The sequence below is a fragment of the Actinomycetota bacterium genome, assembly GCA_009923495.1.
GTDB lineage: Bacteria > Actinomycetota > Actinomycetes > S36-B12 > UBA5976 > UBA5976.
Map to the genome: position 1 here is coordinate 1 of RFTJ01000003.1, position 57,671 is coordinate 57,671.

Annotated in this window: 53 protein-coding genes and 1 pseudogene (1 of these 54 running past the window's edge); 18 read left to right on the forward strand and 36 right to left on the reverse strand. The window is 48.7% G+C overall.

Annotated elements, in window-relative coordinates; genetic code table 11:
- Both EBS36_01850 and EBS36_01855 read right to left on the reverse strand, forming a co-directional pair.
- A partial coding sequence (locus EBS36_01850; GenBank protein ID NBU31901.1) for a rhodanese-like domain-containing protein occupies window positions 1-180 on the reverse strand: 180 nt, incomplete at its 3' end.
- A 14-nt stretch (window positions 181-194) separates the two neighbouring features.
- Window positions 195-1,265, reverse strand: a complete 1,071-nt coding sequence (locus EBS36_01855; protein NBU31902.1) for a PDZ domain-containing protein — start codon at window positions 1,263-1,265, stop codon at window positions 195-197.
- A 133-nt stretch (window positions 1,266-1,398) separates the two neighbouring features.
- Here EBS36_01855 and EBS36_01860 point away from each other — a divergent pair, with 133 nt between their 5' ends.
- The gene (locus tag EBS36_01860) at window positions 1,399-2,730 is read left to right on the forward strand and encodes a hypothetical protein (protein ID NBU31903.1); all 1,332 of its coding nucleotides are present in this window, start codon (window positions 1,399-1,401) and stop codon (window positions 2,728-2,730) included.
- On the opposite strand, the gene EBS36_01865 is transcribed toward EBS36_01860, so the two are convergent.
- Window positions 2,727-3,335, reverse strand: coding sequence for a M48 family peptidase (locus tag EBS36_01865; protein NBU31904.1), 609 nt, complete (start codon window positions 3,333-3,335; stop codon window positions 2,727-2,729). The genes EBS36_01860 and EBS36_01865 overlap by 4 nt on opposite strands.
- A 470-nt stretch (window positions 3,336-3,805) precedes the next feature.
- On the opposite strand from EBS36_01865, the gene EBS36_01870 reads away from it, so the two are divergent.
- A complete protein-coding gene (locus EBS36_01870) occupies window positions 3,806-4,768 on the forward strand; it encodes a hypothetical protein (protein ID NBU31905.1) in 963 nt (320 codons plus the stop codon).
- On the opposite strand, the gene EBS36_01875 is transcribed toward EBS36_01870, so the two are convergent.
- Genes EBS36_01875 through EBS36_01885 form a run of 3 tightly spaced genes read right to left on the reverse strand, consistent with a single transcriptional unit; the run spans window position 4,765 to window position 7,694 of the window.
- On the reverse strand, window positions 4,765-6,453 hold the full coding sequence (locus tag EBS36_01875) for an ATP-dependent helicase (protein ID NBU31906.1): 1,689 nt from the start codon (window positions 6,451-6,453) through the stop codon (window positions 4,765-4,767). The two genes, EBS36_01870 and EBS36_01875, sit on opposite strands and share 4 nt — an antisense overlap.
- Before the next feature lie 48 nt (window positions 6,454-6,501).
- The gene (locus EBS36_01880) at window positions 6,502-6,750 is read right to left on the reverse strand and encodes a mycoredoxin (GenBank protein NBU31907.1); all 249 of its coding nucleotides are present in this window, start codon (window positions 6,748-6,750) and stop codon (window positions 6,502-6,504) included.
- 32 nt (window positions 6,751-6,782) lie between these two features.
- Window positions 6,783-7,694 (reverse strand): NAD(+) diphosphatase, encoded by a 912-nt coding sequence (locus EBS36_01885; protein ID NBU31908.1) that lies wholly within the window; start codon window positions 7,692-7,694, stop codon window positions 6,783-6,785.
- A gap of 53 nt (window positions 7,695-7,747) precedes the next feature.
- On the opposite strand from EBS36_01885, the gene EBS36_01890 reads away from it, so the two are divergent.
- Window positions 7,748-8,548, forward strand: coding sequence for an endonuclease (locus EBS36_01890; GenBank protein ID NBU31909.1), 801 nt, complete (start codon window positions 7,748-7,750; stop codon window positions 8,546-8,548).
- Here EBS36_01890 and EBS36_01895 read toward each other — a convergent pair.
- Both EBS36_01895 and EBS36_01900 read right to left on the reverse strand, forming a co-directional pair.
- Window positions 8,545-11,739, reverse strand: coding sequence for an ATP-dependent helicase (locus EBS36_01895; GenBank protein NBU31910.1), 3,195 nt, complete (start codon window positions 11,737-11,739; stop codon window positions 8,545-8,547). The genes EBS36_01890 and EBS36_01895 overlap by 4 nt on opposite strands.
- Complete coding sequence (locus EBS36_01900; protein NBU31911.1) at window positions 11,739-14,978, reverse strand: ATP-dependent helicase; 3,240 nt, start codon at window positions 14,976-14,978, stop codon at window positions 11,739-11,741. Before EBS36_01900 ends, EBS36_01895 begins: the two co-directional genes overlap by 1 nt.
- 152 nt (window positions 14,979-15,130) lie before the next feature.
- On the opposite strand from EBS36_01900, the gene EBS36_01905 reads away from it, so the two are divergent.
- The gene (locus EBS36_01905) at window positions 15,131-17,506 is read left to right on the forward strand and encodes a TIGR00374 family protein (protein ID NBU31912.1); all 2,376 of its coding nucleotides are present in this window, start codon (window positions 15,131-15,133) and stop codon (window positions 17,504-17,506) included.
- 1 nt (window position 17,507) lies between these two features.
- On the opposite strand, the gene moeZ is transcribed toward EBS36_01905, so the two are convergent.
- Window positions 17,508-18,698, reverse strand: a complete 1,191-nt coding sequence (gene moeZ / locus EBS36_01910) for an adenylyltransferase/sulfurtransferase MoeZ (protein NBU31913.1) — start codon at window positions 18,696-18,698, stop codon at window positions 17,508-17,510.
- Window positions 18,699-18,840: 142 nt separating this feature from the next.
- On the opposite strand from moeZ, the gene EBS36_01915 reads away from it, so the two are divergent.
- The gene (locus tag EBS36_01915; GenBank protein NBU31914.1) at window positions 18,841-19,065 is read left to right on the forward strand and encodes a DUF3107 domain-containing protein; all 225 of its coding nucleotides are present in this window, start codon (window positions 18,841-18,843) and stop codon (window positions 19,063-19,065) included.
- Here EBS36_01915 and EBS36_01920 read toward each other — a convergent pair whose 3' ends face one another.
- On the reverse strand, window positions 19,066-19,803 hold the full coding sequence (locus tag EBS36_01920) for a hypothetical protein (protein ID NBU31915.1): 738 nt from the start codon (window positions 19,801-19,803) through the stop codon (window positions 19,066-19,068).
- Between the two features lie 88 nt (window positions 19,804-19,891).
- Here EBS36_01920 and EBS36_01925 point away from each other — a divergent pair, with 88 nt between their 5' ends.
- Window positions 19,892-20,968, forward strand: coding sequence for a DEAD/DEAH box helicase (locus EBS36_01925; GenBank protein NBU31916.1), 1,077 nt, complete (start codon window positions 19,892-19,894; stop codon window positions 20,966-20,968).
- On the opposite strand, the gene EBS36_01930 is transcribed toward EBS36_01925, so the two are convergent.
- Window positions 20,965-21,666: a 1-acyl-sn-glycerol-3-phosphate acyltransferase gene (locus tag EBS36_01930; GenBank protein ID NBU31917.1), complete on the reverse strand. Its 702-nt coding sequence runs from the start codon at window positions 21,664-21,666 to the stop codon at window positions 20,965-20,967. The two genes, EBS36_01925 and EBS36_01930, sit on opposite strands and share 4 nt — an antisense overlap.
- Window positions 21,667-21,730: 64 nt before the next feature.
- Between EBS36_01930 and EBS36_01935 the strand changes: the two genes are divergently transcribed.
- From EBS36_01935 to EBS36_01945, 3 genes and pseudogenes are all read left to right on the forward strand, one after another.
- On the forward strand, window positions 21,731-22,981 hold the full coding sequence (locus EBS36_01935; protein NBU31918.1) for a CBS domain-containing protein: 1,251 nt from the start codon (window positions 21,731-21,733) through the stop codon (window positions 22,979-22,981).
- 2 nt (window positions 22,982-22,983) lie between these two features.
- Window positions 22,984-23,499 (forward strand): DUF1003 domain-containing protein, encoded by a 516-nt coding sequence (locus EBS36_01940; protein ID NBU31919.1) that lies wholly within the window; start codon window positions 22,984-22,986, stop codon window positions 23,497-23,499.
- Window positions 23,500-23,600: 101 nt separating this feature from the next.
- A pseudogene (locus EBS36_01945) lies at window positions 23,601-24,507 on the forward strand (DUF59 domain-containing protein).
- Here the strand turns inward: EBS36_01945 and EBS36_01950 are convergent.
- Window positions 24,504-24,815 carry a hypothetical protein gene (locus tag EBS36_01950; GenBank protein ID NBU31920.1) on the reverse strand — a complete coding sequence of 104 codons (312 nt, stop codon included), beginning with the start codon at window positions 24,813-24,815 and terminating at the stop codon, window positions 24,504-24,506. The pseudogene EBS36_01945 and the gene EBS36_01950 overlap by 4 nt on opposite strands.
- A gap of 15 nt (window positions 24,816-24,830) precedes the next feature.
- Window positions 24,831-26,081, reverse strand: coding sequence for a PDZ domain-containing protein (locus EBS36_01955; protein ID NBU31921.1), 1,251 nt, complete (start codon window positions 26,079-26,081; stop codon window positions 24,831-24,833).
- A gap of 129 nt (window positions 26,082-26,210) precedes the next feature.
- Between EBS36_01955 and EBS36_01960 the strand changes: the two genes are divergently transcribed.
- On the forward strand, window positions 26,211-26,864 hold the full coding sequence (locus EBS36_01960) for an O-methyltransferase (GenBank protein NBU31922.1): 654 nt from the start codon (window positions 26,211-26,213) through the stop codon (window positions 26,862-26,864).
- A 3-nt stretch (window positions 26,865-26,867) separates the two neighbouring features.
- Here the strand turns inward: EBS36_01960 and EBS36_01965 are convergent, their stop codons facing one another.
- The 4 genes from EBS36_01965 to EBS36_01980 form a co-directional block, all read right to left on the reverse strand.
- Entirely contained in the window at window positions 26,868-27,065 is a 198-nt protein-coding gene (locus EBS36_01965) for a DUF3117 domain-containing protein (GenBank protein NBU31923.1), read from the reverse strand.
- Window positions 27,066-27,137: 72 nt separating this feature from the next.
- Complete coding sequence (locus EBS36_01970) at window positions 27,138-27,584, reverse strand: SRPBCC family protein (GenBank protein NBU31924.1); 447 nt, start codon at window positions 27,582-27,584, stop codon at window positions 27,138-27,140.
- A gap of 2 nt (window positions 27,585-27,586) precedes the next feature.
- Window positions 27,587-28,399 (reverse strand): TIGR00730 family Rossman fold protein, encoded by an 813-nt coding sequence (locus tag EBS36_01975; protein NBU31925.1) that lies wholly within the window; start codon window positions 28,397-28,399, stop codon window positions 27,587-27,589.
- Between the two features lie 36 nt (window positions 28,400-28,435).
- Window positions 28,436-29,533, reverse strand: coding sequence for a succinyl-diaminopimelate desuccinylase (locus EBS36_01980; GenBank protein ID NBU31926.1), 1,098 nt, complete (start codon window positions 29,531-29,533; stop codon window positions 28,436-28,438).
- Between the two features lie 68 nt (window positions 29,534-29,601).
- On the opposite strand from EBS36_01980, the gene dapD reads away from it, so the two are divergent.
- Complete coding sequence (dapD, locus tag EBS36_01985; protein ID NBU31927.1) at window positions 29,602-30,525, forward strand: 2,3,4,5-tetrahydropyridine-2,6-dicarboxylate N-succinyltransferase; 924 nt, start codon at window positions 29,602-29,604, stop codon at window positions 30,523-30,525.
- Here dapD and EBS36_01990 read toward each other — a convergent pair.
- The 6 genes from EBS36_01990 to mshB form a co-directional block, all read right to left on the reverse strand.
- Complete coding sequence (locus tag EBS36_01990; protein ID NBU31928.1) at window positions 30,522-31,805, reverse strand: citrate synthase; 1,284 nt, start codon at window positions 31,803-31,805, stop codon at window positions 30,522-30,524. The genes dapD and EBS36_01990 overlap by 4 nt on opposite strands.
- A gap of 45 nt (window positions 31,806-31,850) precedes the next feature.
- On the reverse strand, window positions 31,851-32,954 hold the full coding sequence (locus tag EBS36_01995; protein NBU31929.1) for a succinyldiaminopimelate transaminase: 1,104 nt from the start codon (window positions 32,952-32,954) through the stop codon (window positions 31,851-31,853).
- 5 nt (window positions 32,955-32,959) lie between these two features.
- The gene (locus EBS36_02000; GenBank protein NBU31930.1) at window positions 32,960-33,277 is read right to left on the reverse strand and encodes a ferredoxin family protein; all 318 of its coding nucleotides are present in this window, start codon (window positions 33,275-33,277) and stop codon (window positions 32,960-32,962) included.
- 88 nt (window positions 33,278-33,365) lie between these two features.
- Window positions 33,366-35,087 carry a hypothetical protein gene (locus EBS36_02005; protein ID NBU31931.1) on the reverse strand — a complete coding sequence of 574 codons (1,722 nt, stop codon included), beginning with the start codon at window positions 35,085-35,087 and terminating at the stop codon, window positions 33,366-33,368.
- Entirely contained in the window at window positions 35,087-35,521 is a 435-nt protein-coding gene (locus tag EBS36_02010; protein NBU31932.1) for a hypothetical protein, read from the reverse strand. Before EBS36_02010 ends, EBS36_02005 begins: the two co-directional genes overlap by 1 nt.
- Window positions 35,518-36,408: an N-acetyl-1-D-myo-inositol-2-amino-2-deoxy-alpha-D-glucopyranoside deacetylase gene (mshB, locus tag EBS36_02015; protein NBU31933.1), complete on the reverse strand. Its 891-nt coding sequence runs from the start codon at window positions 36,406-36,408 to the stop codon at window positions 35,518-35,520. Before mshB ends, EBS36_02010 begins: the two co-directional genes overlap by 4 nt.
- A gap of 68 nt (window positions 36,409-36,476) precedes the next feature.
- On the opposite strand from mshB, the gene EBS36_02020 reads away from it, so the two are divergent.
- Window positions 36,477-38,582 (forward strand): S9 family peptidase, encoded by a 2,106-nt coding sequence (locus tag EBS36_02020; protein NBU31934.1) that lies wholly within the window; start codon window positions 36,477-36,479, stop codon window positions 38,580-38,582.
- A gap of 5 nt (window positions 38,583-38,587) precedes the next feature.
- On the opposite strand, the gene EBS36_02025 is transcribed toward EBS36_02020, so the two are convergent.
- The 5 genes from EBS36_02025 to ychF form a co-directional block, all read right to left on the reverse strand.
- Complete coding sequence (locus EBS36_02025; protein ID NBU31935.1) at window positions 38,588-40,297, reverse strand: hypothetical protein; 1,710 nt, start codon at window positions 40,295-40,297, stop codon at window positions 38,588-38,590.
- 69 nt (window positions 40,298-40,366) lie between these two features.
- Complete coding sequence (locus tag EBS36_02030; protein NBU31936.1) at window positions 40,367-42,130, reverse strand: hypothetical protein; 1,764 nt, start codon at window positions 42,128-42,130, stop codon at window positions 40,367-40,369.
- Window positions 42,131-42,138: 8 nt separating this feature from the next.
- Complete coding sequence (gene typA / locus EBS36_02035) at window positions 42,139-44,013, reverse strand: translational GTPase TypA (GenBank protein NBU31937.1); 1,875 nt, start codon at window positions 44,011-44,013, stop codon at window positions 42,139-42,141.
- An 82-nt stretch (window positions 44,014-44,095) separates the two neighbouring features.
- Entirely contained in the window at window positions 44,096-44,635 is a 540-nt protein-coding gene (locus EBS36_02040; GenBank protein NBU31938.1) for a GNAT family N-acetyltransferase, read from the reverse strand.
- 23 nt (window positions 44,636-44,658) lie between these two features.
- Window positions 44,659-45,732 carry a redox-regulated ATPase YchF gene (ychF, locus tag EBS36_02045; GenBank protein ID NBU31939.1) on the reverse strand — a complete coding sequence of 358 codons (1,074 nt, stop codon included), beginning with the start codon at window positions 45,730-45,732 and terminating at the stop codon, window positions 44,659-44,661.
- Between the two features lie 74 nt (window positions 45,733-45,806).
- Between ychF and EBS36_02050 the strand changes: the two genes are divergently transcribed.
- Entirely contained in the window at window positions 45,807-46,211 is a 405-nt protein-coding gene (locus tag EBS36_02050) for a hypothetical protein (protein NBU31940.1), read from the forward strand.
- Here EBS36_02050 and EBS36_02055 read toward each other — a convergent pair.
- The gene (locus tag EBS36_02055) at window positions 46,208-47,161 is read right to left on the reverse strand and encodes a 4-hydroxy-3-methylbut-2-enyl diphosphate reductase (protein ID NBU31941.1); all 954 of its coding nucleotides are present in this window, start codon (window positions 47,159-47,161) and stop codon (window positions 46,208-46,210) included. The genes EBS36_02050 and EBS36_02055 overlap by 4 nt on opposite strands.
- A 45-nt stretch (window positions 47,162-47,206) precedes the next feature.
- Between EBS36_02055 and EBS36_02060 the strand changes: the two genes are divergently transcribed.
- Window positions 47,207-48,442, forward strand: coding sequence for an exodeoxyribonuclease VII large subunit (locus EBS36_02060; GenBank protein NBU31942.1), 1,236 nt, complete (start codon window positions 47,207-47,209; stop codon window positions 48,440-48,442).
- Between the two features lie 27 nt (window positions 48,443-48,469).
- Here the strand turns inward: EBS36_02060 and EBS36_02065 are convergent, their stop codons facing one another.
- Window positions 48,470-48,679, reverse strand: coding sequence for an exodeoxyribonuclease VII small subunit (locus EBS36_02065; protein NBU31943.1), 210 nt, complete (start codon window positions 48,677-48,679; stop codon window positions 48,470-48,472).
- Between the two features lie 37 nt (window positions 48,680-48,716).
- Entirely contained in the window at window positions 48,717-49,262 is a 546-nt protein-coding gene (locus EBS36_02070) for a DUF4245 domain-containing protein (GenBank protein NBU31944.1), read from the reverse strand.
- A gap of 88 nt (window positions 49,263-49,350) precedes the next feature.
- Here EBS36_02070 and EBS36_02075 point away from each other — a divergent pair, with 88 nt between their 5' ends.
- Window positions 49,351-51,000 (forward strand): fumarate hydratase, encoded by a 1,650-nt coding sequence (locus EBS36_02075; GenBank protein NBU31945.1) that lies wholly within the window; start codon window positions 49,351-49,353, stop codon window positions 50,998-51,000.
- A gap of 11 nt (window positions 51,001-51,011) precedes the next feature.
- On the opposite strand, the gene EBS36_02080 is transcribed toward EBS36_02075, so the two are convergent.
- Window positions 51,012-52,307: a PhoH family protein gene (locus tag EBS36_02080; GenBank protein ID NBU31946.1), complete on the reverse strand. Its 1,296-nt coding sequence runs from the start codon at window positions 52,305-52,307 to the stop codon at window positions 51,012-51,014.
- 172 nt (window positions 52,308-52,479) lie between these two features.
- Here EBS36_02080 and EBS36_02085 point away from each other — a divergent pair, with 172 nt between their 5' ends.
- Complete coding sequence (locus tag EBS36_02085; protein NBU31947.1) at window positions 52,480-53,256, forward strand: isoprenyl transferase; 777 nt, start codon at window positions 52,480-52,482, stop codon at window positions 53,254-53,256.
- A gap of 4 nt (window positions 53,257-53,260) precedes the next feature.
- Here EBS36_02085 and raiA read toward each other — a convergent pair whose 3' ends face one another.
- The 3 genes from raiA to EBS36_02100 all read right to left on the reverse strand — a co-directional run bounded on the left by raiA (window position 53,261) and on the right by EBS36_02100 (window position 55,418).
- On the reverse strand, window positions 53,261-53,887 hold the full coding sequence (raiA, locus tag EBS36_02090; GenBank protein ID NBU31948.1) for a ribosome-associated translation inhibitor RaiA: 627 nt from the start codon (window positions 53,885-53,887) through the stop codon (window positions 53,261-53,263).
- A gap of 166 nt (window positions 53,888-54,053) precedes the next feature.
- Complete coding sequence (locus tag EBS36_02095; GenBank protein ID NBU31949.1) at window positions 54,054-54,587, reverse strand: ComF family protein; 534 nt, start codon at window positions 54,585-54,587, stop codon at window positions 54,054-54,056.
- A gap of 150 nt (window positions 54,588-54,737) precedes the next feature.
- Window positions 54,738-55,418, reverse strand: coding sequence for a DNA-binding response regulator (locus EBS36_02100; protein ID NBU31950.1), 681 nt, complete (start codon window positions 55,416-55,418; stop codon window positions 54,738-54,740).
- A 95-nt stretch (window positions 55,419-55,513) separates the two neighbouring features.
- Here EBS36_02100 and EBS36_02105 point away from each other — a divergent pair, with 95 nt between their 5' ends.
- Complete coding sequence (locus EBS36_02105; protein NBU31951.1) at window positions 55,514-55,984, forward strand: GtrA family protein; 471 nt, start codon at window positions 55,514-55,516, stop codon at window positions 55,982-55,984.
- A gap of 1 nt (window position 55,985) precedes the next feature.
- Here the strand turns inward: EBS36_02105 and EBS36_02110 are convergent, their stop codons facing one another.
- The gene (locus tag EBS36_02110) at window positions 55,986-56,888 is read right to left on the reverse strand and encodes a biotin--[acetyl-CoA-carboxylase] ligase (GenBank protein NBU31952.1); all 903 of its coding nucleotides are present in this window, start codon (window positions 56,886-56,888) and stop codon (window positions 55,986-55,988) included.
- On the opposite strand from EBS36_02110, the gene EBS36_02115 reads away from it, so the two are divergent.
- On the forward strand, window positions 56,814-57,671 hold the 5' portion of the coding sequence (locus EBS36_02115) for an acyl-CoA carboxylase subunit beta (protein NBU31953.1). It continues 732 nt past the right edge of the window; the window shows 858 of its 1,590 coding nt (coding positions 1-858); the start codon lies at window positions 56,814-56,816; its stop codon lies beyond the right edge, outside the window. The two genes, EBS36_02110 and EBS36_02115, sit on opposite strands and share 75 nt — an antisense overlap.

Below are 57,671 nucleotides of genomic sequence, written 5' to 3' on the forward strand. Positions count from 1 at the left end.
GCAGATGACATACTGCGTTTTGCCTTTATCAAGTTCGGAAGTTCGAACTGGAACAGTTCCGAGCGGAATCAGCTTTGCACCTGGCACATGCCCATCCAGATATTCATCTGGTTCACGAACATCTATCAATTCCACTTCGCCCAATATTTTGTTGAGTTCGCTAACCGTTATTTCTTTCATTGCATTCCTACTTCCTAATTGGCTGCGGGACAGCTTGGCAACTTTTTCCCATTTTTAAAATCAGTCAGAGCGGTTACGGCTTCAGTTAATGTGGAAACTGGTGTCACCACTAAATTCTCGGGAATGTGGCCGACCAAATCCGAGCAATTTTCCCTCGGAGCCAGGAATAATTTTGCACCGTGTGAAGAGGAAGCTGAAATTTTCTGGACGATTCCACCAATCGCACCAACTTGACCATCTGAGTCGATAGTTCCGGTACCCGCAATTATTTTTCCACCGCTAAGAAAACCTGGAGTTAACTTATCGATTATTGATAATGCGAACATCATCCCGCCACTTGGTCCTCCGACATTAGAAACTTCAAAATCAATTTTGAAATCGGACTCAAACTTTGTGTCAACTCCGATCCCTATGTATGGAGTGTTCTTAAGTTCCGGGTGCTGCACAGAACGAATTTTCACCACTTTGGTAAGTCCATTACGCAATAAAGATAGTGAGATAACTTGGCCAACTTTGCCTGAGCGAATTAAGGTCACAGCCTGTTTTGCCGTTGTCACTTCACGCCCATTTATCGCGAGCAAAACATCGCCTGGCTCTAATTTTCCATCAGCTGGAAAATCGATTGAAACGGAGCCAACGAAAATCTGGCTTTTAATCGGTAAGCCAAGATAATCCAAGGCAGCAGCGGTAGCGCTATTCTGCGACTCGCTGAAGTCCGCAACGCTCATTTGTTGGTCTTCGTCTTCGGTAAGCCAATCAGGATAAATTGCTTCGCGTGGTGTGACACTTATTTCAGGGTCAAGCCAGCCCTGGATGGCTTGGAAAAGGTCAATCCCTTCCTCTGGCCCCCCGTAAACCGAAACCGTAGTCATGTTCAGTTCACCACCAGTTGGGTAAGTCTGGGTTCCGGAAATGGCGACGAGCTGTTTGCCATCGATAGATCCTAAGGTGTTAAAGAGTGGCCCTGGCCGCTCTAAAACATATGGGATTGGCTGAAAAAGCGCGGCAACGCCTAGCGCAACCAGGAGAAAAGACAGGCTTACCAGGCGGCGTTTTGGCACTGTTCTCCCCTTTAGTTTGGGCATTATCCTCCCAGCGTACGGTATTCAAGAGTCCAAAATTCGCCAGTAGCGTACTTAGATTGAGTATTTGGGTCACTGGGTAACTTACGCTTAGATAGCAATCGGTTATTTTTCGCAAGATTTAAGGTGATGCTCATTGTCTATTCCCTTTGGTTTCTCGCCTGGCGAAAGTAACAGTGAGGATTTGGCAAAATTCTTTGAAAATTTGTCGCAGCTGATGCAGAACTCGGATAAAGCAGATTCGGGGCCAGTCAACTGGAAAGCGGTTGAACAAACCAGTTCAGCGGTGTTGCACGATGCTGGCGATCCAGCGGTTGACTCAGACTTCAAGCAGGCTGCGCTTAGTGCTAGTGATTTAGCTGACTTATGGCTCAATGAAGCAACTTCACTACCCAGCGGTGGTGAAAAGTGCGAAGTGCTAACGCGCGGACAATGGATTGCGCAAACTTTATTAGCTTGGCAAAGTCTGGTAAATCCAGTAGCACAAGGTCTGACTCAGGCAATGGCAACCATCATCCCAGCCGAGCTAGATACCGAGTCATTGGCCATCCCGCCAGAAGTGATGGCAGAGTTACCGCCTGAGATTGCTAGCCAGATGGAGCAACTGCTTAACTCGGGTGAACTTGGCAAGTTAATTGGTCCAATAATGGATTTGGCTAAATCAATGGGTGCCACTTTGTTTGGCAATCAATTTGGCCATGGTTTGGGCGTAATGGCCACAAAAGTCCTCAGCGGCACTGATGTAGGAATTCCCCTTACCAAGTCAAAACATCCGAGTTACATAGCGGCCAATGTGAAGGAATTCAACTCGGGTTTGAATCTTGAATTGTCCGACACCTTGATTTTCTTAGCCTTGCGTGAACTTGCCCACCAGCGCTTATTTACCGCAGCGCCCTGGTTGCAATCCCATATTCAGTCAGCAATGTCTGATTATTCATCTGGCGTTCAGATTGATACTAGTGTCATCGAGCAAGCGCTATCCGAAATAGATCCAACAGATATGGATGCAGTAAATGCAGCACTTAGTGGCGATCTGTTTGTTCAGTCACGGACTCCGGAACAAATTGCCGCCCTTGAGCGACTTGAACTTTTGCTTGCCCTAATCGAAAGTTGGGTGGCAACTGTAGTGACCGAGGCTGTTGGTAATCGTTTACCGAGCAGCGGAGCATTAGCTGAAACACTGCGCCGCCGGCGTGCTGCAGGCGGGCCAGCCGAGAAGTTCTTTGAGGGAATAATTGGTCTTGAAATAAGGCCACGCAAGATCAGAGAAGCTGCGGTTATCTGGCAAACGCTAACCGAGCGAATCGGTTTAGCAGAGCGTGACAAAATTTGGTCGCACCCTGACTTGCTTCCGACTTCGACTGACCTAGAAGACATTGATGTATACCTGGCAAATCAAAGTCATGATCTAATGACCGATTTACAAAACTGGATCGACGAACAAAAATCAGCGGAAGATTCTGACTAACTTTTCTCGGTCAATGCATGAGAATAGCCATCAAGGTAGGCGTTGGCTTTTTCAAGATGTGGAAGCTTGTTCAAGAGCCGATAAAAGTCGGCATTATGCGAGATGACGACTAAGTGAATTAATTCATGAAAAATTACAGCGTCTTGCACATACTGTGGCATGCTAATCAGGCGATGTGAGAGCCGAATTACTCCTGTGGCTGGCGTGCAGGAGCCCCAACGAGAATTTTGATTTGTCACCCACTTCAAGGTGACTGGGACTCGATGGTTGCCAATGATGTCTTCACCTAAGTAAATGTCGACAAGATACTTTGCACGCTCCATCAGTAGCTTTGGATCGACAGCAACCTGCTCCTGTTTCTCTATTCGCCTTACTAGCTCGGCAACCGTAGCATCCACTTCACGTTGTGAAAGTCTGGCGGGGACCTGAACAATGATTTTTCCGCCCCGTCGATAGGCAGAACTGGTTTTACGTCGACGTTTACTTCGCTGAATTTCAACCTCAAACTCGGATACCGAAATTTCTAGTTCACTTTCAATTGTTTCAGAAGCGCAAGTTTCATCATCAATAAAATCAAAGAGCGATACCTCTGAGTGCTGATCCATTTAAGTAACGGTAGAGCATCAACTGACATAAAAGTAGGAGCTCCCGAGGCGCGTGCCACTCGTTCGCCTTCCCCTTGCGAACGTTGGCTCGTTATCTCGAGAGCTCCAACGCATTGAAATCTAGGGCTTACCAACTTCAAGAACAAGCGAAACAGGTGAAAAATCATTCAGGTATGTGGATAAGGCTGTGGAAGTACTGGGGAAACCTATTCGATATCTGGGGATTTTGCGTGCATAACATGTGAACTACATTGTGGAGCATTCCGTATTTATGCCGAAATACCGTGTATTTTTCCCCGTGGAAATGTGGATAGAAAAATCTTTGGAGGTATCGGGCGTATGACTGATTTACTGCGCAAGTTTTACTTGAGCGGTGCGCATTTTGCGCCAAGCTGGCCAGTAAATTCCAAGTCAAATAGTATGTGGAAAGTTTTTACGAACAGACATCTTAAGTAGGCACGATAGTTGCCATGACTTATCCGATTTTTACAACTGGAATTCAAGTGCTTTGGCGATCGCGCGATGAAGTGCAATTCGGAGTTAATCCCCAGACACGAATACTTGCAAGTGCTGCTGCGGCCGACTTTCTAATTGAAAATTGCTCCGGCACTAAACCTGTTTCAGAGTTGCTGAGCTTGGCACAAGCAGAAGGCTTTGACCTTACCTCAATCCGTTCATTGTTGGCTCGATTACTAGAGAACGGCTTTTTAACCCAAAGGTCTGGTGAATCAATTGTCGAAAATTTACAAGACATCGAAATCGTCATTAAAGGCGCAGGTCGCCTTGGTACCACCGTTGCGATTTTGCTAGCCGAGACGGGTATTGCAAATATTCGGATAATTGATAGCCGCCCGGTAGGTCTTGCAGACATTACTGCTTGGGGTCCGAGCCGAATTGATGTAGGTATGCGGCGGGATCACACTGCACTACTACTTTTAGAACGAACTATTCGAGGAAGTTGGCCGCGAATGCTCCGGCCGCACAAACCAGTAAGCCGAAGGTTGGCAATATTGTGCCCCGAACCGATTGGGAGAACTCCTTGGTTTGCCTCAAATATTGCTGATGAATTGATGGCTGGTGGCCAACCCTACTTAGTTGCTAGCACTGGCGCTGAAGGCGCCTTAGTCTCCACGGTTTTGACACCGGGAAGCACTGCCTGCGTTCGGTGTTACCACTGTCGCTTAACTGATTTAGACCACTGCTGGCCACTGCTGAGTTCTCAGCTAATTGGGCGAAGTGGCCCGGATTTAGCAAGTGCACGACTAATCTTGCATGTTGCGCATTTGATTGTTGAACTGACCATCGACTGGCTGGCTAATCCAGAGGAATCTGAATCTGGAATTTACTCGATGGCTTGGCCGAGTCTGACTTCAGAATTCTCCCCCATATCTGCGCACCTAGCCTGTGGGTGCCAGTGGGATAAAGCTGGCTAATTTTCTAGGTCAAGCAGGAAACGCGAGGGCACTCTGTGTGCTGCTACATACTGCGAGCGAGACTTGGCCCAAGACAACTGCAAGTGTGTCTTTGCGCGAGTAATAGCCACGTAGAACAGCCTTCGTTCTTGATCAATCAACTCTGGAGTAGTCGCATAGGAAATTGGGACCAATCCCTCACTCAATCCCGCGACAAAGACCGCTTCCCATTCCAAACCTTTAACCGCGTGAATCGGCGCTAGTGTGACGGCGTTTGCCACCGGATCATGGTCATACTCGTTGCGTTGATCTAGCAAGGCGATGAATTCAGGCAAGAGTGCATCTGGCCGGTCCTGTGCAAATTCATCTGCCAAAGTAACAAGCGTATTTAATGACTCCCAAGTCGCCTGCGCGGCTTGTCCAGCTTCAGGTGCCTTGGGCGCCCAGCCTAGGGCACTAACTACATCGCGTACCTGATAGTTCAATTCTCTATCCACTTCGGTCTGCAAACTTGCTCGCAAATGCAAAATCGCTGACTTGATTTCGGGACGTTCAAAATATCTAGAGGAACCGCGGATAGTGAAGGGAATGTCTGCATTACTTAAGGCAGTTTCAAAAGTTTCTGATTGGTTATTCATCCGATAAATGATTGCAATATTTTTCGGAGCTAATCCACTGGCGATTAAAGTTTTAATGCTTAGAGCAATCTGCGTTGCCTCGGTCTGATCATCAGTAAACGCATCAATTGCCACCTGCTTGGCGGGCGGGAGCTTCGTACTTAGTTGCAAATTCTGTTTTGGCATCGCCGACAATGCCTGATTAGCGACCGAAATTATTTCGGGAGAGCTTCGATATGACTGCGTCAATTCGAAAGTGGTCGCTCTAGGGAAATGTTCCTTAAAATTCTCTAGGTATTGGGCTGACGCTCCAGTAAATTCATAAATTGTTTGGGCCGGGTCACCAACCACGCAAATGTCATCACGATTGCCCAGCCAGAGCGATAGAAGTTCAAATTGCACTGGACTTACATCCTGAAATTCATCAACCGTGAAATATCGATATTGCGATCTGACTTGTGCTGCGAGTTCTGGGTAGTTAGCCAAAATGGCAGTCGTGGTTAGCAAGACATCTTCAAAGTCCATACACATGGAATCATCAAGAACCTGAAGGTAGGTTTCGTAAACTTGTGCGACCTGGTCAGGTGAAAATCCGTGACCCACTTTACGATTCAACTCAGTAGCTTGCTGGCGATACGAGTCTGGGGAAATTAGGTTTACCTTTGCCCATTCGATTTCACCGGCCAAATCCCGCAGAGCATCAGGATCGGAGTCGGTGTGACACAGCTCTGCAGCTTTTTTAACATACTGAATTTTCGCAGGTACCAAAGTTGGCATTTGATTTGTAAAAACTTGCGGATAAAAGAAGCGCAGCTGTCGAAGCGCAGCACTGTGAAAAGTTCTTACTTGTGCACTGCCAATCCCCAAATTGTTGAGCCGGCTGCGCAATTCGCCAGCGGCTCTATTAGTAAATGTGACAGTTAGGGTCTGACTTGCGTCAACAACAGCACTGGAAATTGCATGGGCGAGACGGTTGGTAATGGTCAAAGTTTTGCCAGTACCTGCGCCAGCGAGTATCACCACGGGTCCGCTTACACACTCAGCAGCCAAACGCTGCTGTGAGTCTAAGGGGCTAAGGAATTTGGACACTGCCCTATTGTTGCAAGATACGTCAGGGAGCAGTGAGTTGGCTGGCTATTAGTCAGTTAGACCCAGTTTTTCCTTGACTTGAGCCAGACTTGGATTAGTGACTGCTTGGCCATCTGGATAAACCACAGTCGGCACTGTCTGATTTCCACCATTTACACTCATCACAAATTCAGCAGATGCTGGATCCTGCTCAATGTCGATTTCAGTAAAGGGAATGCCGGCACGACCAAGTTGTGCCTTTAATCGCTGACAGTAGCCACACCAAGGCGTGCTGTACATCGTTAATTGAGTTGACATGACATCTCCGTCTCTTTCGTTTTCCAACTCATTTACCCTCGCGTCCATTCCTTTGCTAGCGGCTGACCGAACCAATGTTCAATCAAGTGCCAGGAAATGGCTGCCGGATTCGGTAACTTCAAGGCCCCAACTTCACATAACTCTCGCAGCTCGGTGCGGGTAAACCAGCGCAGTTCCGCAATTTCATCGCCATCTGGTTTCAATTCATCCGTCGTTGCCAAGACTCGATACCCCAGCATTAACGAGGCTGGAAATGGCCAGGGCTGACTTCCCAGGTACTGCAAAGATTTAACATCGACTTCTACACCAGATTCTTCACGAACTTCGCGGATAACCGCAGCCTCACAAGATTCTCCTGCTTCAACAAAGCCCGCTAACGTTGAAAACCAAGTTTCTGGCCAATTCGTTCTACGCCCAAGCAAGATTCGTTCTTGTTTGTCTTCGATTGAAACAATGATGGCTGGTTCAGTTCTCGGGAAGTGAGTTACGCAGCTATTTGGGCAGCTTCGTGACCAGCCAGCGTCACTAAGCGCAGTTTTAATACCACAGCGCACACAGTATTGGTGGGTTTCATGCCAAGTAGCCAATGCTGTTGCAGTAATTGCCAGCCCAACATCTCGCGGGGAAAGCTGCGCTCCAACATCGCGTAACGAAACCCACAGCGGAGCAATGGCAGTTGGCTCAGCAATCGCCACTGCCAAATAAGCGTGGTTGGTGTCGGTTCCTAGCAGTAATACTGTTTCTTCGGCAGGCGATGTTAATTCATGGGTTTGCACCAGTACCAACGACAACTCTTCGGTAACTGGAACTCTTCCTTGGCTGATGTAGAGGGCACGCGTGGATTCGCTTTGCCATAAGTTGACAAGCCAATCAGAATCAGAGCGCAATTGACTTGCCCGATCAACAGTAAATCTGGCCAACGGCAAATCTGGAATAAGTCCCACGCTTCTAACCTAAGGTTCTGCGAGTAATTGTGCATCACCGTAGGCTGATTAGCATGCGCATTGCCACTTGGAACCTGCTTCATGCAACGCCGATTCTAGGTGCCGGACAAGAAGCCGATTTAGTGGCCCAAGCACGACTTATTCGAGCCGACATAATTGGTGTGCAAGAGGTTGATCGAGCGCAACCGCGCAGTAATCATGTGCATCAGTTGCAAGACATTGCCCAAGGCCTGGAGCTTCCCTATTGGGTTTTTGCACCTGCGGTTCACGGAACACCAGGCGAAGCTTGGGAACCTGCAGATGACTCTTCAGTGCATCATCACCATACTGACTCTGACGCAGACCTGCCCCATTACGGAAACGGTTTGGCTAGCCGTTATCCGATAAGCGAAGTAGAAATACTGCGGTTTAACGCCGCTGCCTTGTCCTTACCGTTAATGGTGCCAAGTGACAGAGGTTGGCAGATGTTGAAAGTCGCCGATGAACCACGGGTTGCCATTATTGCGCGAGTTGAAACACCTCGGGGGCCGATGACGATTGCCACAACCCACCTAAGTTTTGTTCCCGGTTTTAATGTCAAACAATTGCGCGTCATCACAAAAGTTATGGAGAAGCGCCTGCTGCCTTCGCTATTGCTTGGCGACTTTAATCTGATTGGCAAACTCCCTAGTCGGCTAACGCGTTGGCAGTCGCTAGCGCAATTGGCAACTTATCCGGTTGTTAATCCGAAAATTCAATTTGATCACTTGCTCAGTCACGGACTAGATTCTGAAACCGTGCGCCGAGCAAAACTTGGTTCCCAACGAATGGCCCTGTCGATCAGTGATCACTGTGCGCTAATTACCCAGATTTAAATTAGGTCGGAAATCTGATCTAACGTCATAAAGTCGGATACTATTTCAATTTCGTCGTGACCGACATAATAAAAAGCAGCTTCAACATTCTCTAGTGGCACCTGCATATGGCTAGCCCAGGCAGCCCGATAAGCGTGTAGCTGAAGTGGGTTGGCGGATCCAGGAGCTCCCGTTTTCCAATCAATCACCGTCCACTTATCTGCTTTTGGATCAGAGACCGTGCCTGCAAAAATGGCGTCTATTCGGCCGATGAGCGGGCGACCACCAGCAATCAATGCGAATGGGAACTCTAGGTCATACGGCATGCGCTGGCCAAACTTGCCTGATTTGAATGCAGTCTTCAGGTTTGCCAGAAGGGCATCATCGTAAATAGACATTTCAGCGCCCGCTAGTTCCTCTTCGAGGTTTGCCTGACGGCGCAATCCGTAATAATCCTCAACCCAACTATGGAATTGGGTGCCCCGGACCGCTTCTGGCGCAGGCTTTCGGGGCATTGGCCGCACTAGACTTCGGACAAATTCCGCTTCATCTTTTTGTAGGGCGACTAGCTGGCTGGCAGTTAGCGTCTCAGGCAATTTTACTAATTTCGTCTGTTGTTCAGCCTGCTGTAACAACTCTAAAAGTGCCGAAATGTCGCTGTCGAATGCCGAAATGAGTTCAGCTTCTGATTCCGATAGCTGCATATCGGTAATTTGGTCATCAGCGTTCTTCACTAAATTGGCAAGTTGTTGCAGGTATTGGAATTGCTCGTCCTCGATTGGCGCTGGCCATGTCGGCACAATCGCATTCGTAAGTTGCGGATTCTTACCGGTGCCAGTCGCTGGCAACTCGTTACCCGTGCTTGTTGTTGCATGTTTGGCGATTTTCTGTAAGAACTCTGTTGGTCCCCATGCAGTTTTACTAGTAGGTGTTCCCCAATGTGAGCCGGAGGCTAGTAAAACTTTCTGGGCGCGAGTTGCTGCAACATAAGCCAATCTAGTTTCATCTAACGTATGCAGTTCTTTGAAATAGTCCTTATACGGTTGCATTGCTTTGCTGTCTGGATTTTCAGCCAACAAAAGTTCTAATACGCGAGCCTCAGTGATTTCCTCTTTCTTGAGCGCAAAGGGCAAGATGTCGGCGTTGTTCATCCAATGGCGACCGTCATACCAACCCGGGAATTGCTGTTTAGAAAGTAATGGAACTGCAACAACCGGAAATTCTAAACCTTTTGATTTGTGCGCGGTCATTACTACAACTGCATCATTGGTTAGGGAGAGTTCGCCCTTCGGTAGGTTTTCAAACTGTTCACCATCGGCCAAGAACCGCAAAAATGAAAACACGTCAGTTTCACCGTCTAAGCTGCGGAAAGCGCCAGCTAAATCAATCAATGCACCAAGGTGATCACTTGCAGGTTTGCCGAGCACTGTTTGCTTCGCCAATGCCTCCACGCCAATACCCGTCTCGCGAATAATCCGAGTTATTGCATCAATAGCTGAATCGCCAACGAATCTCCTAAGTCGACGCAGTTGCCCGGCAAGTTCGCCCATTCGCTCGCGCGCTTCTAGCGAATACGGATAGTTTGATTGACCTGCTTCCTCAAGGGCATCTAGTAAGCAAACTTGATCGGCTGAATCTGTACTGCCGACTGCATGCTCGAGCTGCAGTTCCATTGATAAGTTTTTTTCCGCTTGGTAATCAGAGTCAGCAAGCCTGCGGGCGTGGCGACCAAGCACGGCTAAGTCACGTGCCCCGATCCGCCACTTTGGTCCTGCAAGTAAACGCACGAGTGCGGTGTTGGCGGTTGGATGTGCCATTAACTCCAGATAACAAAGGACGTCGCGCACTTGCGGAAGGTGAACTAGCACCTGTGCATCCGCAACTTGCACTGGGATTCCCCGTTTTTCCAGGCCAGCGACAAAGCCTGGACCGTACTTTGCCGCCCGCAACAGGATCGCTATGTCTTTTGGTAGAACTCCGGAAGTCACCTGCGCGGCAACCTGATCGCAAATCCATTCGACTTCTTCTGGGTGCGTTTCCAAAATTGCCGTATGGATTTCTGCTGGGGCTGGATTAGTTTCACCTGCGACCAGTTCGACGATTTCCGTGTGGATGGCCCGCAGTCCAGAACTAAGTGAATTCGCCGCATCCAATATCAATTGGCCCGAGCGTCGATTAACCGAGAGATTGTACTTAGTGGCAGGCGACCCATTTTTTCTAGCGAAGTCAGTGACAAAGTTCTCAATGTTTGTAACATCAGCGCCACGCCAACCATAAATTGCTTGACATGGATCGCCGACTGCCATCACTGGGTGTCCATCGCCGAAGAGCCGATTGAGTAGAATTTTTTGCGACACTGCAGTGTCTTGGTACTCATCAAGTAACACCACATCATATTGGGCCCGAAGTAACTGACACACTTCATCAGATTTCACAGCCACCTGGGCAGCCAGGCGAATCTGATCCGAATAATCAATGATGCCTTCATCCATTTTTGCCTGCCGGAATTCAGCAACGATTTGGGCAACTGCAATACGCCGCTTTGAAGCTTGAATGATTTTTTCGACTTCTTCGGTCGGAGCAGCAATTGCGGTAAATCGGCTCAGCAGATTTTGATCGTAAGTAATTACCGACTGGGGATCTACCAAATAATTCGAGCATTCTTCATCCAAATCAAGTACTGCACTAACCAATGTTTTTATGTTCGTGTAGTCCAAGCCGGTCAATGAAACTTTTGTACGAGCAACCACTCGCTTGGCAAGTTGGTGTCGAGTGGAATCAACTAGTAGTCGGGCATCTGGTTCAACACCAATGCGCAACCCATGCTCTTTTAAAATTCGAGCGCCAAATGAGTTGTAGGTTGAAATAGTTGGCTCGCCAAACTCAACTTGGTCTTCCTTATTCAGGGGCACAGTTGCTAGTCGATATTCGAGCGCTCGCCCACCCCGAATTCGCACCGCGTGAGCTAATTCACGGGCAGCCTTCTTGGTAAATGTGAGTCCCAAGATTTTTTCTGGGGCAACTGTTCCAGTCGCAATTAAGTAACTAATGCGTGAAGCCATAGTCGTGGTCTTGCCAGTGCCCGCGCCAGCGATGATGATGCTGGGTTCAAGTGGAGCCGTAATTGCAGCCCACTGCTCGACACTGGGTTCGATTGGTGGTTTTGAGGTATCAAGGTGAAATACTTCAGCAAATTCTTTAGGAGTTTTCATTAGAGCACCTGCCGTCCTTCGCTTTGGGCTGGGCAAAGCATGCGCACTGCACAATAGTCACAAATCTTCTTTTCTACTCTTGCTTCGTAGCGCTCGTCTAAGACGATTGCCCCAGCTTGGGCCAACCGCTCAACTAGGGGAACAGCGTTCTTCTTATCGTGCGTGCCATTGGCCACCTGCTGAACCAGCGGAAGCCCTGGCGTTGCCGGATCTTCTAGCCGAAGGTTGATTAGCGCTCCAGCAGCAACAGTTTCGCCTTCATCAAGCGTTAGCTTGCGTTCTTGTTCGGAGTAGGTTCCGTTCTCGAGCAGATACGCATAGAGAGCCAACTGCAAATTTTTGGCAATGTTTGTCGCTTTTGATTTGCCAGTTTTGTAGTCAAAGACCACAACACCATTGGCATTGAATTGAACTCGGTCGGCAGATCCGGAGATTGCTACTGAAATGTCGCGAGTTTGACCAGACTCGTTGGTTACCTGGAAAGTAGTCGCGTACTCCAAAGTAGATTCTGCAATACTGCGAACATCTGCATTTGCTTTAAACCAATTCAACAATCGCCCAGCAGCGTCTTTGGCCGAGGTCAATTCACTGTCGGCAATCCAAGGTGCTTCGTAAGGCATCGCTGGCCAGATTTTTTCGAGCTCTTTGTTAATTGCTGAAATATCTGGGGAAACTTCACCGCGTTGCAGACCTTGTGCAATTGAATGCAGAATTGTTCCGAATACCAAGTGGTTTGCAGTTTCAGCAACTGCAGAAACTTCGCGAGTTAAGAACCACCTTGCTGGACATTCCTCAATTGATGTGACTTTCGAAGTAGAAAGTGAAACCGGCTCAAGAGGCTTAACGGTTGAGTTTTCAGTTCGTGGCAGAATCCCCCACCAATTATCTGGATCTGCGCTGCGTAAGGACGAAAATCCGGAATTTGCTAATTTTGCTAACCGCACCGCAACTGCTTGCTTAAGTGCCGGCGATGAATCCGAGCTAGCCAAAATGCGTCGTAAACCTGCGACTAATCCGTCAGGTGTAAGTGCACGTTCTGGACGGCCAGACAAACGCTCTTCGGTAATTACTGCCCCAGATGCGCGAAGTTCGTCCATAAACCTTGACGGCGCTTGGCCATCATCCTTTTGATCCTCTGATACAGCAGTAACAATTACTTGCTGCATGGCACGAGTAAGTGCCACATAAAATAAACGTCGCTCACTGACCAGAATTTCATTGGTCGTTGTCGGCATAAGTTGCTCGTCTTTGCCAATGAGGTCTGCTTGAAGCAGCGTTTGTCGCCGGCGCAGGTCTGGCCAAAGATCCTCTTGTACCCCAGCTACGATTACCAGCGGCCATTCAAGTCCTTTGGCGCGATGGGCGGTCAGAATTCGGACATTGTCAGAGCGAACCTGATTGTCGGCCAGAGCTTCAGCTGGAATCTCTTGGGCCAGAATTTCTTCAAGAAAGACATGGATACCTAGCGCCCGATTTTGTCCGACAAAGCGATTGGCCTGATCAAATAATGAGCAGATGGCATCCAAATCTCGGTTAGCCCGAGCCGCTTCGCTGCCATGACCTAGCGCCTTTTGTAAGAGTCGCTCGGGCCAATCTGAGTGCTGCCAAATCTGCCACAAGATTTCATGTGCGGTGGAGCCACTTTTGCTTGCAACTCTAGCTTGATCAATCAACTTTCCAATTTGAAAAAGTTTTTCAACAATTTTCTGATCCCGAGGGTTCGTATTTGCTAACAGATCGTGATAGTCGTTGATCACAGAAACGAGTAATTGGCCTGATGGTCGGGCAACTTTTTCAGCAGACTTGTCCGCTTTGCGTAGCGCATGCATAAACCGGCGTAAGTCAACTGAGTCGATTTGGCCGATTGGACCTGTGGCAAGTGTGATAGCTACATCAGGAGTCAAGCGACTTGGGCGGGCAATAACTTCCAGAAATTGAATTAGTGGCGTTGTTGCTGGATCACGGTGTAGTGGCATTTCGTCGGCGGCAACTTCAACGGGAATTCCAGCGGCGACCAATGCGCGGTAGATTACCGGAATTGAATTACTTGCTGACCTGACGATTACCGCAATTTCAGACCAGTTAAAACTTTCTTTGGCCTTGGCTCGCGAAATTAGATTTGCGATGTGGGCTGCTTGTGCACCTTCTGAGTCAAAAGTTAGTAGGCCAATTTTCCCGCCTTCGCTTGGGCAGTTGAGTGTGCGATGCGCGGTAATTAGGTCGACACTAAATTTGGCTGGAATATTCTCAGAGATGATTGCCTGTGCCGCATTTCGGATGTTAGCCCCAAAGCGTCGGCAGGTGGCAAGTGAAATGTTGGCAACAATATTATTGCCGTAAATTTCAGAAAAGTGATCGACGAAATCTCGAATTCCAGTTTCATCCGCGCCACGGAAGCCATAAATTGCTTGGTCGACATCACCAACTACTACCAAGGTGGTGTCTGCTGTCACTAGCAACTTTAAGAGTGCTACTTGGCCTGGGTCAGTGTCTTGATATTCGTCAACGAAGATAGCACGATATTGACTCTGAACTTTCGTTGCGATGTCAGGGTTGTTGCGAAGTAGCTCTTCGGCACGAAAAATCACTTCGGCATAGTCAAGTGCGTTTTCACTCTCGATACTCTGTAAGTAAGTCTCAAAAAATTGGCCGACTAGTTCCCACATCGGTCGACCAACCTGCTTGCCTAAGGCAGCTAAATTGGTCGGTTCCATCAGGTGAGATCGAGTTCGTGACATTACTGCCCTTAACTCTTCGATGAGTCCTTTAGTTTGTGCTGCCTCTTCGAGTTCAAGGGGTAACGAAAGAGTGCCGTCGGATAGCGCACCTAGAAATAATTCGCGCACTCTAACTTGCTGTTCGGGACCTGAAAGTAATCGTAGTGCAGAGTCAGCCGCTTCTTCAGGTTGGTACTTTCGCAATAAACCGTAGCAAAATGAGTGGAATGTACTCACTTGCGGAATGAGGCCCCCACCAACAGCTAGAGTTACTTTTGCTCGCCAATCAAGCGCAGCTCGCCGGCCAAAAGTTAGGCCTAGTACGTTGTCTGGATTTAACTTTTCGGGACCAGTCAATCGAGCCGCCATTGCTGAAACCAAGGTTGTCGTTTTTCCAGTGCCGGGGCCAGCCAGCACTCGCATCGCACCCTTACGATGTTCGACCACCTTCAATTGTTCAGGGTCTAGTGGTTTAGCTTGGTATGGCTCAGGTTTAGTTCGGTCAAGGATTAAGTCAGTCATTGCTCCCTATTTCACCATGAGTTACTGACACTTTTGTGCCTATCCTGTAATTTTCAGAATTGGTTAATTTTCCTTCGGATTCGTGGATGTTTTCACATAGTTGCTAATTCAGGGCAAGATTGGAGAACAAGGATTCGAGTAAGAGGATTGGGATGTCTAGCAAAGTGCGCCAGACTCTGGTGATTGAGGAAGCTGTCCTCAATCGGCGGTTGCGTCGACCCACAGATCTAGCTCGCTTTGCCTCAGTAGTTCTGACCATTTTTGGTGTTGGCCTACTCGCCTATGTCGCTCACCAAACTACAAACGGAATTGATCAAGACATAACCCAGGGCGCGAACAAACTGCCGGGCGCAATAATTTTGGTAGCAAACATCGTTAGTGGCTTTGGCGCAATTGTTTTTCCAGCAGCCATTTCCCTTGATCTGATGTTGCGCAAACGCGGACGCCAACTCGTGGAGTCGCTAGCTGGCATGTTGATTGCCATATTTTTATTGGCACTAAGTACCTGGGCACTAACTCGATTTGGTTCTATGCGGTTAATTACCGCTTTTGCCGGATTTGGTAATCGTAATACCGCTACTCCGTTCAACGCATTGCTCGGCGGACTTGCAGCCTTGGTCACTGTCTCGCGATTAATGTCGCGACCAAGATGGTCGATTGTTTGTTTGATTGTACTTTTCTCAGTCGGACTTGGTGACATCATTAGCGGTGGTGTAACTGCCGCCGGATTAGCAGTTTCAGTTTTAACTGGCTGGGCGGTGGGTCTATTAATTCGTTACATACTCGGCACGGATACCACCCGACCTTCTGGCAATGAGATTGCGGCCACAATGGGCACAATTGGCCATCCGCTAACTTTGTTGCGCGCGGCCAAAGTGCTAAATGCTGGCCGACGCTATGACGCAACAACTTCTGATGGCCAGCGGCTGGATTTGGTTGTCCTTGATCGCGACTTAGAAGGTGCAGGGTTAGCTACAGCCGCATATCGATCATTGCGATTGCGCGATGATGTTGGCAGTGCAAGCACTTCGATGCGAAGGCGCCTAGAGCGTACCGCTTTGAATAGTTGGGCAATTTCGACTGCGGGCATTAATACACCGCACTTGATTTCGGTTGCCGAAGTGGGACCAGATGCAGCAGTTTTGGCCTTTCATCACATACCAGGTCGTACTTTTTCTGATTTACCAAAGCCAATGGGAGATGCCGAACTAGTTGGTGCATGGGAGATTGTGCGCGATTTGCAGGCCGCCAGGATTGCTCATCGAAATTTAATCGCTGACAATCTTTTGCTCGGCTCTGACGGCAAGGTTTACCTAATCGGTCTTGAGGATGGAGTCATCGCTGCTTCCGATGTGCTGCTGCGGATCGATTTAGCAGAAGCTTTTTGCACACTTGCCATGGGCTCGAGTGCGCAGCGAGCTATGGCTGCTGGTCGGATGGTACTGGGTGATGTGCAATTAGCCCGAGCACTACCCGCGCTTCAAGCGGTGGCCTTTTCCACTGAAACTCGTAATGAATTAAAAGATCACGCCGAGTTGCTTGTTGAGATTCGCGAACAATTAATAACTTTGTTTCCGGAGGCAAAGTCCGAGCAAATCGAAATTGAGCGGATAAAGCCAAAGAGCTTGCTAACAATTGCAGGTGGCACCATTGCTGGTTATATTCTGCTAACCCAATTGGCACAGGTGAACTTAAATCAGTTAGTCGCCAATGCCAATCCGATATGGCTCTTAATTGGACTTGGACTTTCGGTATCCACTTATTTTGCTGCAACACTTTCATTAACAGGAGTTACGCCAGAAAAGTTATCCTTTTGGAAAACTTTTCAAGCGCAATGGGCCGCTTCATTTGCCACCCTAATGGCCCCACCAACTTTGGGGTCTGTTGCAGTAAATGTCAGATTCTTAACCAAGCAGGGAATAAATAGTGCACTTGCCGGCGCCAGTGTTGCGGTGGCACAGGTGCTGGCCTTTTTCAGTCACATCGGACTCTTACTGATAGCCGCAATTGCTGCGGGCACGGCAAATGATTTGTCATTTGCCCCACCAAAGGCCGCAGTCATCGTGTTTATATTCCTGGTACTAATAATTGCAGTTGCACTAAGTCTGGCTTCGGTTCGCAAGATAATCATCAGTCGCGTTAAGCCGATTATTGCCCAAGTTGTTCCGCGACTTGCCTCATTGATAAACCACCCAAGAAAGTTAGGTCAAGGTATTGGTGGTGTTCTGTTACTAAACCTGAGTTACTGTTTGTGCCTAGTTGCTTGTGTACATGCATTTTCGCCCAATGTTTCATTTGCTGGGGTGGCGCTTGTTTACTTAGGCAGTAGCGTGGTCGCCCAGGCTGCGCCAACACCCGGTGGCTTAGGTGCAGTTGAAGCCGCAATAGCGGCTGGATTAACGGCCACTGGCATCCAAGGAGAAATTGCCGTATCGGCAACACTGCTGTTTCGACTATGGACATTCTGGCTACCAACCATCCCTGGCTGGATAGCATTTGGCCGCCTGCAGAAATCAGGCGATCTCTAAATTAGTAAGTTGGCTTATCAGGTTCGATCTGATTAACCCACGCCAAAATTCCGCCGCCAACATGAATGGCGTCAGCGAAACCTGCACCCTTAACCACGGCTAGCACTTCGGCCGATCGACCACCAACTTTGCAATGCAGCACGACTTGCTTGTCTTGGGGCAAATCAGCTAGAGCGTTGCCAAGCAGGAATTCATTCTTGGGAATGAGCACTGCCCCAGGAATATTGACAATCTCATATTCATTTGGCTCACGCACATCAATAAGAACAAAATCACGTTCACCACGCTCGCGTGCGCCAAGCATTTCAGCCAACTGCTTTACATTAATTGTGGAATCTACAACCGCGGCCGCGGCTTCATCGGAAACTGCCCCACAAAATGCTTCGTAGTCAATCAATTCAGTGACAGTTGGATTTGTACCACAAATCGCACAATCGGGATCCTTGCGCATCTTGATTTTCCGATATGTCATTTCAAGTGCGTCATAAACCATTAGCGAACCAACGAGTGGTTCACCAATGCCTGCAAGTAATTTAATGGCCTCATTAACCTGAATAGATCCGATTGCCGCACAAAGAACTCCCAGCACTCCACCCTCGGCACAAGATGGCACCATGCCAGGGGGTGGCGGCTCTGGATACAAGCATCGGTAACAAGGTCCATGGTCAGCCCAAAAGACGCTGGCTTGACCATCAAATCGGTAAATCGAACCCCAAACATATGGTTTGCCTAGTAATACGCAGGCATCGTTTACCAGGTAACGGGTAGCAAAATTGTCTGTGCCATCAACAATCAAGTCATACTGACTGAATAGATCGAGCACATTTGTCGAATCTAACCGAAGTTCATGAATGTTCACCTGAACATGTGGATTGATCTCTCGCACACTAGCTGCAGCACTTTGTGCCTTCGGGCGACCGATATCACTTTGGCCGTGAATAATTTGACGCTGCAAATTTGATTCATCAACCACATCGAACTCGACAATTCCGATTGTGCCAACACCCGCTGCCGCCAAGTACATCAATGCTGGGCTACCAAGTCCCCCTGCTCCAATACATAAAACCCGTGCGTTCTTTAGACGCTTTTGGCCATCCATTCCGACATCCGGAATGATTATGTGCCGACTGTATCGACGAACTTCGTCAACGGATAGTTCGGCCGCTGGCTGAACTAACGGTGGCAATGACATGAATGCTCCCTTGGCTGTGCACTACTAGTGGTAACAGTTTCTCGCATAACTATGTTCCCAGCCAAATGAACCCAGATGTAGTGTTTGGGTCAGTCTTCAGGCGATAATAAAGGCATAGGACATTAGAGAGATTGGCATAGCTGTGGAAATTCGAATCAATGTACAAAATGCAAGCCGAGAAGTTGTTTTGGAAAGCAACCAAACTCCTGAAGATGTAGCCAAGTTAGTTAGCCAAGCAGTTGACAGCGGCGAATTACTCACTTTGGTGGACGAAAAAGGTCGACGCATTATCGTTCCAGGCGACAAGGTTGCTTTTGTTGAAATCGGCGCGCAAAGTTCTGGTCGGGTTGGCTTTGCTACTGCTTAATTAAGCAGCCAGACCCACCGCATCCATTCGACGCGAGTGACCAACAGTGAGTCGGCTCAGTAAAGCAGAAACGCTGTCGACCTCTAACTCAACATCGTTTGGTGGATCTTGAAAAAGTTGGGCTAGCGCAGGGCGCGAATTAGCTACCAATGCGCCTTGCGAAATCATTTCGCCCATTAATCTTCGTCCCCAAAGTGCTAACTTTCCAGCAACTTTCGGGTCCTTGGAAATTGCTTGCTTAATGTGATCGACTGCAAATTCGGCAATACCAATGTCGGTTAGCACTTCATTGACAACTTGAACGGTCTGGTCATCCAAAAACGGTGAGATCTCACGATAGAAGTCCGCAGTAATTCCATCGGTAACGTATGCCTTTAAGAGTCCCTCAAGCCAACTATTGGTTTGCATCGTGTTGTGAAATTCAGTCAGAGGTTGCACAAATGGTGCCATGGCAGCGATCGGGTCAGCGCCTAATTCAATTAACCGCGCAGAAACTGTTTCGTAATGCCGATACTCACTGGCCGCCATCCGACCGAGGGCAATCTTGTCGCTAGTGGTTGGGGCAAACTTTGCATCATTGGCGGTGCGTTCAAATGCGACTAACTCGCCATAAGCCAGGGCGCCTAGCAGATCAATAAGTGCAGGATTGCTCACGAAACTCAAGGTTACGCTAAATCGGCGGTAGGCTGGAGTCAGCCCTGGTATTTCCGGGTCAATTATTTTCTTTGGAGTTACCATCTCAACTTTCGCACAGCTGGGTGTACCAGCAGAAATCTGTGCCGCACTTGGCCAACACGGAATCATCGAGGCATTTCCGATCCAAGAAATGACGCTTCCGATTGCCCTGGCTGGTCAAGATCTGATTGGGCAGGCTAAGACGGGAACGGGCAAAACTCTGGGCTTTGGCATTCCACTTCTCACCCAAGTAATTGCTAAAAAGACCGCTGATGTTGGCCGACCACCTTTGGCACTCGTTATCGTGCCCACCCGCGAGCTGGCTATCCAAGTTGCTGACGACCTAACCCAAGCGGGAGCAAATTCTGATGTCGACATTTTGAGTGTCTACGGTGGCAAAGCGTATGAACCACAAATTGCGGCCTTAGAAAAAGGGGTTGATGTCATTGTTGGCACCCCTGGACGCTTAATTGATTTGATGAAACAACGTCATTTAAATTTGAAGTCGGTACGAGTCCTGGTTCTGGACGAAGCCGACGAAATGTTGGACATGGGATTTTTGCCAGACGTTGAAAACTTGGTGAGCAATATTCCAGCGACTAGACATACGATGTTGTTCTCCGCAACGATGCCCGGTCAAATTGTTTCTCTGGCCAGAAGGTACATGTCACAGCCCACACATATCAGGGCAACAGACCCCACCAGTGAATCATCAGTTGTTGACGCAATTGAACAACATGTTTGGCGGGCACATCAAATGGACAAGCCAGAGCTCGTCGCCCGAGTTCTGCAGGCAACCGGTCGTGGATTGACGATAATTTTTTGCCGAACGAAGCGCGTTGCTAGTTCGCTAACTGAAGATTTATCGAATCGTGGATTTGCTGTCGGTTCAGTCCATGGCGATCTTGGACAAGGTGCACGCGAGCAAGCACTCCGAGCTTTTCGTAATGGCAAGGTTGATGTCTTGGTGGCCACTGATGTAGCCGCGCGAGGCATCGATGTCTCTGACGTAACCCATGTAATTAACTACGAATGCCCTGAAGATGACAAAACCTACGTTCACCGCATTGGCCGTACAGGTCGAGCTGGTAATGCTGGTGTTGCAATCACTTTGGTGGATTGGCAAGATACCGCTCGCTGGCAGATGATTAATCGCACTCTCGGGCTACCGCCGCGACCAGAGCGTAAGCGGACCCGCCGGCCAAATCCACCAGCTGACTCTGCTTAATTAAAGACGACGCCCGAACTTGCTTCCCGCCATGCCTTATTTAAGGCTGCTTCTAGCAGGTCATTAACTTCCTTCGGATTTTTCTGCGACAAAGTGAACGGCAATATGGGCTTACCGACGCGCATTCGGATGATTGGCACACGAAGTGCGCCAGTGAAGCTCCATAAAATGCTTTTTGCGACTGAGCCCGAACCTAGAGTGCGACTATCGTGGTGCGCTATTGGCAATACGGTCACTCCTGCTGAACGGGCTAGACCAGCTGCGCCTGGGCGCCATTCACGCGGCGAACCATCTTCATTAACTTTTACATCGCCCTCAGGATAAATGAGTACACATTCGCCATTTCGTAGGGCTTCCAGTGCTGCGCGATACGCAGCCCTACCATCGTGCTGGTCAACTGGGATAATTCCACTATTGGTGCAGGCCTGCTTCGTAACTGGATATTCCCAAAGATCCGACGTGCCAATTGGTCTAATGTGCCGCCGATGTGTGCACTGGTCTTCGCACGGCAGATCACAAGTGAATCCCATGTTGTGCAAAGTGCCCAAAACTACGATGACGTCTACCACGGTGGTGTGATTTACCACAATGAGTGCTGGGCCTGGCTGCTCTAATGCATCCAAATTGGCTCGGCCATAGACCGAAACTCGGCACAAGGAGCGCACTAACCGGCCTAGCACTGATCCCGCACTAATCACGCGAACTCCCTTGTGTTTACTAGGGAAAGTCTAGTGCAGTCCATTTTTGAGGTAATCTTCACAGGTGACCATTACTCAGACCCGCGTATATCTGGCCAGATTGGCTGGCACAGCGGTTTTTGATCCAGCCGGTGACCGGGTGGGCAAAATCCGCGATATTGTCGTACTCGCTCGCGATAACGGTAAGGCACCGCATGTCCTAGGACTAGTAGTAGAGGTCGCACCACGGCGTCGAATCTTTTTGCCCATGTCGCGCGTCACCGCCATGGATCCTGGCTCAGTAGTCACCAGCGGCATGGTTAACTTGCGCAGGTTTGAACGTCGCAATGAAGAGAAGTTGGTCATTGCCGAATTACTAGATCAAAAAGTTGTACTAAAAAGCTCTGGCGAAAAAGTCACAGTCGAAGACATTGCCATGAGTTCTGATCGACTACATGAGTGGCACGTATCCCGTCTCTTTATTCGAAAAAGCGCAAGCGGCTTTGGCCGACGTGGACCAACCGTCACACTGGACTGGAATGAAGTAACTGGTCTGTTTGCTGAAGTTGCTGAACAGGGTGTGGACTCACTTCTAAAGTCAATCGGCGAAATGCGCGCTGCTGACATTGCAAACATACTTCAAGGTTTAACTCCGAAGCGTCGACTTGAGTTAATTGCAAAACTTGATCTGGAATTACTTGCTGATGTCGTCGAGGAACTCCCCGAGGATGACCGAGTGGAAATCATGTCTGAACTTGGTTTGGAGCGAGCTACTGACGTTTTGGAAGAAATGGATCCAGACGATGCTGCCGACTTGCTCAGTGAACTGCCACCTGAGCGAGCCGAAGAATTTTTGGAAGCCATGGAGCCCGAAGACGCCGAAGACCTTCGTCGCCTCCTTGCTTACGATGACTTCAGTGCTGGTGGCATGATGACAACCGAACCAATATTGCTATCAGCCGATGCAACCGTAGCCGAGGCTTTAGCTCGGGTTCGTGCTCCAGAACTTTCACCTGCCGTGGCCTCACAGGTTTATGTGGTGCGACCACCTATTGAAACGCCTACTGGTCGCTACATTGGCGTGGCACATGTCCAACGCTTACTGCGCGAAGCACCGTCAACACTTGTTTCTGCAATTTTGGATACTTCCCTTGTCCCTATTGGCCCACAGGCCCCATTGGGCCAGGTTGCTCGCTATTTTGCCACTTACAATTTGGTTGCACTGCCTGTTGTAGACGAAAATGGACACTTGTTAGGTGCCGTCACCATTGACGACGTAATTGACCACATGCTGCCTGACGATTGGCGGGAAAACGAGAACGATGAGGAGGGCTGATTATGGCACGCGAAGAACGACGTGGACCACGTCTAGATCAGCCATTAGAACGTTCTCGTTCACTTCGCCCCAGCCTTGATTCTGAGGTTGCTGGCCGACTAAGTGAACGAGTGGCACGGTTTCTAGGTTCTTGGCGATTCCTGGGCTGGATGACTGTAGTAATTGCTGCTTGGTTACTTTGGAATATTTTTGCGCCAAAAGAACTCCAGGTTGACCCTTTCCCTTTTCTATTTTTGACCTTGGCACTTTCACTCCAGGCCTCATATGCTGCTCCCCTAATTTTGCTTGCCCAAAATCGCCAAGCGGATCGAGATCGAGTGCAGTTCCAAGAAGACCGCGATCAAACAGAGCGGCTACTTGCTGATGCTGATTACTTAACTCGTGAAGTGGCCGCTCTGCGCATGGCAATCGGCGAACTCGCGACTCGCGATTACCTTCGTGGCGAGATAAAGTCGCTTGTAGAAGAGTTGGAAGACCTTGCTCGAGGTCATGACAAAGACTCACCTTCAAGTAACTAATCACTAAGGATGACTTTGTGACTATTTCGCGCGATGCGGTGCAGGCTGCACTAGCTACCGTTATTGATCCAGAAATTCGTCGACCAATTACTGAAATCGGCATGCTAAAGGGATTTGAGATCACGGGCTCATCAGTTCAGGTCGATGTATTTCTAACTATTGCTGCCTGTCCGATGAAGGAAACTATTACTAGTTCGGTGCAAGCTGCGGTTGGCGCAATCCCAGAGGTATCCGAAGTTTCGGTTTCCTTGGAGCCCATGAGCGATGAACAGCGCGAAGCATTGCGAACTCTGTTACAAGGTCCAAAAAAGGTGATTCCATTTATTGGGCCAGATTCACTGACTCGAATTTATGCCATCGCTTCGGGTAAAGGAGGCGTTGGCAAATCTTCGGTGACGGTCAACTTGGGCACACGGTATCAGCGTTATGTCTATGTTGGCATTCAAGCCAGGTGGCCGACATGAACCAATTGCGGCGCGTGGACCAATGTTGCACAAGTATGTAGAGGCTTTCTTAACCGACGTCTACTGGGGCGAATTAGATGTGCTGCTTTTTGACATGCCGCCAGGAACTGGCGACGTACCCATGAGCGTGGCACGACTCTTACCGCACGCAGAGTTAATCGTGGTGACCACGCCACAAATTGCTGCCGCCGATGTTGCTATTCGCTCGGGGATGCTCGCACCTGCTTTTGAGCAAAAGGTTTTTGGGGTTATTGAGAATATGTCGGCAATAATCTGCCCTCATTGCAACGAGCCGATGGAACTGTTCGGAAGTGGCGGTGGAGAAACTGTAGCCAAAACTTTAACCGAAAATCTGGGTTACGAAGTTCCGTTACTGGCCAAAGTTAGTTTCGACCCGCGCCTTCGTGAAGGTGGCGACGCTGGCCAACCACTAGTTGTTGAGAAGCCGGATTCACCTGTTGCATTGCAGTTTGCTGAGATTGCCAGCAAGTTAACAGACCGACCTCGCACCTTAAGTGGCGTCAAGCTGAATGTAATTTCCTAAGTTGCGTCTGAGTCAAAGTCGGCACGCAAATTCTGATTAGGTGATTTCGAATCCTTCTGAGCGGTTGGCTCTGGGGCAAACACCTGACTAACAATTCCGCGTGGAGTTAGGCTCTGTAGTTCACTAGCAAAGTTGGTGATAGTTTTGGCTTCTTCATCTAAAGAGTCAAAAGCTTTGGCTAAGAACTCGCGAGTTAGTCGAATTCCCTTCCCGGCACTACGCGCAATTTCCGGTAACCGATTAGGACCGAAAATAATCAAACCAATCATGGCGATAGTAAGTAATTCAGGAAAACCGATACCTAACATTTAGGCCCTCTTAACTTAATTTGAGCGACGTGAGCCTAAAACTACACTGACATCCGAATCGTTTAGGCGGCTAAGTACCACTTTATCGCCTGCATTACGGGCGCGGATCTTTACGATCAATTCGGTGCCATCATTAACCTTCTGGCCATCAATAGCAGTGATCACATCACCAGGCTTTAAATCGGTATTTTCAGCCGGTCCGCCTGCGGTAATTTCACTGACCCGAGCACCAACACCTGAGTACCGCATATCTACAGAGATTCCAACAACTGGATGAGTTGAGGTGCCAGTTCGCATCAATTCATTTGCTACCCGTCTTGCCTCATTTATCGGAATAGCAAAGCCAAGTCCGATACTTCCAGATTCACCCCCAAGGCCACTTCCCAGTGTGGCAATTGCGGAGTTAACGCCAATTACTTGACCTCGAGCGTTCACCAATGGTCCGCCCGAATTACCTGGGTTGATCGCCGCATCAGTCTGGATTGCATTGATAAATGAGGATTCGCCGCTAGAACCTGCAGTTACTGGGCGTTCTAGTGCAGAAATAATTCCACTTGTTACCGTTCCAGACAGACCTAGTGGCGATCCAATTGCAATTGCGGTGTCGCCGACTACTACATCATTAGAATTACCCAAACTTGCAATTGGCAAATTTCCGACTGAAAGTTTCAGTACCGCTAAATCATAGGATGGGTCGCGGCCAACAATCTTGGCGCGAAGCGACTTTTGGTTTTGCAACTGTACGGTGATTTCGGCACCTGTGCCAGCACCAGCAACGACGTGATTGTTGGTGAGTACATATGACAAGCTGGCAGTGCTGGCAATGATAATTCCCGAACCCGTTCCACCTCCTTGCGAAGATGTAACTTCAATCGAGACAACAACTGGCAAAACTCCGCTGGCGATTTTTGCTATCGAGCCATTAGGTCGCGGTGAAGTGTCCCCTGGTGCAGTTGTTAATTGCAAACTTGTGCCAGCACTGCCGGAAACCTTGTTAGCAAATCCATAACCAACAGCTCCAGCTAAAAAGCCGGCAACAAGCGCCACAATTACCGCAGTTAATAGTGGGCCAAAACGTTTTGGCCTGCTGACTTCAGGTGGCTGGTAAACCCAAGTCGGTCCAGGTACAGCAGGAGTAGGCGTTGAACGCAGTAACGAATCGCTCACTGGGTCAAAAACTTGAACATTTTGCTCAACTGGCTGACCACCTGATTCAGAAGTTTCTGGAATTGGGCTGTTACCGGGCTCGGAATGACTGTCGGTCATGTGGGCAAGTCCTTACTTGAATTCAAAACGAACACATTGCTTATCTAATTGTTACCCATGACAACACGGGTTCGGTAACTGGTGGGTCAATCTTCACATAATTCAAACCTGAGTCGTACGCTTACTTACATGGCACCAACAGATCCACGAGTACTAGCCCTTCATAAAGCATCTTGGGACTTCGCAGAGGCCTGGGCTGGCGAAGATGAACCGCGCTCCAAGGCCCGAGTCCGAGCCAGCGAAATAGGGTGCCCTGCAGTTAGCTCCGGCGCTGGATCAGTTCTTCGGCTGCTAGCCGCTGCAATAGATGCCCGAAATGTGGTTGAAATTGGAACAGGTGCAGGTATATCTGCCTTGTGGCTACTCGAAGGAATGAACCCCTACGGAGTATTGACAAGTGTGGACAGCGAAGCAGAACATCAATTAATAGCTAAAGATGCGCTGGCAGAATCTGGAGTTCCAGCAAAGCGAGTTCGATTAATTAACGGTCGGGCTAGTGAGGTACTTGACCGATTAACTGAATATGCTTACGACATCGTACTGATATCCGGAAAGCCAGCTGAATTAGAATCCAACATCGAAAGTGCTATGACTTTGCTTCGTCAAGGCGGATTGCTAATCGTTGACCGAGCGCTTTGGTCCGACCGAGTCGCTGATCCGGCACAACGCGATGCTGACACCGTGGCAGTGCGCTCAGCAGTTAACTCGTTGGCTAAGCATGAAGAACTAGTTGGATCTTTAATTCCAATGGGTGATGGCTTGCTAGTCGCGGTGCGACGATAGAATCTACTTCTTTTTGGCTGGAGTTTTTGGCATTCCAGAAACAGTGTCTGCCAATACAACACTTAAGTCTTTAACTTCTTGCGCATTTAGTTCGACGACCAGTCGCCCTCCACCTTCAAGTGGAACGCGAAGTACGTAGCTGCGTCCTTCTTTAGGGCATTCCATCGGACCGTCGCCGGTACGAGGTTTCATTGCGGCCATAAGAGGACCTCTTTCAAATTGCACAGTTTGTGATGCTTTATTATCCCAAACATTTGGACTCTAAAGAAATCCCTAAATTTTGCCCTGTTCAACCAAATTGGCAAACTTAACCAAAGAATGCTTTATTCCCAACAGAAATAACGGGCGAATTAGCAAAAATCCCACTTTTCCCAATAAACCAAGCGGAATATCCAGATCCTCAGCCCAAATGAAGGTCGCAGCCTGATCATGGATTGGTTTAACCTGGAATTCGCCCGTTCCACGGACAATTTTGCCAGTATGCAGCACGGCGCAGTAATTAGGTGGATCCCAATGGGTGATAGTCATAGTGTCCAGAATCCCAAGCGGCCCAAAACCAGTAACCGCCTTGATCCGAGCGCCAACATGTCTACCCTGTCCATCTAGTGATTCGACTTTTGTCGCCAGCATCCACTTACCTTGTTGGTTCCATTCTGTTATGGCACGCCATACTTCATCTACTGGTGCTTGAATGTCGACCCGAAGTTCAAGATGTGTCATGTCTATAAAATTCCGGGAGGTGCGTCATCGCTAATGCCACGGATAACGCCCCACTCGTCAACCAAAGCCTTACGACGGGCTTCGGCCTGAACCAAAATCTTAATTGCCTCATCAACGTCATCGGTGATGTGCAACATGTCTACATCTTCTGGTGAAATTTTATTGTCTGCGGCCACAGTGGCTTTCAGCCAATCCACCATCGCACCCCAGTACTTTGTTCCCATCAACACAATTGGAAAGGAAGTTACTTTCTTAGTTTGTACGAGTGTGAGTGCTTCAAACAATTCATCGAAAGTTCCATATCCGCCAGGAAAAACGACGAAGCCTTGTGCATATTTAATAAACATTGTTTTACGGGCAAAGAAGTAGCGGAAATCAATTCCCAGCTCAATATATTCGTTCATGCCCTGCTCAAACGGCAGTTCGATTCCTAGTCCAACTGAAATGCCTGGTCCGGCCATACAACCTTTATTGGCAGCTTCCATGATTCCAGGGCCGCCACCAGTAATAACGCTATAGCCCTTTTTAGAAAGTTTGTGCGCCAACTCTTCGGCTTGCTGATACTCGGGATGACTTGCAGGAGTGCGAGCACTGCCAAATATGCTGAACGCTGGTCCAAGATCTGCCAATGCACCAAACCCGTTCACAAACTCAGATTGAATGCGCATTACCCGCCAAGGATCCTCGTGCACCCATTCTGAGGGACCATGACTATCAAGTAGTCGTTGATCTGTCGTGCCACGGCGTTTTGCATGTCCGCGCCTAGTGACTGGACCTTGGCGTTGTGCATCGTTATTACCAGTTTTAGAACTCATGGTTCCACGCTAGTGGTAAATGACTAGTTGAGTCTGTTATTTAGTTAGCCACTGAGTAATCAAATCGGCAGTGCGGTGAATCTGGCTAACTGGAACATGTTCACTGGCACTATGGGCCAAGTTAGGGTTACCTGGTCCTAAATTTACTGCGGGAATCCCTAAGCGCGAGAATCTAGAAACATCAGTCCAACCAAACTTTGGCAAAACATCTTCACCAACCTGTGCAAGTAAATTTGCCAGCGCTGGTTCCCGCAGTCCTGGTAATGCACCAGGCACATTGTCAACGATTTCAACATCAAAGCCGGCAAAAATACTAGTGATTCTGGCTTGGGCCTGTTCAGCACTAACACTCGGTGCATAACGGTAGTTAACGGTTAGTGAAGCTGAGTCTGGGATTACATTACCGGCAACTCCACCGCAGATACCTACCGCATTTAACCCTTCGCGATACTCAAGTCCATCAATGAGTACGCGATCGGGTGAAAAGTTGGCCAAAATCTCAAGTGCCGGGGCTAGGGCATGGATTGCATTTTTTCCATGCCATGACCGAGCGCTATGTGCACGAATTCCTTTTGTGGTGATTTCGGCACGAAGTGTCCCTTGGCAGCCAGCTTCAATAACTGCATTCGATGGCTCAAGCAGAACTGCAACATCAGCAGCAAGCAACTCAGGTGCCGTGTTGCTAACTAGCGTAAGTCCATTTCGGGTACCTTCAACTTCTTCACATTCGTAAAAGATGTAGGTCACGTCAACATTTGGATCGCGAAGTGTTACCGCAGTTTTAAGTACAACGGCAACGCCGGCTTTCATGTCACAGCTGCCTAGGCCAAAGATGACTTCTTCGGCTACAACCTCGCCGGTCGGCAATTCGCCGCCAGCAGAAATTCGCATTGCTGTTGTATTGTTTGCGCCAGGGACCGTATCGAGATGACCAGCTAACACAACGCGCATAGGCAAACCGAAATTTGTCTTGGCGATAACGGTATTGGCGATTCGGTTGACTTCAAGCCAATCGCAATTTGCCAGTTCGACCTGGATAGCATCGGCCAAAGTTGCCTCATCACCTGAGATACTCGGCACATTGACCAATTGCTCGGTGATATCTGCGACATCTGCACGCAGGTTTAGCAACAAAGTGTCCACACGACTACCGTAGTGGTGTAGAGGTTTTATTGGCTAATAGCCAACCGTAAAGGAGTCGCATGTCAGGGCAAGAAAGTGCAGCCGCAGTAGGAATTGCCACATATTCGGGTGGCACATTACTTGATGTTTGGTATCCAAACCCCACCCTTGGTGCGTTGCCGGTTGCAGTAACTGGCTTGGAACGAGCGATTGATACAGACCAGTTGCGTGGCGTGCGCAGTGAAGTTATTACCACCATCATCTCCGACCTGAACAATGCGCCAGTGGATGCAGCAGATGCCTATTTGCGCCTGCATTTACTCTCGCATCGGCTCAAAGCCCCACGCACTATTAATCTTGAGGGAATTTTCGGTTTGTTAACTAATGTTGCTTGGACATCGCTGGGTCCAGTGGCAATAGATCGGTTAACCGAAGCTCAGTTCATCGCTCGCACTAAAGGTCTGCATTTAACCGTGTTCAGTGTTGATAAATTTCCAAGGATGGTTGATTATGTGGTCCCAAGTGGAGTTCGCATTGCGGATGCAGACCGAGTTCGACTTGGAGCACATCTGGCAGAAGGCACAACAGTGATGCACGAAGGTTTTGTTAATTTCAATGCAGGCACACTCGGCGTGAGCATGGTTGAAGGTCGTATTTCTGCAGGAGTCGTTGTTGGAGATGGCTCAGACATTGGCGGTGGTGCGAGCATCATGGGAACGCTCTCTGGTGGTGGCAAAGAAATGATAACAATCGGCAAGGACTGCCTAGTTGGCGCTAATGCTGGAGTTGGGATTTCGCTTGGTGATAACTGCTTGATTGAATCTGGCTGCTACATCACAGCTGGCTCGAAAATCACTTTGCCAGACGGCCAAGTAGTCAAAGGACGCGAACTCTCGGGTGCAAATGGCCTGCTGTACCGGCGAAATTCGATTACTGGCGCCCTCGAAGCAGTGGCAAAAGAAGGCTCTTGGGGCGGATTAAATTCTGCCCTACATTCGAACTAGCGCTTAGATATTTCCTGGTAATCGCGAGCGTCATAGCCAACATAAACTTGCCTTGGTCGACCAATCTTGGTGGCTGGATCGTTAATCATTTCATGCCACTGCGCAATCCAACCTGGCAATCGGCCCAGGGCAAATAACACAGTAAACATTCGAGTTGGGAAACCTACGGCTCGGTAAATGAGGCCAGTGTAGAAATCAACATTCGGGTACAGTCTGCGACTAATGAAGAATTCATCTGCCAACGCAGCCTCTTCAAGTTCGCGAGCGATATCAAAAAGTGGATCGGAGACGCCAAGGCGATTCAAAATTTCGTGTGCATGTCGCTTTACGATTGCTGCGCGCGGGTCATAATTCTTATAGACGCGGTGACCAAAGCCCATCAGTCGCGAACCCGCCTCTTTATCCTTAACTTTCTTGATGAATGTCTGCACACTTTCACCAGAGTCTTTAATCTCCTGAAGCATTTCGAGTACAGCTTGATTAGCGCCACCATGCAAAGGGCCGAATAGTGCATTTATCCCGGCAGAAACTGAAGCGAATAGGTTTGCTTGGGAAGAGCCAACCATCCGAACCGTAGAAGTCGAGCAGTTTTGCTCGTGATCTGCGTGGAGAATAAAGAGCATGTCCAGCGCTTTTACTACGGCATCGTCAACCACGTACTCTTCAGCCGGGACACCAAAAGTCATCTTCATTAAATTTTGTACATAGCCCAAATTGTTATCTGGGTAAACAAATGGCTGGCCGACAGTTTTCTTGTGTGCATATGCAGCAAGAGTTGGCATCTTCGCCATCAGGCGAATAGTTGAAATTTCGACCTGGCGAGCATCAAATGGATCAAGAGAATCCTGATAAAAAGTAGACAATGCGCTCACTGCACTAGAGAGCACTGGCATTGGATGGGCATCACGCGGGAACCCGCCAAAAAACCTGCGCAAGTCTTCGTGCACCATTGTGTGGCGGGAAATCTGCGACTCAAATTCCGCTAGCTCGGCGGGGGTTGGCAGTTCGCCATAAATTAGTAGATAAGAAACCTCAATAAAAGTGCTGTGCTCGGCTAACTGCTCAATGGGGTATCCGCGATAGCGCAAGATTCCTTCATCGCCATCAATGTAGGTAATGCTTGAAGAGCAAGAGGCGGTATTCATGAACCCATAGTCAAGGGCGACATCGCCCGTTTCCTTGAGCAAGTTGTTAACATTTAAACCGTTTGAACCAACGGAAGCTTTGACCTCTGGAAGTTCAATCCGAGCGTCGCCAAAATTCAAAATTGCGTCAGGCATACGCCCAAACTTACTAGCATCGGCAGGTGGATTACCAACGGCAGGTCAGTTTTTCCAGCCACTAAGTCTCAGGGCTACTTGGCCAACTCGCTCATCAGTTGCGGTTAGTGCCATCCGCACATGATTTGCACCCGCTGGGCCATAAAAGTCTCCTGGCGCACACAAAATTCCAACATCTGCAAGCGAATTAATAGTCGCTAAACATGGTCTACCGGCGCTCACCCAGAGGTAAAGTCCGGCCTCTGAATGCTCAATCGTGAGCCCAGCTGGGGTTACCGCTTCGCGCAATGCTTCTCTTCTATTGTGATAGACATCACGCTGCGCCTGTACATGCTGGGTATCTAAGAGTGCGGCAATTGAGGCAGCTTGGATTGGGCTTGGTAACAACATGCCAGCATGTTTTCGCAATGCAAGGATGTCCGCGATTAGCGATTTATCACCTAGTACCGCACCAGATCGATACCCCGCTAAATTTGACCGCTTGGAAAGTGAGTGAACAGCCAAAACAGATTCATTGGAAGTGCCAATCACTTCTGGATGCAAAACTGAAATCGGGGTAACATCCCAACCGAGTTCGATGTAACACTCGTCACTAATAACAACTGCCCCAATCTCGCGGGCTCGTGCGACAACCGCCCTGAGGTGTTCTACAGTTTTCACTTCGCCGGTGGGGTTTGCCGGAGAGTTTATCCAAATTAGCGATACATCATTTGGTATCTGCTCCGGGTATTCGTAGGTTACGTACTTTGCCCCGGCAATTTGTGCTCCAACTGCATAAGTTGGGTACGCCAAATGTGGGATGGCTACCGTATGTGACTTCGCTAAGCCCAAAATTGTTGGAAGCCAGGCAACAATCTCCTTGGAGCCGATAGTTGGACAAACTTCGGCAGGGCTAACCGTTACCGCTAACGCTCGCTGCGCCCAGTCCGTCCACGCTTGTCGAAGTTCAAAACTGCCTGCTGCCGTTGGGTAACCGGGCGCATTTGCATGATCTTGTAATGCCTTGATAACTACTTCGGGAGTTGGGTCAACAGGCGTGCCGATAGAGAGATCAATAATTCCATCCGGATGATTTCGCGCGATTGCGGCAGCAGCAGAAATTCGATCCCAGGGAAAATCTGGTAAGCCTTTTGCAAGCGGAGTTAACAGTTGACTTATCCCTGTGGTGGGAGCTCTGCTACAAATTCTGGATCATTGCTGGTCTTACCAGTTTTGGCAGCACCGCCAGGAGATCCAAGAACTGTAAAGAAATCAGCATTTAACTGCTTGAACTTGGTCATCTCGTCTGGAACGTCGTCTTCATAGTAAATCGCATCAGTCGGACAAACAGGCTCGCAGGCTCCACAGTCGACACATTCGTCGGGGTGAATGTACATCATCCGATCGCCTTCGTAAATGCAATCGACAGGGCATTCTTCAATGCAGGCCTTATCTTTAACATCGACACAAGGTAGTGTGATGACGTAGGTCATGATGATCCTCCAGGGCGGTTTGGGACGAAGTTTTCGCTAGTAATAACCTACCGAAGCATTAGCATTTACGCCCGACATCCCCCAAGTGTCAGGAATTAGTCGGTGAAGGTTTGGGCGTAGGTGTTGCCGGCTTGCCGCAGATTACTCGAGGTTCTGGGGAATAGTGAGTAGTAAACGGTTCCCGCTTAGTTACCTTGCCAGCAACAGTTACTACTCGGGTAACGGTGATGTCGAAGCCCGATTGTCCCCCTTGGTATTCACAGCCGGAAATGGTGCTATTAATAGTGCCAAAACCGGTCACGTTCCGCCAAGGGCCAGATACCGCCTCAACTTTGTCAAAAGTCTTTGTGCCATAAAGTGATACCGTCACGGAAGAGTTAGTAATCGATGCTTTGATTAAGACAGGGTGGCCGGATGTATTGCGCCAACGCATATCTAGTGAGCCCCATGAGACTGTTGCCTCCAAGCCAGCACGATATCGGGGAATCCAAATTGAGTGCGCTCGCTGTTCAACGCGCTCCATGTTGCCAAAGAATGCAGCGGTCCACATAGCAGTGGTCGCCGTCGAAACCCCGCCACCATAATCCTTGAGGAATTGACCACCGGGGCCGATGATGTAGCCAATCGTGTATCCATTTTCCGGCGTGCGCTCTAGAACAGTCTCGTTCATTGAATAAATTTCTCCGGGCATCACAATCTTGTTGTTCATGTACCTGGCAGCTTGGCCGATGTTTTGCACCCGATATTGTGCGTAAGGAAAATTCTGGGTAAAGCTGCTGATCTTTTCCTTTATCCCTAGTGCCTTTGCGTCTTGCGTTGTGAACTTAGGCTGGGTAGTCCCTAATTCAAGTTCAACACTCCTTGGTGCTGGCTTATCAATAACTGAGAGCACCGCCTGAGAAATTTTGTCCGGATTAATTCCAGTTCCGGACTTGCCTGGCACTACAACAGGTTTGCCATCAACGATTTTGAAGTAGGCATCAACTGCAGTATCACCGATACCTGTAATTTGCGATTCGAGCGAATCAACTAACACCGATCCGTCGATTTGCGGAATAAGTTTTCCATTTACAACTTCATATGTGAGTGCTTGACGTAGATCGCTTGGCGAGACAGTCCCTTTTTGCTTGCCTACTGTCACCGTTATTGGACTTGCGGCTTCATTTTCGGCTCTCGGTACATACGCCTGTGCGGCCATGTCGGCAACCTTCGGCTGGACTAACTCAAACTGTAAAACCAAAGGGTTTGGTGAAGTTGGAAATGTTTTCACCAGCAGACGCTTAGTTGAATCTTTATTCAGCAATTCACCAGACTTACTGGTAACCAATTGCCCGCGGCCCTGATAAAAAATGATCTTTGGTTCCCGCGGCGGATTGTCTACTTTCGCCGCAATGGCGGCTACTGCGGTAGTCAATTTTTCATCATCAACTTTAACTACTGGGGTTGCTTCGACTGAGCCGCCTACTCTGGCCCAAAGTTCAAGCGGATTCCAAGGCTGACCAGCCAATTGCGAGATAGTGGCTGGGACATCCACGGATAAGCCCGCACTGTCTGGATCGATGTCGAACTTACGCGCTTTCACGGCCACTGTTATCGCCTTAGTTTGGAGTGGAACAATGTCGTGAGCGAGTTTGGCCTGCGCCTCTTTGATTGACATCTTGCTAACGTCGATGCCGGCAACAGTTGTTTTCGAAGGAGTTCGATCTGTGAAATGGACAACAGCTAGGGCATAAAGTAGGGCTAAGCCGAGTAACATACCCAGGGCAACAAACTTAAATTTGCCGGACTTGGTCGGTTCTATTTCACTCATCAATCTGACTCCGATTTTGTTTGTGAGTCTTGTCGTTCCATCACTTCGGTAAATGGCTCAGGCAGACCTTCCAAATCTGGAAGCCCACGCAGGGGTGGCAGTGCACAGATAATACCGATCACAACCGCCATCCCTGGCACGTAGATTTTTGACCACCAAGAGTCAAGAATGATCGCCTCATTCACACTCCGGTCAGCACCGAGAACTGCAGTGGCTAGTATCCAGCCAAAGCCAATCGCCACGGCCGCAATTCGACTCTGGAATGCTCTAGTAACCCAAAGCTGACTCACTGCGATAAACGCTACGGCCAATAGCACGCCGTATGCAATGGTGTGCTGTCCAAACTTGATGCGGTCGGCATGAACGAAAGCGCCAACAGTTCCTAGTAAGAAGCCAAGGGGCACGCAAACCAGAAAAATCAGTAATTTCCTCATGCGTCGAATATTCCCGAAAACAAGTCCGTCTCATGGCCACTTGCGTCAATAGGACCAATTTCGCCAAATGCCAGCCGATAATACTCATAGCCCATAACCTGTGATCCCAAGTTATTTGAGAGTGCAAAGAAACCAGACTCGGCGTTAATCTGAGTCGCATGTGCACGCAGTGCTGAAAACTTTTGCTCAATATGTTCAGTGGCATCAATAACGGTTGTGATGAATTCGTCTGGGCAGGCGAAGGGCACATCGTCTGGATCCTGAGCGGCAAAGCCGGTGTCTTCACCAGCGGCTCGCAGTGCCTCAATCCCGGCTCTCATGACACTGACTGGAAATGCGGTCCAATAAAGTTTTGAAATGTGCCAGGGTAAGCCAAGTTCTGGTGCAAAACTTGCAACTCCTGCTAACGCAACGGCATACGTCGTAACCCGATGAGCCTGAATATGATCAGGGTGTCCATAGCCGCCAAAATCGTCGTAGGTAACGACCACCTGTGGCTTAACTTCCCGGATTACTTTAACTAAGTGCTTAGCTGCATCTAGCAAATCTGCTTGCCAAAATGAGTCAGGCCGGGAATTTGGCTCGGTACCAATCATTCCGCTATCTCGATAGGTACCAATCCCGCCAAGAATTCGATAATCAGTCACGCCCAAAAATGCCATGGCTTCAGCCAGCTCCGCTAACCGGTGGCCGGCTAATTGGTCTTGATCGTGTGCGGCAAGGTGGGCTAGTTCAGGAATCAGAATTTCACCCTCATCGCCCAAAGTACAAGTGACGAGGGTTACTTGAGCTCCAGCTGCCACATACTTGGCCATTGTTGCTCCTGTACCAATTGATTCATCGTCAGGATGAGCATGGACCAAAAGGAGTCGTTGGTTTGCAGACACCCCTCCACTTTACGAGAATAATTTCCCAATCACATGCACCTAATTGCTTCGCATGCCAAAATCTAAGGATGACCGAAACATTCCCACGCCAAATGGCTGCCACCAGACATTTTCAATTAGGCACCCCGAGACTCTTTAATGTTCTTTCCGATGCCTCACTTGTGACTTTCTTGCGAAGTGATCATGGCAGAGACTCAGTTAACTCCTTGTGGGTATTCGACACAGACAAGAACCTAGAGCGTAAAATCGCCGACCCAAGAAAACTTCTCGCCGATACCGAGGATATTCCAGCAGCCGAGCGTGCAAGGCGTGAGCGGATGCGCGAGACAACTGGTGGCATTACGAGCTACTCATCAGATAGCAGCGGGGGCCGAATAGCATTTGCATTGGCGGGCAAACTCTTCACCTGTCTAGTAGGAACTGAGGAATTAACTGAGCTTGAAGTAACAGGGCCAATCATTGACCCGCAGGTATCGCCTGACGGTACTCGAATCATTTGGTCAGATGGGCAAAACATCCGGCTCTGTGATTTTTCCGGAGCAGATGAAATGGCGCTCACTGCGGAAACATCCACTAATCGCATCTGGGGTTTGGCGGACTTTATTGCTGCCGAAGAGTTTGGACGAATGCGGGGGCTCTGGTGGTCGCCGACCAGCGATGCGGTCATCGCCCAATGCACTGATGACTCAGCGGTGAACTCGTGGTGGATTAGCGATCCTGCCAATCCAGAATCTGCGCCGCGTGAACAAAGGTACCCACAAGCTGGCTCGAACAATGCTGAGATTTCACTGCATTACTTTGAACTATCTGGTACCAAATTTGAGATTACTTGGGACAAGTTGGCCTACGAATATCTGATTAGTCTGAGTTGGCAAGAGAACCAGCCTGCGCTAATTACGGTGGCAAATCGCGCGCAGACTGAATTTGTTTCTAATGCGCTAGTTGGGACCAGGCTTGAAACGGTGCACGTGGTTTCCGATCCTGAGTTTATTGAAGTAATCCCCGGTCAGCCGAAATGGCTCGGCGAAGAAATAGTATCCGTTATTGACAGTCGCATTACGGACACTCGTGAACTGCAAGTCGGTAGTCGAACTCTTACTCCCCCTGGCCTTCAGGTTATGTCCGTTGTTTCCGTCAATGATGATGCTATAGATGTAATTGCCACCGACAATTCGACTCAACGAAAACTCGTTCGAGTAAAGCCGTCAGGCGAGTTAATTGAACTAACTAACGATGGAGTTGCTTCAGCAACCCCAAAAACTTTGGTTGGCTCAGATACTTGGCAAGTAGTTACTCAATCCAGACTTGCAACACATGAGCGAACTTATACGTTACGGCGCAATGACGAATTGATTCACCAATTTGAGTCACTTGCCGAAAAGCCAATTGTGACTCCAGTGGTTCAAATATTTGAAACCGGAGTGCACAAAGTCAAGACTGCCGTGCTGTTCCCCGAGAATCACACCTTTGGTAGCGAAAAGCTGCCAATCTTGTTGCGTCCATACGGTGGACCACACGGAGCGCAAGTTCTTGATGCGGCAAATGTTTATGCTGAAGACCAATGGTTTGCTAATCAGGGATTCTGCGTAGTCATTGCCGATAATCGTGGTACTCCTGCTCGCGGTCCGCTGTGGGACCATGCAATTTTCCACGATTTCATTAATCCGGTCCTAGACGACCAAGAGTCTGCGATTGCCGACTTAGTGATGAAATTTCCAAACGATGTAGATCCAAGTCGAGTCGGCATAACTGGCTGGTCCTTTGGTGGCTACCTGGCGGCACTTGCCGTGCTCGCTCGTCCTGAGGTATTCCATGCGGCTGTGGCTGGCGCGCCAGTTACCGACTGGCAACTGTACGACACGGCCTACACCGAACGATATCTAGGAAACCCCACCGAAGTTCCCGAGGTTTATCAACGCAACTCACTTTTAGAGTTGGCCAGGGATTTGCGCAGACCGCTACTTCTAGTTCACGGCACGGCCGACGATAACGTGGTTTTTGCACATACTCTGCAACTTTCCAGCCACCTGCTCGCCAATAAAGGAGAGCACAGCGTATTACCGCTATCTGGAGTAACGCACATGACGCCACAAGAAGTTGTTTCCGAAAACATCGCACTTACTTCGGTCAAATTTTTTAACGCCCACCTAGCAAACCAAGCCAGCGGTGGCTAAGGGCATTACTGAGTTGAGAGAGTTGCATACGGCCAAGAGTCATAGGCTGCCCATAGGTATGCCCCTTGGACTTTTGCACCAACCAATCTTTGTTGCAAATTTAAAGTAACCGGAACCACTAGGCCTAAATCAACCGCTTTGCTATTGAGCGACTTCCAGCCCTTTGCTTGATCTCCACGGTCTGAACTAGCGGCTACGTTAGCGAAAGTTTCAAGCCACGATTTTTCCGTGTAATGGGACAAATCAAAGCCGCCGCCGCCAACTAAATCAGGTAAAACTGTTGAAGCATTTGGCCAATCTGCGGTCCACTCAAAGGGCGTGATTCCGCCTTGAATCTTCAGATTCAATACATTTTGGTAATAGCCAGTTGCTGAAACACCGCGCGGCTTAACTACGATTCCTGCTTTAGCCAAGGCCGAGACTACAGCTGCAACATTTCGGTCAGCGGCTGGCGATTTCACATAGTCCAAGATCAGCGGGTTCGGAAACTTAACTCTAGATTTAGTGATTAGTTGCTTGGCCAGTGCTGGATTTCCAGTTGGAGCAATCGCTTCGCCAAGAAGTCCAGTCCATAGATTTGTTGATGCGAAATCCTTCGCTAGCGAAGGGCTAAGTAATCCATCAGCGTAATCTCCCGAATATAACCCGCCAGCATTTTTACGAATTCCTTCTCGGGGGAAAGCAGCCTGAATCGCCTTTCGATGTAACTCGTTTGGCACTTTTAGTGTGTTTATCGCATAGTAACTAACGGAGCCAGATGGTCCATTGAATCTGCGCTTCGCAAACTGCTGGTCACTGAAGATCTCACCAACTTTTGAAGACAAAATTGGCTCCGCGGAAACTGCATATGCATCTGCACCTGCTGATTTCATCAATCGAGTTGCAATCACATTGCGTGGCACTGAAAATTCATATTCGATGCGGTCTGGAAATGCGCTGCGGATGCTATCGGTAAGCGGGTCCCAATTTGGATTACGCACCAGGACTAGCTTTGATTTTTTCACATAGGACTTAATCTGGTATGGCCCAGTTGACTGAACGGCAAAATCATATTTAGCGCGCTTATCCCGCGCTTTGGGAACAGGAGCAAATGCACTCAGGCTAACAATGTAGTTGAAATCAAGTGAAGGGTTCGCAAGATTAAAAGTAATTTTATTTCCATCGCAGGCAACAGCTTTATCGAATAGTCGCTGGCCAGCGGCATCTTTCACATAGGGTCCGCGATACTTGGAGGTACCTTCCTTGGTGATCGGAATATCCAACATTGCGACTGCATAATACGGACCGCCAGTAATGACATTGGTGGCAAACGAACGAGATACCCCATATTTCACATCAGCACAGGTGACTACTGAACCGTCCTGCCATTTGATGCCGTCGCGGATCGTGAAAGTCCAACTCTTTGCATCCTGAGAATGAACACCTAAATCTGTTCCTAGGTCTGCTACCAACTCACCTGCTTTGGCCGCATCTGGAGTTACCCGATATTGAGTGAGCGTACGAGTCAAAAATCCACTGGCAAAAGCCAGGTCTTCGCGAGAATAGTTGCGCTGGGGATCGAGGTGATTGATGTGGCTTGTGCTGGAAAGGATTCGTAATGTGCCGCCTTTTGTGCCTTGGACCAATTGTTGACTGCGTCCACAAGAGCTCAGCACACTAACAGCAATTAAAAATGCCAGAATCGCACAGAATCTTTTAGAGATAGCTACTTTCATGATTACCTCCAATAAATAGCCTAGCGGTTGGCTATTTTGCTTCAGTAAGTCGTGTCAGTCTGGGCAGAATTACTTTTTTGCTGTCTTGACTAAACCGACATTCACAATGTCGTACTGACCCCCAAGTGCTTGCTGCACATAAACCCCGGCAATCTGTGGACTGCGATAGAGCAGGAATTTGTCGTAAGTGATTGGCAAATAAGTGGCATTTTCCATGACTTGATCATTTATCTGTCCACTTAATGTTCTGGCATCCTTATTTCCTGTTGCTATGTCATCTAGTGCAGCATTAATCTGCTCATCGCTAAGTCCAGCCAAATTTTCATTGTCGTAAGGCTTTGTAAATCGACCATCTACAAAACTGGACCAGTAATCAAGTGGGCTGTTTATCATTGACTGCGCTCCACTAATAACAAGTGCAATGCCCTCATTGGTCAACTGCTCGTCGCTTCGGGTCACCGAAACAAATTTCGAGTAATTATCAAATTTCTTCGGCGCCAGGACTATCCCAACACGCGCCAAACTTGATTGCACTTTTCGAAAAATCTCGGTCCCAATCCCGATATTCAGATACGCCATCGATACTTCGAAGCCCTCGGGATAACCACACTTTTTTAGTGCCGCCTCCGCTGCAATCAGGTCGCCTGTCGGCTTGCTACCGCTGTTGTATGAGTCAGAACTGGCATCATAACCAGCTACTAGCGGCGGTAATAGCGAAGTGGCGATCTGTGCCTTAGTTTCTCCACCTTTAACGCGCTGAATTGCTTCCTTATCTATTGCATAAAAGATTGCTTGACGGCAGGAGATGCGATTTAGCGGGGCTGATTTTGATCTAACTGCGAGAAAGCTCGTAAACCCGGTGTATGGCTGGTCAATTTGCGCTCCATATTTTTTGCTGGCGGCCGCCAAATCTGCGTTAGCAAATTGAAAATCTTCACCGATTCGTACATCTATCTGATTTCGCAACGTTGCCTTAGTCAACAATTTTGAATCGGAAATCACCCGCCACTTAATGGTCTTTACATGTGGGGCACGGATGGCATCTGATGCCTGAGTCCAATATTTATTGCGAGTAAATGCTGCGCGCTGGCGCTTCGCATCTAGCTTTAAGACAAACGGTCCGCTCGAGCTCGGCAAATTTCGATACGCCTGCTTTTTCCGCTTCAAATATAAATCTCTTGACATTTCAACCACGGAAAATTGGGGCAAGGCCAGTACTCGGTCGAAGTTCGGATTTGGGCTTGTGAGCTTGAACGTTATTGTGTCTTTGGTTGTAGTCCGAATCGAGTAAAGATGCTTTTCACCCCTCATTCCTGGCCCTTGATAGGACGGCACGCCTTTGGGACAGGAACTTAACAAGCACAAGTAGTTGAAGTTAACGGCGCCAATATGCTCTGGCGAAAAAAGTCGTTCTATTGAGTAGCGAATGTCAGCTACAGTCACTGGCTTTCCACTATTCCAAAAAGCATTCTTTCGAATCTGAAAAGTCCATATTGCTTTACTTGAATGTACTCTCGGGGTGGCTGCCGCCAAGTCGGGCTGAGTTTCAAACCCGGCCAACCCAGGCTTGCTGCTGAATGACATTACATTTCGGGAATAGAGTCGAAAAACAACTGCACACCAGGCATCAAAGCTCTCGGCGGGATCAAAAGAATCACAGAGTTGACTAGAGCCTAGGACTAAATTGCCACCATCCTCGGCTACCTTGCCCACAATAGTTACCAAAGCTGAATTCTGTTTGGGTTCAACCACACTTGTCGGAATTGAGCCAGCTAGGAGCACAATGCCAAGTATCACCACGACCAATACGCCGAGGCCACGATTGGGCGACACTTTTAGCCTCACGAATTTTGTGTCTTCGCCTTCGCCCGAGCCCGATCACGATCAGTCTTAGTGAGCAGAACTTTTCTGATGCGCACGTGACTTGGGGTGACTTCTACACATTCGTCTTCGCGACAAAACTCTAAAGCTTGTTCCAGACTTAACTGCTTGGCTGGAATTAGTCTTTCTAATTCATCTCCGGTAGATGAACGTACGTTGGTTAACTTCTTTTCGCGCACAACATTTACATCCATGTCATCAGATCTGGCATTTTCGCCGACAACCATGCCTTCATAAACCTCGGTTGTCGGGGTGACAAATAGCGTTCCACGCTCTTGCAAGCCAAAACAGGCATAGGCAGTCACAGCGCCACGGCGATCTGCGACTAGCGAGCCCGTTGGCCTAGTTCTAAGCTCGCCAAACCAGGCTTCGTATTTCTCAAATACGTGATGCAGTAGGCCAGTGCCCCGCGTCTCGGTTAGAAATTCAGTTCGAAAGCCAATTAAGCCTCGTGCTGGAACTAAATACTCCATTCGCACCCAGCCGGTGCCGTGGTTGATCATTTGCTCCAAGCGACCTTTACGCAAACCCAGCAGTTGAGTAACAACTCCTACATAGTCCTCGGGTACATCAATCGTTAGGCGTTCCACTGGCTCGTGAAGTTTGCCGTTTATCTCTCTCGTAACGACCTGTGGCTTACCGACTGTTAGCTCATATTTCTCTCGGCGCATGAGCTCCACAAGTATCGCCAGTTGCAGTTCGCCGCGGCCCTGAACTTCCCAAGTATCTGGTCGTTCAGTGTCTAGTACTCGTAGCGAGACATTTCCGATAAGTTCAGCATCGAGTCGAGTCTTAAGCAATCGAGCAGTAACTTTACTGCCAGTTTCACCAGAAAGCGGCGAAGTGTTGATTCCGATTGTCATGGAGATTGACGGCTCGTCCACTGTGATTATCGGCAGCGGAATTGGATTCTCAGGATCGGCTAAGGTTTCGCCAATTGTTATGTTTTCCATACCTGCAACAGCAATGATGTCGCCTGGACCAGCACTTTGGGCAGAAACTCGCGTTAATGCTTCAGTCATGAGTAGTTCTACAACTTTCACTCGCTCAATGGTCCCATCAGATTTACACCAAGCGACTTGCTGTCCTTTTTTTATGTTGCCATTGTGAACCCGACAGAGGGCCAAGCGACCAAGATATGGCGAGGAGTCCAGGTTCGTAACATGGGCTTGTAACGGGGCTTCTGGATTGTAGGTTGGAGCGGGAACTGTTTCAATCAAGGTTCTAAACAATGGCTCTAGGTTTTCTTCCTCAGGCATCGCCCCATCTTCAGGCCGAGCCAGAGAAGCGCGTCCTGCTTTTGCTGACGCATAAACAATTGGAAAGTTAATTTGCTCTTCGGTTGCATCCAAGTCAAAAAATAGTTCGTAAGTCTCATCGACTACTTCAGCGATTCGTGCGTCACTTCGATCAACCTTGTTGATCACTAAAACTACGGGGAGTTTCTTGGCCAAGGCTTTGCGCAAAACAAATCGGGTTTGCGGTAGGGGTCCTTCGCTGGCATCTACTAGTAGTAGCACGCCATCTACCATTTCCAGGCCGCGCTCAACCTCGCCACCAAAATCTGCGTGACCGGGAGTATCAATGATGTTAAGTGTTACCCCAGTCGGTGCCGCTGGCCCGTTGTACCGGACAGCGGTGTTTTTGGCCAGGATAGTGATTCCCTTTTCCCGCTCAAGATCCATGGAATCCATAACCCGATCAGTCACATCTTGGTGGGCCGAAAAAGCGCCCGATTGCCAAAGCATGGCATCAACTAGCGTTGTTTTTCCATGGTCAACGTGAGCGATGATGGCAACATTACGAAGGTCGGAGCGCGAGGCGGTTTGGGTCACCGTCCCAAGTCTAATTCATTCTGCGCTTTCTACTGACCAGAACATTGGTCGGCTGGTTTTTCGGCGACTTAATTGAGAAAACTTAACGAGTGAAAAAGCGTTCGCGGACAAAATCCTTCTGCACACTGCCTCCGAGGATAAAATCGCTCTCGCCGACTATTTCAAAGCCCCACTTTTGATAGAACTTATTTGCCCGCTCATTTTGCTTATTTACCGTTAGCCATAGTGAAGACCAACCCAATTCATGAACGAGTTCAAAAGAACGCTGCATTAGCTGCTGGGCGATACCCTGTCCATGCCAATTAGGATGAACATAAAAGCGACTTAACTTAACTGCACTGGAAACTGATGTTAAGGATGCAGCAATTTCCGCACTCTCGGTTTCCGCGAAGATTAACAGGGCGAAACCCAAAAGTTCTGAGCCATCGCAGGCAACGATTACTGCCGATTTCTCATCTGCGATAGAACTCTTGAAATTTTCTGCAGAGCAAAGTCGGGCCAAGTGAACTTGGATATCGGACTTAGCAACATCGGGAGGGCAAGCGAGTGGAAAGGTCTGAGCCATTAAGTTTTGCAAGGCAAATGCATCATCGATAGATGCATACCTAATCCGAGAAGTCACGAGATTAGATATACCAATAAATGTCAGACATTGAATCGAAATTCAACAACATCTCCGTCAGACATCACATATTCCTTGCCTTCCATCCGCACTTTTCCCCGAGATTTGGCCTCTGAAACTGAGCCGGCCTCTACCAAATCCGCAAAACTGACGATTTCGGCTTTAATGAATCCCTTTTGGAAGTCGGTGTGAATTACCCCAGCCGCTTCAGGAGCAGTAGCCCCGCGGCGGATAGTCCAAGCTCGGGCTTCTTTTGGCCCGGCGGTTAAATAAGTCTGCAAACCCAAGGTTTCGAAACCTACGCGAGAAAGAACAGCAATACCGCTTTGCGCCTGTCCAACGGTTTGTAAAAGTTCCAACGCTTCTGCTTCGTCTAATTCCGTTAGATCAGCTTCCAATTTTGCATTTAAGAAAACTGCCTCAGCCGGGGCTACCAATTTAGAAAGCGATTGCTTCAAACTGAGGTCGGTCATTTCATCATCATCTAAATTAAATACGTAAAGAAATGGTTTCGCTGTCAACAAAAAAAGTTCACGGATCGGAGTCGAGTCCAATCCCGAAGCAAAAATTGTTTGTCCAGTATTCAAAATCTCGGCTGCTTTTTCTGCAGTCTCCAAAACTGCGGCTCGAGCTTTATCCTGCTTTGCTTCCTTGGACAATCTCGGAATAGCCTTTTCCAGCGTTTGTAGATCAGCCAAGATAAGTTCAGTATTAATCGTTTCGATATCGTCCGCAGGGGAAACTTTTCCATCGACATGAATAACGTCTGGATCTGAGAACGCTCGGATTACTTGGCAGATTGCATCTGACTCGCGGATGTTCGCTAAGAACTTGTTGCCAAGCCCTTCGCCTTCGCTTGCGCCACGGACAATTCCTGCAATATCAACGAATGTAACTGTTGCAGGCAAAATCTCTTGCGAGCTAAAAATCTTTGCCAAAACATCAAGTCGACTATCTGGAACGGCAACGACCCCAGTGTTGGGCTCGATGGTTGCGAACGGGTAATTTGCGGCCAAAACATTATTGCGTGTGAGTGCGTTAAATAGCGTTGATTTCCCGACATTTGGTAAGCCGACAATTCCGATTGTTAAACCCATAAACCCAAGCGTAGTCGCCACAACTTGCGATTGCTCATGCATAGGTCTGAGCACTTTGGTACTACCGTATGAGTATGGCGATTAATGAAGAGTTGGCCCAGGAGGATGACTCCCAGTCTGGCTTACGGTTTGGCTTAGCAATATTGCTAACTACGATTTGGGTAACTTTGGCTATGGCATTCAATATCGCATTTAATCACCGGATTGGAATAGTTGCGGATGTAACTTTGGTGGCTAGCAGCCTGCTGATCTCACTGAAGATTAATCAGAAGGATTTTCTGGCAAGTTACTGTGCGCCGGCGATTGCCTGGTTAGTCTCGTTAATAACCGTAGGCCAGTTTGCAACAAATGCTGGCGGATCATGGAAAGTGCAACAGGTTTTCTTGTTGGTCTATGGGCTTGGATCGCACTTCTTGTGGATTCTAGCCGCCACAATTATTGCTGTGCTAACTCACTATTTTCGCGGGCGAACAGATTAGGCTTTCGCTGCTTTAATGTCTCGACGCAATTCTCGCGGCAAAGAAAACATCAAATGCTCGTCCGCTGTAGTTACTTCTTCGACATCTGCAAATCCATGATTCGCCAGCCAGACTAAAACATCATCTACCAACAGTTCTGGTACCGAAGCGCCACTTGTTAGTCCAACAGTAGAAACTCCAGCAAGCCACTCCTCGTGAATCTCGCTGGCGAAATCAATTCGATAAGCCTGCGCTGTGCCGTTTTCCAATGCCACGTCAACAAGGCGAACGGTATTAGATGAGTTTGCAGAACCTACCACCAGCATCAAGTCACATTTTTTGGCGATTTCCTTGACGGCAACCTGGCGATTTTGAGTTGCGTAGCAAATGTCATCACTAGGCGGATCAATTAGCTGCGGGAATCGCTCGCGCAATCTAGCAACCGCAGTAAGTGTCTCGTCAACCGACAAAGTGGTTTGGGACAGCCAGGCTACTGGGCGATCTGGATCAATTTCTACAGTTTCAACTTGATCAAGGCCATCAACCAAGGTTATGTTGCCTACGGCTTCACCCATAGTGCCTTCAACTTCTTCATGACCTTCATGACCAATGAGCAGGATCTGATAATCCTCGTTGCCAAATCTTCTAGCTTCGGCGTGGACTTTGGTCACCAGCGGGCAGGTTGCGTCAATCGTTTTGAGGTTTCGAGTCTGTGCCTCTTCATGCACACTTGGTGCGACACCGTGAGCGCTGAAAACAACGGTTGCACCTTCGGGCACTTCATCGGTTTCATCAACGAAGATTGCTCCGCGCTCTTCAAGAGCGGAAACTACGTGCTTGTTGTGCACAATCTGCTTTCGCACATAAATTGGTGAGCCGTAAAGTTCTAGGGCTTGTTTGACAGTTTCAACAGCTCGGTCGACGCCAGCGCAATAACCACGAGGTTTGGCCAATAGAATTTTTTTGCTCACACACCTATCGTAAGCCACAGTTAAATATCACGCTCACAAGGCAGAATGGAACCTGTGACTGTTGTAGATCCTGCTCTGCCAGGAAAAGACCCGCAAACTCCAGTGCCGGTATCTGGACTCAGTGCCATGATGGCTGATTACGTTGGTCGCTTGGGCACTATCTGGGTTGAGGGTCAAATCGCAGAACTAAGTACGAGGGGCGGATTGTCGTTTGTCAGTCTTCGCGATGTGGACAGTGACGCAACCATCAAATTATTCACTTGGGAGCGAGCCACACTGGATGTTAGTCCCCCGATTGAACAGGGATCCAGGGTTATTGCTCAGGTTAAAGCCGATTGGTGGAAGAACAAGGGAACTTTGCAGTTCAAGATTTTGCAAATACGCGCGGTTGGAATTGGTGAACTGCTAGCTCGGCTTGAGGCACTCCGAAATGTTTTGGCTGCTGAAGGATTGTTTGCCGAAGAACGCAAAAAGCCAATTCCATTTTTGCCCAGGAGAATCGGATTAATTTGTGGCAAAAACAGTGATGCGAAACATGACGTAATCGAAAACACGAGGCGAAGGTGGCCAGAGGCTGAATTTGAAGTTCGGGAAGTAAAAGTGCAAGGTGCCACTGCGGTAAGGGAAGTATGCCAAGCGCTGACCGAACTAGATGCTATCTCTGACATAGATGTAATTGTCATTGCGCGCGGCGGCGGAAGCTTTGAAGACCTCTTGCCGTTTAGTGACGAATCGCTAATTCGAACAATTTCAGCGGCCCAAAGTCCAATTGTCGTAGCAATTGGCCATGAGGAGGATCGGCCGCTTGTTGATTATGTTGCTGACTATCGAGCCTCAACACCAACCGATGCGGCCAATAAAATCGTGCCTGATTTAATGGAGGAGATTGCGTTTGTCATTGCTGCTCGAAATCAGCTAGCTAGCAGCACGATGACCAAAATTTCCAGGTTGGGTCAAGAACTGGCACAGGTAAAAGCAAAGCCGGCATTAGCAAACCCCTCAGTCTTAATTGACCAGCGCATAACGGCTAACTCGGCAACTCGAAATCAGTTACAAAGCAAAGTGTTTACTAAAGTGCAACTCGGTGTAGCTGAGCTAAAAGGAATCACGGGCACACTTCGGGCACTCTCGCCCCAAGGAACTCTAGATCGTGGCTATGCAATTGCCCGCAACGCAAAGCAACAGGTAATTAAATCAACGAATCAAATTTCGGAAGATGAAACAATTACCGTCAAAGTTGCCGATGGCTTATTAACTGTTCAAGTAATCCGTACGGATTAAATAGCACAGTTGATTCAGTCGATTGACTTATTCGGAAGTCAACTCAGGGCGAAGCGCCACTAAACGGGCGCGTGCACTCTGTAAATGCTTTTCGCATACGGCTGCTAACTTCTCGCCCTGCTCCCATAGAGTAACCATCTCATCAAGTGGCAAATCCTTATTTTCAATCTTTGCCACAACTTCATCTAACGCCGCCTTTGCCTGCTCGTAAGACAGGTTGGCAAAGTCTTCAGTCATAATGCAATCGTAGTCTGCAAACCTGACCAGAGAGGCTTTAGGACTTCCTTAGTCCAGCCGCGAAATTGATTAGGTTTGGAAAGGACTCGGTTCCTGATACAACCAATACCGTGTCGCCATCCTTGCGAAAAATAACTCGGGACAACGGCTTAGCCTGACTGCATTTTTGCCACAGTTTGCCGGCAATTTGCACCGACCCGATACATTGCCCTTCATTACTGGCGGTTGCAACAATCTGTTCGATTTGACCATCACTTTGCCACAGTGAGATGTACCTATTCTCGGCAGTTCGATAACCCAGATACCAACGCGTGTCTGTGGAGTTTCCATAAGACTCCGCCTCATACCGAGCTTGGGTTAACTTAAATTTTGTTGGGCTATTAAGAATTTCGACACTTGGAATAAAAACTGGCCAATTGCTTTGTGCCTGTGCCGCCGAAAGTGCCGAAGTGAAATTCGCTTCAGGCAATGTTTGGTCGTGCTTACGAAAGGTGATTGTCAGGATAACTAGGACGGTTAAAAGCACCGCTCCCATACTGAAAACCATATCGCGTGCAGTTTCTCGGCCCCGCTTTTTTGCCATGCTCTTATCTTGCCCTGTTTACTTGCACTTTGCTTTTCTGGCGCTTGGGCAAACCGCTAATCGCGATGTTCGGGCGTAGGCTTAAGGCATGGTTGATTTTCAGTATTCAGAAATGTTGGGTGCTACGCCACCTAATCCTGAATTCCGGCTTATCACCACTGATGGAATCGCCACGGAAACATTGGGCAATCGCACTTTTCTAACTATTTCGACTGAGACTTTAGAGAAAGTGGCCTACGAAGCAATTCATGACATTTCGCACTATTTGCGCACTGATCATCTAGTGCAACTTCGAGCCATCATTGATGACCCTGATGCCTCAAGCAATGACCGCTTTGTTGCCCTCGACTTATTGAAAAACGCTAATGTTTCTGCCGGCGGTGTGCTGCCGATGTGCCAAGACACCGGCACCGCAATTATCTCGGCAAAGCGAGGTTCGCAAGTACTGACACCAGGTAATGATGAAGAGGCGCTAAGCAAAGGCATCTACATTGCCTACCAGAAACTAAATCTTCGCTACTCTCAAATGTCTCCCGTCACCATGTGGGATGAAAAAAATACAGGATCAAACCTGCCAGCGCAGATTGAAATTTATTCAGACACCAAACCTGGTCATGAAAATGAATATGAAATGCTTTTCATCGCAAAAGGTGGTGGAAGCGCTAATAAGAGTTTCTTGTATCAAGAAACCAAAGCGGTTTTGAATCCAAAGCGCTTCATGGAATTCATGTCAGACAAACTTCGACAAATTGGAACCTCGGCTTGTCCGCCCTACCACTTGGCGGTTGTCGTAGGTGGCACTAGTGCGGAATATGCCTTGAAGGTTGCCAAATTAGCAAGTACTCGTTATCTAGACGGCATGGCAACTAGTGGCGGCGAATTTGGAATCGGCTTTCGGGATCCTAACTTAGAAGCGCAGATCTTGCAGCTAACACAGCAATTTGGAATCGGCGCGCAATTTGGAGGCAAATATTTCTGTCACGATGTCCGAGTAATCCGCCTGCCTCGGCATGGAGCATCATGTCCAATTGCAATCGCTGTCTCATGTTCGGCTGATCGGCAAGCCATCGTGCGAATAAATCACAGTGGCGCATACATTGAGAAATTAGACCGCGAGCCAGCCCGATTTTTGCCAGAGATTACCGATACCCATTTGGCCGACGATGTGGTTGAAATAGACCTCAGTCAGCCAATGACAAAAATCCAAGAACAACTATCAGTTTGTCCGGTGAAAACGCGGCTATCGCTAACTGGCTCTCTTATCGTGGCCCGCGATATTGCGCATGCTCGAATTTTGGAAATGTTAGAACGAGGTGAAGAACTGCCTCAATATTTTCGTGAGTACGCCGTTTATTACGCTGGCCCAGCCAAGACGCCTGTCGGATATGCATCTGGGTCATTTGGTCCAACAACTGCGGGTCGGATGGATAGTTATGTTGAGCGATTCCAAGAACTCGGCGGCTCAATGGTGATGTTGGCCAAAGGTAATCGCAGTGAAGCTGTTGTGAAGTCCTGCGCCAAACATGGCGGTTTTTACCTTGGTTCCATTGGCGGGCCCGCTGCAATTTTGGCGACAGAAAACATCACCAAGGTTGAAGTTTTAGACTTTGCTGACCTGGGAATGGAAGCAGTCTGGAAGATTGATGTGGTTAACTTCCCAGCGTTTGTCGTGATTGACGATAAAGGTAACGACTTCTACGCCAGCACGACGCGAACTTTCCTAAATCCGGTTCTCTAGCTTTTAGCGAATCAGACTGGCAACTCTTCGAGTAAATCTGTTACTAATGCCGCGATTGGCGAGCGCTCTGAACGGGTCAGAGTTACGTGGGCAAAGAGCGGATGACCCTTAAGTTTCTCAACTACCGCAACCACACCGTCATGTCTACCAACTCGCAGGTTATCTCGCTGTGCGACGTCATGGGTAAGCACAACTCGACTACCTTTACCAATGCGCGAAAGCACGGTTAGTAAAACATTGCGCTCAAGCGACTGTGCTTCATCCACGATCACATAAGTGTCATGCAGTGATCGCCCTCTTATGTGGGTTAGTGGCAACACCTCCAACATTCCACGATCGACGATTTCTTCAATGACATCAGCCGAGGCAACTGCAGACAATGTGTCAAAGACTGCCTGCGCCCACGGGGACATTTTTTCATTTTCAGTTCCTGGCAAGTAGCCCAATTCTTGACCGCCAACCGCATACAAAGGGCGGAACACAACAACTTTGCGGTGCTGACGACGCTCCAATACTGCTTCCAGGCCAGCGCAAAGTGCTAGCGCACTCTTACCTGTTCCGGCTCGACCACCGAGCGAAACAATTCCTACTTCTTGGTCAAGTAGTAAGTCAAGGGCAATTCGTTGCTCTGCACTTCTGCCATGAATTCCAAAGGCTTCACGGTCGCCTCGAACTAACTTGAGCTGCTTATCGGCAGTTACCCGGCCTAATGCGCTACCGCGCTCACTTGCAAGGACAACGCCTGTATGGCAAGGAAGGTCTCGAACTGCTTCAAGCTCAATTACTTCTTCGTCGTACAAATCATCAATGTCATTTGCCGAAACCGTCAATTCGGTCATGCCCGTCCAACCACTTGATGGCACAATCTCGGCCCGGTATTCCTGAGCCTCAAGTCCAACCGCTGACGCCTTTACCCTAAGAGGTAAATCTTTACTGACTAGAACCACAGTCTTGCCTTCGTCGGCAAGACTTTTTGCAACAGCTAATATTCTGGTGTCGTTATCGCCAAGTCGAAATCCGGCAGGAAGCACTTCGGCATCGGTGTGATTGAGTTCAACATGCAACTCACCACCTTTATCACCCAAGGGAATTGGTGCATCTAGGCGGCCGAATTTAATTCGTAAATCATCGAGAGCTCTAAGAGCCGAACGTGCAAAGTAGCCAAGTTCTGGATGGGTTCGCTTTGCTTCCAATTCTGTGATCACAACAATCGGTATGACAACCTCGTGTTCGTCGAAACGAAATAAGGCGTTTGGATCGGATAGCAAGACGCTCGTATCAATTACGAAGGTTCGGCGCTGGTTCACGCGACCACTTCACATTCAGTTTTGCTCTGGGGTGGCTTCCCCGTCCACCCTGATATCAGGGACAATACGCCCAAAAATTCCAGAGATGTGTGTCCCACGCCGTATGGATTTGTTAACAAAAGGTTGCCGCTCTATGTACCTAATCATTTCTGATGAGCACTAATCTGATGTTATGGGGCGATTTAAAAAACTCGTTGGAGATGTCGCATATGACCTATACGGACATCGCCTCGCTCATCGCCTGCCTCGAGAACAATTGCCGGCGCATGTTGGCGTAATTCTTGATGGGAATCGGCGCTGGGCCGCCGGACAAGGTTCCTCTTCGGAACATGGCCATCGAGCAGGTGGTGCCAAAATTGCCGAGTTTCTGGGTTGGTGTGAAGAAGTTGATGTCAAAGTAGTCACACTCTGGTTGCTCTCGACCGATAACCTGGCTCGAAAGCCAGAAGAACTTGAGCCATTGTTGCGGGTAATTGAAAATACGGTAACTTCGCTAGCTGAAACCGGCCGCTGGCAGATTAATCCTGTGGGTTCCCTAACTTTGCTTCCAGCGAATACCGCCAACATCTTGACTTCCGCCCAACTCAGCTCAAGCAAAAGCGAGGGCTTAGTCGTAAACATTGCGGTTGGATACGGTGGAAGGCGCGAAGTAGTCGATGCAGTTAAATCGCTCCTACAAGAACATGCAAAGGCCGGCACCTCCTTGGACGAGCTAGCAAACATGCTTGACCTAGAACACATTGCCGATCACCTTTACACCAAAGGACAGCCCGATCCTGATCTAGTGATTCGCACATCAGGAGAGCAACGGCTCAGCGGTTTTCTACTCTGGCAGAGTGCTCATTCTGAGTTCTATTTTTGTGAAGCCTACTGGCCAAACTTTCGAAAGATTGACTTCTTGCGCGCGCTTCGCTCGTTTGCCATCCGAAATCGTAGGTTCGGTGTTTAGCAAGCTAACTAACTTGGTCGAGCTGCACCAAACCGTAATCGTAACCATGCCGTGGGTAAAGCACACTTTGCAGTCCTGAGTCCGAATCAATAAACAGCAAAAACTTCAATCCGCTTGCTTCCATCCGCTCAACCGCCTGCTCGACTGAAAGTTCAGGAATCGATGGATGTTTGAGTTCAACCTGTAACGGCCCACTCGAAAGCACCAAATCCGCATCAGGCTTTGCGGCGTCATTGGCTACCAAGTCCATGTTGAAGTCAAGCACTGGGCTTGGGCTTGGTCGCTGGTGTTTGATGGATTTATTTCGCTCGTGCAATCTGCGCAACTGCTCTTCAAAGCGCTCAAAAGCCAGATCAAAGGCAGTGTATTGGTCTGCCGCGTGAGCCATAGCGCGGACAAATGGACCAGTGCCATCTGATGTGAGTTCTATTTCAAATGCCCGCTCGCTCTGTCGCGGATTTGACTCGTGCGTTACTTCAACATCGACCCGGGTGATGTTTAACGAGAATCGTTCAATCCGACTCAGTTTGGCGGTTACCTGTTCTTTGAAATTTTTTGAAACTGCTGTGTGGCGACCGTGAATGACGATGTTCAAGTTAGAAGTGGTCGATCTTTCAATTGAATTTCTCATGTCATTTCCTCATTTGATTCAGGCGAGCTCGGTCTTGTAAATGGCACCCACTCGGGCTATTTGCCACTGACCGGCAATACGGGATTGCAGAGTCGCTCCAAAAACGAGCCTCTGCCACACAAGGTATCTCCCGAGTGGGTGTCACATATTCACCGTAACCCCGTTTTTAGGTTCGGCACAGAGAAATCAAGAAGATTTTTTGGGCACCTGCAATTCGCAGACTTTTTGCTGCCCAGACAACTGTTGCCCCAGTAGTAACTACATCATCAACTAGCACAACAGCGCCAGAAATTGGTACCGAAGTCTTGAATGCAGAGCGCATATTTTGCTGGCGCTGACTTCGATTTAACCCAACCTGCTCGCGCGTAAACTTGTCGTAACGCAAGATTGGGGCAACCTGCAGGCCAGTACGTCGGGCGATCTGGGTTACTAATAGGCCAATAGTGTCGAAGCCACGACTATGTACCTTGGCTGTACTGCTTGGCAGTGGGACCAGTGTGCTAGGCGGGATTTTCGAACGCAGTAAAACCAACTCAAGAACTCTCGCGAGTCCAAGTGACTTCTCCTGATGTCCAGATTTGTAGGCCAAGATCGCACCGCGCAGTGGGTCCGCATAAGGACCCGCGCTCCAACTCTGTGCAATCCCAGTCAGGGTTGGGTCACAGGAAACCTTAATTGACGATTGGCACGATTTACACAAAACCTGCTCCAGTTGATTACAGAACAGACAGACGGGAGGAAATAGCACCTGTGATATGGGCACACAATTAGTTAAGTGAATGAAATTGGTGTCTGGAGTAGCTCAGGATTATTGTGGAAAACCTTGGCTGTGAACTTAAAACACGGCAAGTTAGGCCGGGCCAGCCTTATACCCGACACCGCGAACAGTTACCACAATCTCTGGCTTATCGGGATCTAATTCAACTTTGGCGCGCAAGCGCTGAATATGGACATTCACCAGCCGAGTATCTGCAGAGTGGCGATAGTCCCAAACCTCTTCTAAAAGTGCCTCGCGAGTGAAAACTTTTGCCGGCTGTTTTGCCAGAGTTGCCAAAATCTTAAATTCCAAAACTGTAAGCGGAATAACTGTGGTACCGCGACGAACTTTGTGGCCGAGTACATCAATGACGATGTCACCGATTCGAAGTTCGGAGGCACTCGATAACTCAACTGGACGCAACCGTGATTTAATTCGAGCAATCAACTCTTCATTACTGCGCCATGGCTTTGGGATGTAATCATCAGCGCCAAGTTCTAGGCCTTTGACAATGTCGTCAGAATTATCTCGAGCGGTAAGAATGATGATTGGAACGGCACTGATGGCCCTAATTCCCTTGAAAACATCAAGACCATCAAGATTTGGCAAATTCAGATCAAGTAGTACTAGGTCAGGATTGGTTGCTTTGAAGGTCTCAATTGCGTCCGACCCATCGTAAGAAAACGAGGCATTGAATCCTGCTGACTGCAGAATTAAGTCAAGCGTCTCGGATACTGCATGATCGTCTTCAATCACCAATATATTTGGGGACAAGTAAGTTCACCTCTGTCGCACATCAGATTGCTTCAACCTACCCCACATCCGCCAAGGAAACATCTTCAACCCCATATTGGCAGTAATCTGAACGGGTGGAAATCCGTAAGGCTCTTGATCGCCTCAAGAATGAAGTTGCAAAGTTCGGTGCAATTGGCCTTTTTGCTTATGTAATTGATGTGGGCATCTTCAACCTGCTGTTACACGGACCATTATCATCAAAGCCACTAACAGCAAAAGCGATCAGTGCAGTAGTGGCAACAACTTGTGCATACTTTGGTAATCGATTCTGGACTTTTAGCGAGCGAGCCCGCACCTCATACCGGCGGGAATACACCCTGTTTTTCCTACTGAATGTAGTTGGCACGGGAATACAACTGACCTGTCTAGCTATCAGCCATTACGGCTTGGATTTCACCAGTCGACTTGCTGACAACATAAGTGGCAATGGAATCGGCCTGCTTCTGGGAACACTCTTTCGATTTTGGAGCTATCGCAAATGGGTCTTTTTAGAACCAAAGTCACCGGAAGCGATTCAGGCAAGTGACTCAGGGCCTGAAAAGTAAATCAATCTATAGTTGCATGCCGCACATCGCCTATGGTGATCTCGACTTCACCATCATCAGATAACAAAACTAATGAACCGCTTCCAGTTACTCGCACGGCAGTACCAGAGATATCGTCGCCAGAGATTTGCACAACCTCAACTGCGCGACCAAGCGACGAGCATACTTCTGAGTATTGGTCTACCCAATCGGTTGAGTCAGATAACAAAATTTCAATCTTGTTGATGATTCGAGCCGCAAGTTCATTGCGGTCAATTAGAAAGCCCTCAACAAACAAAGAGGTAGCGGCCTCTGTCGGTAATTCGCTTACGAGATGCGTGATGTTTACTCCTATTCCAATCACGAAGTAATCGCCAGTTTGCTGGACTAAAATCCCGCCGCACTTTCGAACTGTGCCATCTTCGTTCAAGAAGACCACATCATTAGGCCATTTCAATTGGGCAGGAATTGCGAGTTCCGATAAAACTTTGGTTACGGCAAGTCCGACAACAAGTGGTAGGGAACTCGGGGTCAGGTCTGCGTCAACAATCGACAGTCCGAGGCTTAATGCCAATCCCTTCCCATGTTGGCTACTCCAGCTACGCCCGAGTCGACCTAAACCACTGGTCTGTTCCTCGGCTAGCACGATCAGTGGAGTTCCCGGTGTGATGGCCTGGAGATGTCGAGCAATTTCATTATTTGTTGAATCAACTGTGTCCAAAACTCGAACCTGCTGCCAACTTGTTCCTAGCAATCCTAGAATCTGGGAAATTCGCCCAATATCAAGCGGTTCGGCCTCAGGGAATACACCAATGTTGCTCATATCGCTAGGGTAGAACACTAGGGATAACTGTGGAGGTACCGGGTGAGTTCCGAGCAAGATAAGCACACTACTGTTAGCAAGATCGCGAAATTGAACGAACATCGCCAAGCAATTGCACAGCGCCAAGTTGCGTCCGCCGAAAAGCAGCAGGCCAAAGGCAAGTTATCGGCCTTAGAGCGAATTATGCACCTACTCGACGAGGGCTCCTTCCAAGAGCTAGATGCAATGGCCCGGCACCGATCGACCAATTTTGGTATGGAGGCTAATCGGCCATACGGCGATGGTGTCATCACTGGCTTTGGCACAATCGATGGACGGCCGGTTTGCGTGTTTTCCCAAGACTTCACGGTATTTGGCGGCTCACTGGGCGAGGTGATGGGTCAGAAAATTGTTAAAGTGATGGACCTGGCCTTGAAAACTGGGTGCCCAATAATCGGAATCAACGATTCTGGTGGTGCTCGAATTCAAGAAGGTGTTGCCTCGCTTGCCATGTACGGTGAAATTTTCAAGCGCAATACGCGGGCATCAGGAGTCATTCCACAAATCTCACTGATGGTTGGTCCTAGTGCTGGTGGCGCGGTTTACTCCCCTGCGCTAACCGACTTCATCATTATGGTGGATAAAACCGCGCACATGTTCATTACTGGCCCCGATGTAATCAAGACTGTCACTGGCGAAGAAGTTGGTTTCGAAGAATTGGGCGGTGCATTAACCCACAGTACAAAATCGGGTGTTGCGCATTACATGGCTCATGATGAAGACGATGCTTTTGATTATGTGAAGCATTTGCTTTCGTTCTTACCAAGCAACAATCTAGATGAAGTGCCCTCACTCGCTGTTACTGCAGATTTAGAAATTACTGATGAAGATCGTGAATTAGATGGT

What these genes read in the sequence shown, in the direction of transcription:
- EBS36_01870 (NBU31905.1), top strand. Translation starts at nt 3,806, where the DNA reads ATGACTTATCCGATTTTTACAACTGGAATTCAAGTGCTTTGGCGATCG.
- EBS36_02070 (NBU31944.1), bottom strand. Translation starts at nt 49,262, where the DNA reads ATGGCAAAAAAGCGGGGCCGAGAAACTGCACGCGATATGGTTTTCAGT.
- EBS36_02065 (NBU31943.1), bottom strand. Translation starts at nt 48,679, where the DNA reads ATGACTGAAGACTTTGCCAACCTGTCTTACGAGCAGGCAAAGGCGGCG.
- EBS36_01890 (NBU31909.1), top strand. Translation starts at nt 7,748, where the DNA reads ATGCGCATTGCCACTTGGAACCTGCTTCATGCAACGCCGATTCTAGGT.
- EBS36_02075 (NBU31945.1), top strand. Translation starts at nt 49,351, where the DNA reads ATGGTTGATTTTCAGTATTCAGAAATGTTGGGTGCTACGCCACCTAAT.
- EBS36_01990 (NBU31928.1), bottom strand. Translation starts at nt 31,805, where the DNA reads ATGCCTGACGCAATTTTGAATTTTGGCGACGCTCGGATTGAACTTCCA.
- EBS36_01900 (NBU31911.1), bottom strand. Translation starts at nt 14,978, where the DNA reads ATGACTGACTTAATCCTTGACCGAACTAAACCTGAGCCATACCAAGCT.
- dapD (NBU31927.1), top strand. Translation starts at nt 29,602, where the DNA reads ATGTCAGGGCAAGAAAGTGCAGCCGCAGTAGGAATTGCCACATATTCG.
- EBS36_01975 (NBU31925.1), bottom strand. Translation starts at nt 28,399, where the DNA reads ATGAGTTCTAAAACTGGTAATAACGATGCACAACGCCAAGGTCCAGTC.
- EBS36_01940 (NBU31919.1), top strand. Translation starts at nt 22,984, where the DNA reads ATGGCACGCGAAGAACGACGTGGACCACGTCTAGATCAGCCATTAGAA.
- EBS36_01950 (NBU31920.1), bottom strand. Translation starts at nt 24,815, where the DNA reads ATGTTAGGTATCGGTTTTCCTGAATTACTTACTATCGCCATGATTGGT.
- raiA (NBU31948.1), bottom strand. Translation starts at nt 53,887, where the DNA reads ATGAGAAATTCAATTGAAAGATCGACCACTTCTAACTTGAACATCGTC.
- EBS36_02010 (NBU31932.1), bottom strand. Translation starts at nt 35,521, where the DNA reads ATGAGGAAATTACTGATTTTTCTGGTTTGCGTGCCCCTTGGCTTCTTA.
- EBS36_01865 (NBU31904.1), bottom strand. Translation starts at nt 3,335, where the DNA reads ATGGATCAGCACTCAGAGGTATCGCTCTTTGATTTTATTGATGATGAA.
- EBS36_02085 (NBU31947.1), top strand. Translation starts at nt 52,480, where the DNA reads ATGGGGCGATTTAAAAAACTCGTTGGAGATGTCGCATATGACCTATAC.
- EBS36_01895 (NBU31910.1), bottom strand. Translation starts at nt 11,739, where the DNA reads ATGAAAACTCCTAAAGAATTTGCTGAAGTATTTCACCTTGATACCTCA.
- EBS36_01855 (NBU31902.1), bottom strand. Translation starts at nt 1,265, where the DNA reads ATGCCCAAACTAAAGGGGAGAACAGTGCCAAAACGCCGCCTGGTAAGC.
- EBS36_02110 (NBU31952.1), bottom strand. Translation starts at nt 56,888, where the DNA reads ATGTTCGTTCAATTTCGCGATCTTGCTAACAGTAGTGTGCTTATCTTG.
- EBS36_01955 (NBU31921.1), bottom strand. Translation starts at nt 26,081, where the DNA reads ATGACCGACAGTCATTCCGAGCCCGGTAACAGCCCAATTCCAGAAACT.
- EBS36_01880 (NBU31907.1), bottom strand. Translation starts at nt 6,750, where the DNA reads ATGTCAACTCAATTAACGATGTACAGCACGCCTTGGTGTGGCTACTGT.
- EBS36_02050 (NBU31940.1), top strand. Translation starts at nt 45,807, where the DNA reads ATGGCGATTAATGAAGAGTTGGCCCAGGAGGATGACTCCCAGTCTGGC.
- EBS36_01970 (NBU31924.1), bottom strand. Translation starts at nt 27,584, where the DNA reads ATGACACATCTTGAACTTCGGGTCGACATTCAAGCACCAGTAGATGAA.
- EBS36_01920 (NBU31915.1), bottom strand. Translation starts at nt 19,803, where the DNA reads ATGGTAACTCCAAAGAAAATAATTGACCCGGAAATACCAGGGCTGACT.
- EBS36_01925 (NBU31916.1), top strand. Translation starts at nt 19,892, where the DNA reads ATGACGCTTCCGATTGCCCTGGCTGGTCAAGATCTGATTGGGCAGGCT.
- EBS36_01965 (NBU31923.1), bottom strand. Translation starts at nt 27,065, where the DNA reads ATGGCCGCAATGAAACCTCGTACCGGCGACGGTCCGATGGAATGCCCT.
- EBS36_02060 (NBU31942.1), top strand. Translation starts at nt 47,207, where the DNA reads ATGGAACCTGTGACTGTTGTAGATCCTGCTCTGCCAGGAAAAGACCCG.
- EBS36_02005 (NBU31931.1), bottom strand. Translation starts at nt 35,087, where the DNA reads ATGAGTGAAATAGAACCGACCAAGTCCGGCAAATTTAAGTTTGTTGCC.
- EBS36_02000 (NBU31930.1), bottom strand. Translation starts at nt 33,277, where the DNA reads ATGACCTACGTCATCACACTACCTTGTGTCGATGTTAAAGATAAGGCC.
- EBS36_01905 (NBU31912.1), top strand. Translation starts at nt 15,131, where the DNA reads ATGTCTAGCAAAGTGCGCCAGACTCTGGTGATTGAGGAAGCTGTCCTC.
- moeZ (NBU31913.1), bottom strand. Translation starts at nt 18,698, where the DNA reads ATGTCATTGCCACCGTTAGTTCAGCCAGCGGCCGAACTATCCGTTGAC.
- EBS36_02020 (NBU31934.1), top strand. Translation starts at nt 36,477, where the DNA reads ATGACCGAAACATTCCCACGCCAAATGGCTGCCACCAGACATTTTCAA.
- ychF (NBU31939.1), bottom strand. Translation starts at nt 45,732, where the DNA reads ATGGGTTTAACAATCGGAATTGTCGGCTTACCAAATGTCGGGAAATCA.
- EBS36_01960 (NBU31922.1), top strand. Translation starts at nt 26,211, where the DNA reads ATGGCACCAACAGATCCACGAGTACTAGCCCTTCATAAAGCATCTTGG.
- EBS36_02025 (NBU31935.1), bottom strand. Translation starts at nt 40,297, where the DNA reads ATGAAAGTAGCTATCTCTAAAAGATTCTGTGCGATTCTGGCATTTTTA.